General features: G+C 37.6%; 44 protein-coding genes, 1 pseudogene and 1 other annotated feature. Of the genes and pseudogenes, 28 read left to right on the top strand and 17 right to left on the bottom strand.

Annotated features, from left to right (window positions below):
- Positions 1–116 precede the first annotated feature (116 nt).
- Complete coding sequence (locus tag H9W84_RS11910; RefSeq protein WP_239744022.1) at positions 117–563, bottom strand: hypothetical protein; 447 nt, start codon at positions 561–563, stop codon at positions 117–119.
- 532 nt (positions 564–1,095) lie between these two features.
- Here H9W84_RS11910 and H9W84_RS11905 point away from each other — a divergent pair.
- The 4 genes from H9W84_RS11905 to H9W84_RS11890 all read left to right on the top strand — a co-directional run bounded on the left by H9W84_RS11905 (position 1,096) and on the right by H9W84_RS11890 (position 5,880).
- Positions 1,096–1,335, top strand: a complete 240-nt coding sequence (locus H9W84_RS11905) for a hypothetical protein (RefSeq protein WP_239744020.1) — start codon at positions 1,096–1,098, stop codon at positions 1,333–1,335.
- Between the two features lie 74 nt (positions 1,336–1,409).
- Complete coding sequence (locus H9W84_RS11900) at positions 1,410–1,688, top strand: helix-turn-helix domain-containing protein (protein WP_159771963.1); 279 nt, start codon at positions 1,410–1,412, stop codon at positions 1,686–1,688.
- A complete protein-coding gene (locus H9W84_RS11895; protein ID WP_239744018.1) occupies positions 1,681–2,616 on the top strand; it encodes a reverse transcriptase family protein in 936 nt (311 codons plus the stop codon). The genes H9W84_RS11900 and H9W84_RS11895 overlap by 8 nt, the downstream gene beginning before the upstream one ends.
- A 9-nt stretch (positions 2,617–2,625) precedes the next feature.
- A complete protein-coding gene (locus H9W84_RS11890; protein ID WP_239744016.1) occupies positions 2,626–5,880 on the top strand; it encodes a P-loop NTPase fold protein in 3,255 nt (1,084 codons plus the stop codon).
- Positions 5,881–6,093: 213 nt separating this feature from the next.
- Here the strand turns inward: H9W84_RS11890 and tnpC are convergent, their stop codons facing one another.
- The 12 genes from tnpC to parA all read right to left on the bottom strand — a co-directional run bounded on the left by tnpC (position 6,094) and on the right by parA (position 17,503).
- Entirely contained in the window at positions 6,094–7,833 is a 1,740-nt protein-coding gene (tnpC, locus tag H9W84_RS11885; protein ID WP_050325882.1) for an IS66 family transposase, read from the bottom strand.
- A gap of 79 nt (positions 7,834–7,912) precedes the next feature.
- Positions 7,913–8,284 carry an IS66 family insertion sequence element accessory protein TnpB gene (gene tnpB / locus H9W84_RS11880; protein ID WP_050325883.1) on the bottom strand — a complete coding sequence of 124 codons (372 nt, stop codon included), beginning with the start codon at positions 8,282–8,284 and terminating at the stop codon, positions 7,913–7,915.
- A gap of 41 nt (positions 8,285–8,325) precedes the next feature.
- On the bottom strand, positions 8,326–8,703 hold the full coding sequence (locus H9W84_RS11875) for a transposase (protein WP_239743825.1): 378 nt from the start codon (positions 8,701–8,703) through the stop codon (positions 8,326–8,328).
- A gap of 224 nt (positions 8,704–8,927) precedes the next feature.
- Positions 8,928–9,890 carry a calcium/sodium antiporter gene (locus H9W84_RS11870; protein WP_239744014.1) on the bottom strand — a complete coding sequence of 321 codons (963 nt, stop codon included), beginning with the start codon at positions 9,888–9,890 and terminating at the stop codon, positions 8,928–8,930.
- 88 nt (positions 9,891–9,978) lie between these two features.
- Complete coding sequence (gene nhaA, locus H9W84_RS11865) at positions 9,979–11,166, bottom strand: Na+/H+ antiporter NhaA (RefSeq protein ID WP_239744012.1); 1,188 nt, start codon at positions 11,164–11,166, stop codon at positions 9,979–9,981.
- A gap of 23 nt (positions 11,167–11,189) precedes the next feature.
- Positions 11,190–12,932, bottom strand: a complete 1,743-nt coding sequence (locus H9W84_RS11860; protein WP_239744010.1) for an alpha/beta-hydrolase family protein — start codon at positions 12,930–12,932, stop codon at positions 11,190–11,192.
- A 65-nt stretch (positions 12,933–12,997) separates the two neighbouring features.
- Positions 12,998–14,122 carry an AOC03_06830 family ribosome hibernation factor gene (locus H9W84_RS11855; protein WP_062333043.1) on the bottom strand — a complete coding sequence of 375 codons (1,125 nt, stop codon included), beginning with the start codon at positions 14,120–14,122 and terminating at the stop codon, positions 12,998–13,000.
- Positions 14,123–14,940: 818 nt separating this feature from the next.
- Complete coding sequence (locus H9W84_RS11850; protein WP_099808669.1) at positions 14,941–15,282, bottom strand: helix-turn-helix domain-containing protein; 342 nt, start codon at positions 15,280–15,282, stop codon at positions 14,941–14,943.
- 3 nt (positions 15,283–15,285) lie between these two features.
- Positions 15,286–15,600 (bottom strand): type II toxin-antitoxin system RelE/ParE family toxin, encoded by a 315-nt coding sequence (locus H9W84_RS11845; protein WP_227523139.1) that lies wholly within the window; start codon positions 15,598–15,600, stop codon positions 15,286–15,288.
- An 87-nt stretch (positions 15,601–15,687) separates the two neighbouring features.
- Positions 15,688–16,299: a recombinase family protein gene (locus tag H9W84_RS11840; RefSeq protein ID WP_239744008.1), complete on the bottom strand. Its 612-nt coding sequence runs from the start codon at positions 16,297–16,299 to the stop codon at positions 15,688–15,690.
- Between the two features lie 246 nt (positions 16,300–16,545).
- Positions 16,546–16,752, bottom strand: a complete 207-nt coding sequence (locus H9W84_RS11835; RefSeq protein ID WP_007117288.1) for a hypothetical protein — start codon at positions 16,750–16,752, stop codon at positions 16,546–16,548.
- Positions 16,753–16,882: 130 nt separating this feature from the next.
- Positions 16,883–17,503 (bottom strand): ParA family partition ATPase, encoded by a 621-nt coding sequence (gene parA, locus H9W84_RS11830; protein ID WP_050326025.1) that lies wholly within the window; start codon positions 17,501–17,503, stop codon positions 16,883–16,885.
- A 200-nt stretch (positions 17,504–17,703) separates the two neighbouring features.
- On the opposite strand from parA, the gene H9W84_RS11825 reads away from it, so the two are divergent.
- The 16 genes and pseudogenes from H9W84_RS11825 (at position 17,704) to repM (ending at position 39,973) form a co-directional block, all read left to right on the top strand.
- Positions 17,704–19,182, top strand: coding sequence for a type I restriction-modification system subunit M (locus H9W84_RS11825; RefSeq protein WP_239744006.1), 1,479 nt, complete (start codon positions 17,704–17,706; stop codon positions 19,180–19,182).
- Positions 19,183–19,327: 145 nt separating this feature from the next.
- Positions 19,328–20,470: a restriction endonuclease subunit S gene (locus H9W84_RS11820; RefSeq protein WP_239744004.1), complete on the top strand. Its 1,143-nt coding sequence runs from the start codon at positions 19,328–19,330 to the stop codon at positions 20,468–20,470.
- Positions 20,471–20,555: 85 nt separating this feature from the next.
- Complete coding sequence (locus H9W84_RS11815) at positions 20,556–20,807, top strand: hypothetical protein (RefSeq protein ID WP_239744001.1); 252 nt, start codon at positions 20,556–20,558, stop codon at positions 20,805–20,807.
- Entirely contained in the window at positions 20,807–21,241 is a 435-nt protein-coding gene (locus H9W84_RS11810) for a type II toxin-antitoxin system VapC family toxin (protein ID WP_275579781.1), read from the top strand. The genes H9W84_RS11815 and H9W84_RS11810 overlap by 1 nt, the downstream gene beginning before the upstream one ends.
- 21 nt (positions 21,242–21,262) lie before the next feature.
- Entirely contained in the window at positions 21,263–22,513 is a 1,251-nt protein-coding gene (locus H9W84_RS11805) for a type I restriction endonuclease (protein ID WP_239743997.1), read from the top strand.
- Positions 22,514–22,573: 60 nt separating this feature from the next.
- On the top strand, positions 22,574–23,833 hold the full coding sequence (locus H9W84_RS11800) for a tyrosine-type recombinase/integrase (RefSeq protein ID WP_239743995.1): 1,260 nt from the start codon (positions 22,574–22,576) through the stop codon (positions 23,831–23,833).
- Position 23,834: 1 nt separating this feature from the next.
- Positions 23,835–25,454 (top strand): hypothetical protein, encoded by a 1,620-nt coding sequence (locus H9W84_RS11795; RefSeq protein ID WP_239743992.1) that lies wholly within the window; start codon positions 23,835–23,837, stop codon positions 25,452–25,454.
- Positions 25,429–26,651, top strand: a protein-coding gene (locus H9W84_RS11790) for an IS3 family transposase (RefSeq protein WP_156652133.1) whose coding sequence is annotated in 2 segments (ribosomal slippage) — positions 25,429–25,705 and positions 25,705–26,651 — 1,224 coding nt in all. Because the reading frame shifts where the segments join, the coding sequence is not laid out codon by codon here. The genes H9W84_RS11795 and H9W84_RS11790 overlap by 26 nt, the downstream gene beginning before the upstream one ends.
- Positions 25,704–25,820 (top strand) — a sequence feature (AL1L pseudoknot). Its footprint overlaps the gene before it by 117 nt.
- A 195-nt stretch (positions 26,652–26,846) precedes the next feature.
- Positions 26,847–28,793, top strand: a complete 1,947-nt coding sequence (locus H9W84_RS11785; RefSeq protein WP_239743990.1) for a site-specific integrase — start codon at positions 26,847–26,849, stop codon at positions 28,791–28,793.
- A complete protein-coding gene (locus tag H9W84_RS11780) occupies positions 28,771–29,163 on the top strand; it encodes a hypothetical protein (RefSeq protein ID WP_239743988.1) in 393 nt (130 codons plus the stop codon). Before H9W84_RS11785 ends, H9W84_RS11780 begins: the two co-directional genes overlap by 23 nt.
- Positions 29,164–29,185: 22 nt before the next feature.
- The gene (locus tag H9W84_RS11775) at positions 29,186–30,445 is read left to right on the top strand and encodes a hypothetical protein (protein ID WP_239743986.1); all 1,260 of its coding nucleotides are present in this window, start codon (positions 29,186–29,188) and stop codon (positions 30,443–30,445) included.
- Between the two features lie 59 nt (positions 30,446–30,504).
- Entirely contained in the window at positions 30,505–31,461 is a 957-nt protein-coding gene (locus tag H9W84_RS11770; protein WP_239743984.1) for a restriction endonuclease, read from the top strand.
- A gap of 13 nt (positions 31,462–31,474) precedes the next feature.
- Complete coding sequence (locus H9W84_RS11765) at positions 31,475–34,822, top strand: DEAD/DEAH box helicase family protein (protein ID WP_239743982.1); 3,348 nt, start codon at positions 31,475–31,477, stop codon at positions 34,820–34,822.
- Complete coding sequence (locus tag H9W84_RS11760; protein WP_239743979.1) at positions 34,822–35,853, top strand: Eco57I restriction-modification methylase domain-containing protein; 1,032 nt, start codon at positions 34,822–34,824, stop codon at positions 35,851–35,853. The genes H9W84_RS11765 and H9W84_RS11760 overlap by 1 nt, the downstream gene beginning before the upstream one ends.
- Before the next feature lie 234 nt (positions 35,854–36,087).
- Positions 36,088–38,337, top strand: a pseudogene (locus H9W84_RS11755) (type I restriction endonuclease subunit R); the annotation flags it as partial.
- Between the two features lie 667 nt (positions 38,338–39,004).
- Entirely contained in the window at positions 39,005–39,973 is a 969-nt protein-coding gene (repM, locus tag H9W84_RS11750) for a replication initiation protein RepM (protein ID WP_239743977.1), read from the top strand.
- A 108-nt stretch (positions 39,974–40,081) separates the two neighbouring features.
- On the opposite strand, the gene H9W84_RS11745 is transcribed toward repM, so the two are convergent.
- Positions 40,082–40,321, bottom strand: coding sequence for a helix-turn-helix domain-containing protein (locus tag H9W84_RS11745; RefSeq protein WP_007116192.1), 240 nt, complete (start codon positions 40,319–40,321; stop codon positions 40,082–40,084).
- 177 nt (positions 40,322–40,498) lie between these two features.
- Here H9W84_RS11745 and H9W84_RS11740 point away from each other — a divergent pair, with 177 nt between their 5' ends.
- Both H9W84_RS11740 and H9W84_RS11735 read left to right on the top strand, forming a co-directional pair.
- Complete coding sequence (locus H9W84_RS11740; RefSeq protein WP_239743975.1) at positions 40,499–40,783, top strand: hypothetical protein; 285 nt, start codon at positions 40,499–40,501, stop codon at positions 40,781–40,783.
- A gap of 34 nt (positions 40,784–40,817) precedes the next feature.
- On the top strand, positions 40,818–41,198 hold the full coding sequence (locus H9W84_RS11735; RefSeq protein WP_076776947.1) for a hypothetical protein: 381 nt from the start codon (positions 40,818–40,820) through the stop codon (positions 41,196–41,198).
- Between the two features lie 350 nt (positions 41,199–41,548).
- On the opposite strand, the gene H9W84_RS11730 is transcribed toward H9W84_RS11735, so the two are convergent.
- On the bottom strand, positions 41,549–42,574 hold the full coding sequence (locus H9W84_RS11730; protein ID WP_007116927.1) for a MobA/MobL family protein: 1,026 nt from the start codon (positions 42,572–42,574) through the stop codon (positions 41,549–41,551).
- A gap of 1,349 nt (positions 42,575–43,923) precedes the next feature.
- On the opposite strand from H9W84_RS11730, the gene H9W84_RS11725 reads away from it, so the two are divergent.
- Together H9W84_RS11725 and H9W84_RS11720 are read left to right on the top strand one after the other, a co-directional pair.
- Positions 43,924–44,232, top strand: coding sequence for a plasmid mobilization protein (locus H9W84_RS11725; protein WP_239743973.1), 309 nt, complete (start codon positions 43,924–43,926; stop codon positions 44,230–44,232).
- 64 nt (positions 44,233–44,296) lie between these two features.
- Positions 44,297–46,156: a relaxase family protein gene (locus tag H9W84_RS11720; protein ID WP_239743971.1), complete on the top strand. Its 1,860-nt coding sequence runs from the start codon at positions 44,297–44,299 to the stop codon at positions 46,154–46,156.
- A 101-nt stretch (positions 46,157–46,257) separates the two neighbouring features.
- On the opposite strand, the gene H9W84_RS11715 is transcribed toward H9W84_RS11720, so the two are convergent.
- A complete protein-coding gene (locus tag H9W84_RS11715; RefSeq protein ID WP_040404038.1) occupies positions 46,258–46,506 on the bottom strand; it encodes a helix-turn-helix domain-containing protein in 249 nt (82 codons plus the stop codon).
- A 99-nt stretch (positions 46,507–46,605) separates the two neighbouring features.
- Here H9W84_RS11715 and H9W84_RS11710 point away from each other — a divergent pair, with 99 nt between their 5' ends.
- The 3 genes from H9W84_RS11710 to H9W84_RS11700 all read left to right on the top strand — a co-directional run bounded on the left by H9W84_RS11710 (position 46,606) and on the right by H9W84_RS11700 (position 48,472).
- Positions 46,606–47,535, top strand: a complete 930-nt coding sequence (locus H9W84_RS11710) for a hypothetical protein (RefSeq protein ID WP_239743969.1) — start codon at positions 46,606–46,608, stop codon at positions 47,533–47,535.
- Between the two features lie 17 nt (positions 47,536–47,552).
- Positions 47,553–47,804 (top strand): EexN family lipoprotein, encoded by a 252-nt coding sequence (locus H9W84_RS11705; RefSeq protein WP_239743966.1) that lies wholly within the window; start codon positions 47,553–47,555, stop codon positions 47,802–47,804.
- Between the two features lie 506 nt (positions 47,805–48,310).
- A complete protein-coding gene (locus H9W84_RS11700) occupies positions 48,311–48,472 on the top strand; it encodes a hypothetical protein (protein WP_239743964.1) in 162 nt (53 codons plus the stop codon).
- A 117-nt stretch (positions 48,473–48,589) separates the two neighbouring features.
- On the opposite strand, the gene H9W84_RS11695 is transcribed toward H9W84_RS11700, so the two are convergent.
- Positions 48,590–48,883, bottom strand: a complete 294-nt coding sequence (locus tag H9W84_RS11695) for a hypothetical protein (protein WP_239743962.1) — start codon at positions 48,881–48,883, stop codon at positions 48,590–48,592.
- A gap of 111 nt (positions 48,884–48,994) precedes the next feature.
- Here H9W84_RS11695 and H9W84_RS11690 point away from each other — a divergent pair.
- Positions 48,995–50,068, top strand: a protein-coding gene (locus H9W84_RS11690) for an IS3 family transposase (RefSeq protein WP_239743960.1) whose coding sequence is annotated in 2 segments (ribosomal slippage) — positions 48,995–49,260 and positions 49,259–50,068 — 1,076 coding nt annotated over the 2 segments. Because the reading frame shifts where the segments join, the coding sequence is not laid out codon by codon here. This gene is flagged as partial in the annotation.

The following is a 50,068-nucleotide window of genomic DNA, read 5'->3' as shown; positions in this document are numbered from 1 at the left end:
TGAGTACCATACCCCTGCACAGGTTTATTTGAACAATAGTTCGGATAATACTGTGCTTTATCAACCCAATTCTATCTTAATTTTGTGATTATTTGGTCTAGACATTGGGGAGTACCTTAGTTTTCTCCAAATTTACGTTCTAACCAATCTTCTTGAGCTTCAGTGATACTATAGAAATTTGTTTGATAACACCTATTGTATCTTTCTGCAATATTTTTCTCATGTCGATTTAAAATCATAGGATGCAAAATTATTACTGGCATATAACACATAAAAAGCAAAATATTATTCAATTGTGATGAAGAATTATGAAACTTAAAAGTAGCAAAAACCGCACCCGCCATGAATATAAAAAATAGAATGATAAGTATCGCATCTTTCCAAGATAGATTCCGATATGAATAAAAATTGTCATAAAATTCATTAATTAAAGGAATAACCTTATTTTCCATATAACGCCTGGATTTCTTACGAACAGGGTTGTTATGGAATGAATTAAGTCTAATAACAGGACTAACGCTAGTTGATGCTACTGGAATGAAATGAAGCTGAGACAGCATCATAGATTTACTCCCTAATTTCAGGTCATAAGAAACTTTGAAATATCATTAAAATAATCAATATTGTTTCATTTGTATAGCTATTAGAAATAATAAACGACACATAATGTTGTTTATTATTTTAGCTTTCAATCATCAAGTAATACTGGTTACTATCAACAATAAGCAAATTTTTTATCACTATAGCAATTATATTTTGACTATCAGTCAAAATATAATTGCTATTTTAAAAGTTAATTATTATAATATTTTCATGACAGGATGAACCATCCTGATGTTTCTTCAAAAAGAACAATCCTCAGTTGAACGAGTAACGTGGTATCTTTTAGATATCGATTACAGTTTTTATTGTAATCTGAGTTGGGGCTCACACCTCAGCGACCAGTGCGAAGCAATCTTGGCCCCTTTCATTAGGGCTAATACAACTGGTAAACAAAAAGGTAGAGTAACCTGCGTTATCCATAGCATTTCAATTCGGTTCGACATTGTTTTGACAACTGGTGCAATCTCGCACCGATTGTAGAGGATAATTCCTATGTGTTACTCACACGTTAATTTGAAGAAGGCTATCGAAACCCTAAAAGCGTTGCAGATAGAAACACATGATGCTATGGATGACAGTCATCGTGAGTGGTTTAAACAGGCAATTAAAGACTTAGAGGACTGTGAACAACAGCAAAAAGCAGTTAGTTCATTAGAGATTCTAAGGATTTTCGGTCAGATGCTAAATTTTGTTCCATGTATCGAACGAATTATTAGTAACTTGCCTATGTAGTCTAAACCGCTCTACCTATGACAGCAGGTTACTTTTATTCAATTTCCCAAATTTCACTATAATTGGTAGCTGTTATGAATATTGGTAAAGCGATTAAACTTTGTAGAACGCAAAAAGGTTTAACAAGGACAGAGCTTTCAAAAGATGCAGATATCTCTATTTCTTATCTATCACTCCTCGAACAGGGTAAACGAGATCCTAGCCTTTCTACCGTAGAAAAACTTAGCAATGCATTAAATATTCCTCTTAGTATTCTTGTATTTCTAGCTTCTGATAAAACAGAACTGAGCAAAGAATTGACTGACCAATTGTCATCATTGGCACTATCATTGATGGACAGCCAAGATGGCTGAATTTGCCTATCCACATAGACCGATAGCAAGTTTAGAGAAATTGGCTATCGTACTTGATACCACAGTAGCCGAGCTAGACTTTTTGAGTCAAAATGCCAATAACTTTTATTTTAAGGTAAAGTCAATTCAAAAGGCTGACGGCTCATATAGAGATACCTACGACGTTAGAGATAGATTAAAAACCATTCATGCCAAAATTGTTAAAAATTTCCTTAGAATTATTGATTACCCTGATTATATACAAGGCGGGGTACCACATAGAGACTATCTATCGAATACGGCTATGCACACAGCAAAGCAGGTGGTGATTAGCGAAGATATCACCAATTTTTTCTCAAGTGTTAGTCGTACTATCATTTATCAAGTGTGGAGCCGTTTTTTTAAATTTGCTCCCGTGGTTTGTGAGTGTTTAACAAACTTGGTCACTTATCAAGGCTTTTTAGTGCAAGGGGCTAAAACCAGTGGTTATTTGTGTAATTTAATTTTTTGGAATAGAGAGCAGTTGCTTGTTGATACCTTGACAAGTCAAGGTTTTACTTATTCTCGTTTTGTTGATGATATTACAATCTCTAGTCCGAAAGTTATTACCTCTGAGCATAAAACTGAGGTAATAGCAAAAACTTATGGGATGTTACAGAGCTGTGGCGTTAAGCCAAATCGAAAAAAACATCATATTATGCCCAAAGGCTCTTCACAAAAGGTTCATCGGGTGAATGTTGTAACTAACAAACCAACCTTTGATAAAAAAGAACGAAGTGCAATTCGAGCAGCAGTTCACGAATGTGAGATACATTTCTCGAAGTCCAAATCATCGTCAGAGTATGAAAAACTTTTTAATACCACAATGGGCAGAGTCCAGAAGATAAAACGCTTACATATAGAGGAAGCGAATAAACTTTTGGCTAGATTACAAAAGATTAAACCGTAGGTACTATGAATGTCGAATAATAACAATAACTATTCTTTTGAAATATTATCAGATACCGTATCTGATAGAGACTTATTTGAACATAAGACACATGAAAAAAGTGCGGATGTGTTGTATGAAGTCGTAAAAAAATCTCAGAATATGGATATTACTATCGGATTAGAAGGTGTTTGGGGTTCTGGAAAATCAACTGTTATCAACATGTTTAAAAATAAGGTCATGCAAGATAACAAAGATGTCTTATTTTTTATGTTTGATACTTGGGCTCACAAAGATGATCCTTTGAGAAAGATTTTTTTAGAATCTTTAATTCAAGACTTAAAATCTAAAAATCAAGAAATAAAACCTGGCCTAGACAAAATACATAAAGAAATTTTAGGAAAAGTCAAAACAATTGACATCACTGCTCATAAAACAGTATCGCCATTAGGAAAATACTTAGCTTTTTCAGCTTTTCTAATTCCATTAGGTACGGCAATTTTAAAATATTGGGAGAGTCATCTTTCAGTCTTAATTATAGGTTCTTTACTCATTTCTGCTCCATTACTTGTACTTCTGTATTGGATGATTTGGGGTGATGAAATTATTATTGAACAAAATTCAACTAAATCTATTAGGAAAAAGAATTGGGATTTTTTCACCAAAGAATCTACAGAAACTATTCGCCAAGACATCAATGAACAAGGCGAAAAAACCTCTATTGAGTTTCAACAATTATTTGAAAGAATTATTAACAGTGCTAAGACTGAATATGGTATTAAACATATCATTATTGTGATAGATAATCTTGACCGTGTTGATCCTGAACAAGCTAAAAGTGTATGGTCAACATTACAAACATTTTTTCAATCACGTTCATTATCAGATCAACCAAACGTAGTAAAGCATATAGTCCAATTTATCGTCCCTTACGATAAGAAAGGATTTGCCTCTATTTGGGATAAAGAAAATGAGGATAGTGAGTCTGCGATTTCATTCCTGGATAAATGCTTTCAAGTCAGAGTAGAAATTCCCCAACCTATTATGTCAGGTTGGTTGAGCTACTGCCAAAATGCTATGGAAAAAGCTTTAATAGGATGGGGAGAGAATGATAAAAATAGCATATTAGCCGAATATAGTAGAATCATTTCGAATAAAAACTTGACACCAACACCGAGAAACATACGAGCTTGGATTAATCAGGTTGCCATTAATGGCTTTAAATGGCAGGGTGCATTCACACCTAAATCTATTGCAGTATATTCATATTTAAGACTGCAATATGATGAACAGAAAATCAAACAGTTTTTGCTAGAAAACGAACAAGCAAAGCTTTTAGTAGATGATGTAGAAACCACTTATGAATTAGCAGGACAATTATTTGGTGTCAGAAAAGAAGTTGGAACTGAGCTTTTATTGAAAGATAGCATCAAATTAGCAATACAAGAAGCAAAAGACTCAACCATAAAATCCTTGATAGAGGCTCACAAGCAGGTTTTTTGGTTAACTTGGGAAAATAATTTTAGAGAATTTATCGACAACAATAGTGATTTCAAGTCACGGGCGATTGTTGATTTAACTAATTATATTAATAGAGAATTAGAAGGAAACCCTGGCAAGCTTCAAAATTTCAATCAAACTCTATTGTTAAAATGGCGTGAGATTAAAACTGATGAATGGGTTCTAAATGATGAGTTTCACTACAGTGATACATTAGCGTTGATGATAAGTTCTTTAGGTGATAATCAACAGTTCAATTGGCTTAATAATTCTTTGAGAGCTTTATCAAAACAATTTTTGGGTAATCTTGATAATATAAAAAATAATGACCCTATGCGTGAATATAGAGGGTTAATAGATTTGGCCAAAAATTCCTTAAATTTTAAAGTTAGTAATTATTTCGTTTTTGAAGATAAGAATGAATGGAGTAAGTGGCTTTCTTTACAACAAAAGTTTACTACAATCTTTAAAGAATTTTTACCTAGTAAAGAAGCATTCCAAAAATGGATAACAGAAATATTTTCTAATCCGAATGCTTTAGATAAAGAAGGACTTCAATTACTAATCAACTCTTTGCCATATTTGGAAGAAGTGAGCTATTGGGCATCTGCTAATACCGAGTTACAAAAATTCTTCCAAAAAGATGTAAATAGTAGGGAGCGTAATAATGATTTGGTGTATGAGCTAACTTTTGCACTGCTCGTAAAATTTAATTTCTTGGAAGTTCAGAAGATACTTAAAGAAAATCCATATTATAATCAGGTATTACAAAATGAAGATATCGAGCAAGTACCTTCGCTTAACTTTTTGACTGCTTTAATATTTAAATCAGAATTACAAAAACATACAGCAAACGTTAAAACAGAAAATAAAACCTTCTGGAGTACAGCGTCTGAAGAAAACATTAATAAAACAATGACTTTCTTGAAAAAGTATAATGCCTTATTCTTGATAGCTATCCTAGCTCAAGATTTAACTAATAAGCAGGCTTTAGAAATATTATTAAAAAAATCAGAGGCGGCTTTGTTTGATCAGAAATCACAAGCGATATATTATTTAAATTCTTATACCAAAGATATGAAAGATGAGGATGAGATTCATAATTTTGTGAATAAAGTTCTAATTCATTCACCAATAAATCCAACAGTCCAAGATGATTTTGAAAGTAGTCCTGTCCAATTCAGTCCAGTTATGCTCCTGATTTTACAACAGGGTGATGAAACTAATAGAGATAGAGTAATTTATATAATCTCAAAAATAACAAAAGAAACATGGATTAAAAACCTAGATGGCCAAAAAGAGTTATTAAAGTTAATAAAAAACCCTGTAAAACTTGACCATAAATTTAGTGATGCGTTTTATTACTGGTTTGGCAAAATGCTTGAGAACGAAGATAAAGAGCAATTTATTGTTTGGCAAACTATTATGAATAATCACGACTATGTCATGGATAGACACACTAAATTAGCTCAATATCTGAATCCATATTTCAGTTATACTCGGGATAATTTGTCAGAAGAAGGGTTTGATTTTGTGTCTAATTATTGGAAAGACTCCAGTAATCTTAATATGGAAGACGCTATTAAACGTATTGAGTTATGGCTTGATAATAAAAAAATTAACCGACTGGAATGGCTATTAAATGCAGGTTTTAAACCAGATTCGCAGACTTATGAAACGCTTAATTCTAAGGTTCAAACATTAATCAAAGAATATGAGAAGTCAGACGAAGTAATGCCTGAATTGGCTACACTTAAAAAAATGAAAAAATTATTCCAACGCTAGAAAATACAAGTTAGCAGGGATGTAGATCAAAATCTTTGTCGAGAGTCGATGTGCGGGCGTAGCCGATTTTCACAAATATCTTTATTTTAAAAATTTGTCTGCGAATATTTTTTCTATAAAGCTAAAATTAAGGTTTTATTATATGGTGTTTTATTGACAAGTTAATATACAAAAATAGGCTAAAAAAATGGGGGTAAGCCCCCGACCATACCCCTATTGAGGTGGTATCCAGACATGTGGTAGCAGCTCATCAATCTGGCTATCAGGATGCGTCGGCAGACGACTCAACACATCTGCCAAATACGCATACGGGTCAAGACCATTCAATCTAGCTGACTGGATAAGCGACATAATACTAGCCGCCCGCTGACCGCTCTCAAGCGACCCTGCGAACAACCAATTCTTACGCCCGAGAGCCCAAGGGCGCATCTGATTCTCTGCCCAATTATTATCAATCGGCAAATTGCCATCATCCAAATAGTGAGTTAACGCCGTCCAGCGTTTCAAACAATACTCAATTGCCTTAGTAATACTGGCATTCTTAGTCGTGCCTAAGCGTTTCTGTTGTAACCACGCATAAAGTTTATCCGCAACTGGTTTTGCCTTCTCTTGCCTGACTTGCCTAACTATTTGAGCATCTCTGGGCAGTGGGGTTTGGTTTTTCTCAAACCGCTCATCAATCTCCCGTTCAACGGCATACAGGGTTTGAAACAGTTCTAATGCCTCAATGCTAATAAGACTCTGCCCTGTCACATGAAGCTCATGAAACTTACGCCTAGCATGGGCCATACAACCCACTTCAATCACCCCTCGCCCAAATAATGGCTTATAGCCGTTATAGCCGTCGCAAACAAGCTTGCCCTTAAAGCCCTGCAGAAAAGCATTGGGATACTCACTACCCCGACCTTGGGCAAAATCATACACCACCGCTTTGATTGGGCTGTGCTTTGGGGTCACATACGCCCACACATAGCCTTGCTTTAGTTTGCCTTTCACGTCTTTTACCCCATAGCCATTTAACACCTTTATTGGGGTTTCATCGGCATGCAGAATCGGTTGGGTAAGTATCATCTGGCGTAAGCGATTAACTAAAAACCCAAGCTGTACCCCACAACGTCCCACCCAATCTGCCAAGGTTGAATCAGATAAATACACCCCGCTACGGTGATAAATCAGGCTTTGGCGATACAGGGGTAAATGGTCAGCGTATTTACTGATAAGCACATGAGCCAGTAGCGCAGGCGTGGCAATGCTTTTATCGATGATTTGGGCGTCGGTTTTGGCTTGAACCAGCTTTTCACGGTTACACTCAGCGTTACGGCAAATGTATTTAGGATAAACATGACGCTCTCGGTAAAACTGCTTTGGCTTAAAGCCGAGTTTGTCTTGAACATCTTGACCAATTTGCGTCATTTGACAGCCACATTCACAGGTGGTTGACGGTGGTTCGTGGATGATGGTGTGAATGTCGAGGTTGTCAGGGATAACGAGGCGTTTTTGTCGTTTGGGTTTGGTTGGTGTTTCTGATTGTGTGCCTTTTTCTTGCGTATCAATCGGCTTGCTAGCAACCAGTTTGGCTCGCTCGTCATCGCTAAGATTGGCTAAGAAGTTGTCATGGGCTTGTTCAAGCAAGGCTAGGTCTTCTAGGGCGGTTTCTTTGTTTAGGTGGTCTTGTTTGGGGGTTAAGCCTTCGCTTTTTTGCCCAAACAGCCGATGGATAAGACGTTGCTGTTTGGTGATGGCGTCAGTGAGCTCTTGGTTAATGCGAGCAAGCTTAGCTTCGTATTGCTGCCTTTGAGCGTCCATTTGTTGTTGGTATTGCTGTTTGAGTTGCGCTGCTTGCTGTTGGTAATGTTGTTTTTGTGCGTCAAGCTGCTGTTGAAGCCGAGCGTTTTGGGCTAATAAATCAGCATAGCTTGGCGCAGTTGGGTCGGATGGGTGGGCGGTGGTCATGGTATGAGTTTGCCATAACCGCTCTGCATTGTCAGTAAATAGGCGGTGATAGTTGAGATTTAGCGGCTTTATGCTAAAGTCAGGTAAGCGGGGTGAGTATATCTTTGCCTAGGTTATGCCAAGACAGTCCACTAACCAAGGCGTTAAATTGCTCATGACTAATGGTAAGTCCTGTGGTTGGGTTGGTTAGGCTGTGATGTCGCATGAGACGTTCGCCAAGTCCGTGAAATTTGCCATCATCCAGTGCTCGGGTGCATAGCCATATGCCCAGGCCGTCATGGATGAGTATTTTTAGCCGGGTGCCTGCTTTGTTGTAAAATAGGTAGGCACAGTTTGGGCGGATGCCTGGGTGGTGCTGTAGGATGAAGGCGAGTAGTTTATTACTGCCACTTCGCATGTCCATGGGAGTGGTGGATAGCCAAATTTGTTGGGGGTTGATAAGGGGGTTCATTGTAGCCCCCGCAGTAATTCAATAAGGCTGTAATTGTCAATTTAGTCGATGGTGAGTTTTATGGGCGTCCCGTTATGGCTGGGAATTTGTAGTTCTACGCCTGTGATGGTTTGAGCTAAGGCAGTTGCTTGTGGTGTTTGTTCGTGATGGCTTCTAGATTGCAGGGTGATAGGCAGAAAGACAGGCTCATGTTCAATGAGGTTAATATCGAAGTTTGGGTTGGCTAATGGTTGAGTTGCTGCGATTTTCTCGTCTCTGGCAGCTTTTATCCATTTCTGCAATAAGTTTGGGTTAATGCCATGACCTTGAGCTAGCCTCGCTATCGAGCGTTCGCCTGTTAAGGCTTGTTCTACGAGATAGGCTTTGAGCTCTTTGCTGTACGTTCGTCGCTTCGGTTTGGTTATGTCTATTTGTGCCATTCTAGTGCCCACTTCATTTTTTAGTGGGCACTATCTCGTATTTTTTAGAATGGTGGTAGATGGGATGGTCGGATGCTTACAAATGGGGTAAATTTACCCCGAAATAAAATGTCTAAAAAACCGACGTTTTTTAGATGTTATTATCTTTTGAAAATTTCCATAAAATCGATCAATATTTTCCCCCTTTACTGTGATATTGCCTATGATTTATTTTAATTAACCCTTTAAAAGGATTCACCTTGTAGCAGTATCCATAGATAACCGATATACACCGATAAAAAAAGTATGCCACTGCCTTTGTGCAAATAAGCCGACTGGGGTTTTTTCACCACCACCCAAACTGATAATACAAACAACAACCCTGTGGCTATGCCCAATACCCACATATCTCGAATAATTTCACTAGGCTCAATGCTAAATGGTGCAATGACCGCTGCCACTCCCATAACGCCTAGCATATTGAATGTATTCGAGCCAATAATATTACCGATGACCATGTCAGTTTCACCACGGCGGGCAGCCACAATCGACGATACTAGCTCAGGCAGAGACGTGCCAATCGAAACAATCGTTAACCCAATAATAAACTCACTCATTCCCCACAGTGTTGAGAGTTTTACTGCACCCCAAACGATTGCCCTTGAACTGATAACTAAGAGAAATAAGCCACCTAACAGCATTAGAAGAGGTTTAACAATACTTTTCTTTTCATGACTAATATTTTCTTTAGGTTGAGGAGCGTTAAGACTACCGATAATCTGAACGCCCATAATAGCGATGAGTCCCGCCAACAGTATCCAAGCATCCATCTTAGATAACGAACCATCAAATAACAATATCATAGGCAATGCTGTTGCAATCAGTAGCATCAGCATATCAAAACGAACAATACCACGTCGTACCACAATGGGAGCCACTAAAGCAGTTGCCCCCAGAATCAATGCAATATTGGCAATATTTGAGCCAAAAGCACTGCCTACTGCTAAGCTTGGTGTCCCCGATAAGGCGGATAAAATAGCAACTACAAACTCGGGTGCCGATGTACCTGCCCCAATAATCACCACACCGATTAAAAAACTAGGTAGCTTAAGAGAAACGGCCAAATCCGTTGCCCCATCAATAAACACGTTGGCACTCCACACCAGTATAGCTAGCCCCACTAAAAATGCCACAATCGCAATCAACATAAAAAACTCACTTTGCTATTTAATTAAAAAATGCGTTTTTACCGCTATCAATGATAAAAACGCATTTTAGGTATAGGATAGTTAAAGGCTAGGCTTGTTTTGGCAATGTCTTATTCAGATAAAAATAACCGATAATGCCTGCTAAAACTGAACCCATGACAATCCCTAATCGCTCATCAAACGGTTTAATCTCCAATCCTGCGAACGCCAAGCTCCCGATAAATAAACTCATGGTAAATCCAATGCCACATAGGGCAGCGACACCAACTACTTGACCCCAGTTCATGCCTTGTGGCAGATTGGCGAGCTTTAGCTTAACCCCAAGCCAACTAAATAACATCACACCCAGTATTTTACCGACTAGCAATCCCATGATAATGCCCAATGACACAGGGTGGGTGAGTGACGCCATAAAGCCTCCTTCCGCTCCCCCAAAATGGATCCCTGCATTGGCAAAGGCAAATACGGGCAAAATCAAAAAGCTCACTGTATGATGCAAATCATGCTCAAGTTCTTTTAACGGTGAGATTTTAGGGTTTGCCGAATCAGTCATTGGGATAAATATCGCCAGCAATACCCCAGCAATCGTGGCATGAATACCCGATTCAAGCATCGCCACCCATAACACCAATCCAATAATGACATACGCAGAAATACGAGTGACATTAAAACGATTCATGATAAACAATACTGCAAGCGTTAAAGCGGCAACCCCTAAGGCGGCTAGGTTTAACCCACTGGAATAAAACAAAGCAATGATTAAAATCGCCCCAATATCATCGAAAATCGCAATTGAGGTTAAAAACACTTTAAGCGACAGCGGCACTCGGCTACCCAGTAAGGTTAATACCCCCAACGCAAAGGCGATATCCGTGGCCGCAGGAATCGCCCAACCCTTAGCAAAATCAGGGTTTTGGTAGTTAAACATCAAATAAATTAAGGCAGGAAACACCATGCCGCCCATGGCAGCGAGTGCAGGTAAAATGATGTTGCGTGGGTTGGACAATTCCCCTACCATCATTTCACGTTTAAGCTCAAGCCCCACTAAAAAGAAAAACACTGCCATTAACCCATCATTAATCCAATGAAGCAAATGGTGTTTCACCACGAAATCACCAAAATTTATCGCAATCGGAAAATGCAATAAATGCTCATAGCTTTCTTGCAATGGCGAATTGGCAACAATCATTGCCAGTAGTGCAGCGATGGCTAAAACAATACCAGCCGCTGCATCCATCGCAAAAAACCGCTTAAGCGTTTGCTGAAAATTACTCATAGACCCTCCTAATATAAAAATAGCTATTTATTCTCTTTTGTGAATACTATTCGCTGTTCAATTCTTTCTGCCACTTGCTTAGGGTCAACTTGTGAATTATCGAGTACCGCCGCCCACGCATACACGATGTCATCTTCATAAATATGACCAAATCCTGCAGGCGTTTGGTTAGACGCTGGCATATCCAGAGATAATTCCCAAAAACTTAACACAGGCAACCATCTAGGTAAATGACTAACCCCTCGACCCTTGGGTTCTGCCATCCAGTCAGGTGCTTGCCATAGCATCTTGGACGACCACCACACGATAGGGTCTGTCGCATACTGCAAAAATACAATTCGTGGTGACTGCCAATCATTTGTCAGTTGTTTTAATGAGGCAGGATTATCCATAAATCGCACATGTTGTCCGCTGTGAATAATAGGCAAGGCTTCTGTCGAACCTTTATTCCGATTCGCCACCAGTTGTTGCCATAGTGGGCTAAATCTTGGCGTTCCCACCCACACCGCCCCATCAATACGATTAATGATATCATCATAATTGTTAAAAAGCGATTGACTGGCATACGCCCCTAACGACTCTCCTGCAAGCAATAGTTTAGGGCGTTTATCAATCGGCATTTGCTCAAGACGTTGTTTGACGGCATTTATCAACTCGCTATTGGCAAACGTGGCAAGCTCACCATTCAACAAAAACGAAAATTGACTGGGTAAATACGAGTATTGAATCGCCACCGTTGCCACATCGCCTTGGGTCAAATACTCAACCGCCTGACTGCTGTACTCTTCAATCCAGCCCCGTCCTGTAGCCCCTTGTATCACGATATAGCGGCGGGTAAACGCCTGCGTTCTATCCATCTCATCAAGGGCGGTCTGCACCATTTTTTCTAACAACGCTTTATCAGGTTCTTGACGATTCAAACCAACGAATACCCGAATCGGCTCTTTGGCAGGCAATCCTGTCAGCAAGCTAATATCCTTCTGCGACGCCCCAAGCGAGACAAAGCGTTGTCCAAAATGCCCCAACTCCTGCCACTGTTGGGCAGGTTTTTCTTTATTACTATGCCCCGTTTGCCCACTATCAAACCCTGATTTATACCGTGAGAATGGGGCTGATAGGGTATCGGGTTTAGAGGTATCAAGCTGCATGGCACTATAGGCGACTTTCTCGACAACTTTGTGCCAGATATAATCTCGACTTAACGTAACCAATCCGACAATCAGTAGTAAAAAAGCCCCTGCCTTCATACTCATTTTTGTGGTAGTAGAAAACTGTGGAAAGCCACGTTCTACCCCCATCAACACCAATTGCTTTATCAAGCGAGCGATAAACACGACCAACCCCCAAAGCAATAGACTTAAGAGCATAGCCCCGCTGACATTAAGCAATGACGGCGGTGTTATCTGGACCTGTTGGGCAATCTTGGCAGTAATCTGGTAATGATAAAAAGCAAAACCAATCGCACCTAAAAATCCTAATACCATCGTCATTATTGGTAAGATATTTAGGTGGTTGATAGCTGCTTGATGATTGGAGTTTTTTAATAAACGCTGTAACCAATACCCTATAAGACCCAACAGCATTCCAAACGCATAACCAACGATAGCGTTAATGCCACCACTGATTGCCTGCAACCACCAGACCCGTGGCAACAACATTGGTACATAGGACACATATAGACAAAAAAAACCCAGCATTAACCCAACTGCTGAACTATCTTTAATCTGTCGCTGTAGCCATTGAGCGACCAAATGCGTATTATTCATCTATTTTACTCAATAAAAAAAGGGTAAGACCATTGTCGTACCCTTCATTGTAAACGATTCGACGACTAGTAACGAGTAATCAACGCAATCGGCTCCTTTTCATCCATTTGTTCAGTGGGTACAAATACCACCTCACCACCGTTATGGCTAACCAATTCAATGATTTCACTAACCGCATCATCGGTTACACCCTCAGCAGTAGCATCATCTTGGACTTGTAGGGTCTGTGCTTTCTCATCAATCTTCGCAGGCACACTATGACCTTGACGAACCAATAGCGTTACCGCATTGCCTTCAAACGCCGAGCGATAAATTTGTTGCAAATCAGTACGCACCATCTTTTCATTACGAGCTTTTTCAAGGTCGCCTTTGGCAGTTTCATAGCGAGTCTGACGCTTTTGCTCAACGATGTCTTGAACGCCAGCAATAATGTCCTCTGGCTTGCTGTCGTTTAAATATGTTAAATTATCGACTTTACCAATAATCATATCAGGGCGGTCGCACACTTTTTCATAAAACCCCATATTGTGGCTATCACCCACCAAAATCACAGGTAGTGGTGATTTGTTATAAAGCTCTTGCAAGCTTTTATCAACACGGTTAAAGAACTCTTTTAAGTACATATCATCGTCTGATGAGCCTGTACGGTCTGCTTTACTGTTGTTGGGTAGCGTTGAGTTGTTAATAGGGAAGGTCAACTCGCTCATTGTTTGTTGACGTTCGCTACCGCCTTTAATTTCTTCAACCAGACGATTATTCACGCCTTCAATCAGACGGGCTTTTTCAGGCGTAACTACCAACACATAATAGCCAACCCCTTCTGATAAGTTACGCATGAGGTCACGGGTCGCAAACTTTTCACCAATGATGACTCGCTCAGCGGCATCAAAGGGCAAACGCACCACTTGAGCAGATTCAGGCGTGGCAAACACAGCCAGCGTATCTAAGTTATAGTTATGGTCAAGCTCATCGGTTTGGGCATGGATTTTTTCCATCACACTTGCAGCAACACGCTTGTCGTATTCATTGGTGACACGTTCTTCGACGATTTTAAGTTGGTTTTTTAGGGCAATTGCGTCTTGCTCATTGTCTGGGAAAGTACGGTGGGTCGGAATAAATACGCTAACCGCTGGATTACCTGTTTGCCCACGCAATGTTTTAAAAGTTTCTTTTAAATTGATGTTATTCATGTGTAACTCCCATTTTAAAATTAAATAAAAAATAAATATCAAAAACAAAAAATAATAAGAAAATATATTTCTAAATATAGCAAAATATAGAATTTATTTTTCATATTTAAGCTAAAATTTGATTATATCAATCATAATAAGAATTAAAAGTAAAATATTGTATCGCTTATATATGGCAATGTTATAGTTAGCATCGTTTGAACAATAAAAACGAGTATTATAAAAGACGTAGATTTCAAAAGTTCTAGACTGGGATAAACGATAATGGTCTCATACCTAATCTGCCATTTATAACTAACTTAATGTCTAGAAACAAAATTTTGGGTCAAAGGGTAGATATAAATGCACTCACAAACGTGGCCTTGGCTTATCCGAAAGCGGCTAGACTGCTATAGTCTTCGAAGACAGAAAGTGCTACGGCGTTAGGCTCACTCACAGTACTATTTGTACAGTTTCGTTCGCCTGCCTTGTATCACTTTTATGTTTCTGTGACTATATTTCCCTAATTCTTTGCTGATATCGAATAAGGTAGAGTGTAAAAAAACAAGCCACACTTTAACCAGGGGTTATCTGAGAATTCGGGTCATATTGCACGCTAAGGAATTTTGTCGAGTATTATACCATTATAGATTCGCGTGATAATAGAACTAGCCTACGGAAAACAGATGTTTTCATAGAGTTTCTTATTTTCTTAAGTTTATGCCTATTTTTGTAAATTAACCTATCTATAAATCAGCGTTCAACACATCTTTAAACAGAGCTTATAAGAAACTTTCGATTACACTCACTAAAAGGTGTTTAATAGAAGGGCTCAAGTACTATGCAAAATGAGCAATCTCATCAATTAACTCAGGTTTTTTGCCTAATAATTTAAGTAAGACTTGCGCTGAGCCACTCGGTTTACGCTGACCTTGCTCCCAAGATTTTAACGTATTGACAGAAATACCTAAGGCTTTGGCAAATTGACTTTGCGATAAACCTGCTTTACGGCGGACTTGAGCCGTATCTGATATTTCTGTCGTACGTGCAAAGATACCTGCTTTGGTTTGGTTTAATGCTTCAATCAAATTGTCTCGCTCTGCTATCAAATCAGGTTCATCATCAATAATCGCTTGAACCGCTGCTTCAACATCGAAGTCTTTAGGAAAATTCGTTTTCATCAGTTATCCTTTTAGCTTTTGAAGCTCACTTGCCAAAATATTTTCTTGTTCATTTTTTGCATAGAAGTAAGACATCACAATCAGTCCATCTTCTAATACGTTGAAGTAAATGAGACGAACGCCACCACGCTTACCCATACCTGCCCGAGACCACCGTACTTTGCGAAAACCGCCACTTTTAAGAATCACATCACCAATAAATGGATCACTAGCTATCTGAGTAAAACACTCAAGCCTTTCTTCCGTTGTCCAAAACTTATCAGCTTGCTTTTTAAACGTTTCAGTTTCTACGATAGTGTACATAGTTTCATAATTCATAAAATACAGTCTTAATTATAATACTTTGCATTACATTGTCAATAAGCCTTCATATTCATGATTTTGACTGGATTGCTCTTCAACGTTTTAGTTAGTGCTGATATTCATCAAATCAACTCCCGCTTTTTTAAGCTCCCCTTTCGCCGTCACATAGTGATACAGCGTACTGCTCGGAATATCACCAAGCTCCCTACAAATCGCTGGAATACTTTTGGTTTGGTCAGCCATTAAATGCTGGGCATAACGAAGTTTCTCAGCCGTCATGATTCTAGGGCGTCCGCCTTTTCGACCACGGGCACGAGCAGCAGCAATCCCCTCTTTCACCCGCTGGCGAATAATATTGCGTTCCATCTCAGCAAAGGCTGCTTGAATCTGTAAAAATGCCCGACCAGCAGGTGTTGTCGTATCCATTGGTGAGTTAATCGCTTTAAAGCCAATGTCTTTCTCAGCCAGTTCATCAATTAGCTTTATAAGATCACTGGCTAACCGCCCTAACCTATCCAAATCCAACACAACGAGCACATCGCCTTTTCGTAAATAGTTGAGACAATCATCCAATCCTTTACGTTGGGAGTTACTTCCCGATGCCTTATCCTCAAAAATTCGCTCACAGCCGATTTCTTTCAAGGCATCAACTTGACGGTCAAGGAGTTGTTTCCCTTCCGATGTGGATACTCGAGCATAACCGATTAAACTCATGGTAAAATTCTCACGATAAAAGATAATTACCCCATCTTATCATATTTAGATTTATTTGGCTTTATCGTGAAATAAATGGAATAAAAAAGCGCCGAATTGGCGCTGATTTACAAAATCACGAAAAACAATAGGTTTTCGTGAATATATTTTATAATTAATTAAACCTATTAACCATAAAGGCTTTTAATTAATGAGTTTATGAGTAAATGATTCTTTGATTATTTACTCATATCATCATTTTATCAATTACATTTCTTTGGCTAATTCAAGCTCAATTAACTTCTGCAATTCATCTTTTATTGTACTATTCCGTTTTGCAGCTAACGCTTTAAAAGCTGAATGCATTGAAACGGGAATTTCAATATTTACTCGCTTATTGATCTCTTGCTCTGGGTTAGTTAATTGCTCAAGGGTGAATTCTTTACCATTGGCGCTAGGACGACCTGCTTTCATAATCATTTACTCATTTTAATATTTGTTAATTTTAATGTTTGAACATTTACTCGTTTGAACATTTGAACATTTGAACATTTGAACATTTGAACATTTGAACATTTGAACAAAGGTATTTTTTATCAAATCATCATAAACTCAAAACCTCATTTATTACATCGTTCATTTCTTTAATGGCGTCAAGATGACTACCTTGGAAAATGGTTTGTCCTTCAGAAATGGTACTGGCATATGCGACACGTTGATGAATGACAGTTTCTAAAACAGGTAACCCATAATCAGCGATTACTGTCAAAATTTCATTACCAATTTTGGTATTTTTAATCACACGGTTAATAACAAAAGCTGCTTTAAGATTGCCTTCGGTTATTTCGATACGCTGTTTGATGATATCCACCATATCGGCGGTCGCCCAAACGTCCAAACCACTCGGTTGAACAGGAATCAGTACAATGTCGGCAGCTTTAATAGCACTGGCTGCTAGGTTAGCAATTTGAGGGGCTCCGTCAATGATAATAAAGTCTCTATCAGTGATGGCTTTAATATCTCTATCAATAGTTGGGCGATCTATTCCCACTACAGGAAACGGACATTCTTCGGCTGCTGCTGCCCAATCTCGAGCAGAGCCTTGTGGGTCGCTATCAACCAATACCACATTTTTACCTTGACGACGTAGTGCTTCTGTCATATTGATAGAAATTGTGGTTTTACCCGAGCCACCCTTTTGATTAAGTATTGCAATTGTTTTCATACTCATTTACTCATTATACGTTTTACTCATTTTATCATAGTTAATATTTCATTCAAATGAAACTTTGATGCTTAATAATATTTACTCATTTTATCATTTGAAATTATGAATATATTATCATTTGATGATTACTAGAATCCACTATTATCAAGGCTTTAAGCATGATAAGATTGGCGAATTGAAAAGATTAGGTGTTAAACATGATAACAGGCGATATCAAAAATAAGATTGATCAAATTTGGAATGCGTTTTGGAGTGGGGGAATTTCGAATCCACTTGAAGTGATGGAGCAAATGACTTATTTGCTATTTATCCGCCGACTGGATGAATTGCAACTGGTCAAAGAGAAAAAAGCCAATCGTCTAAAACAGCCAATTGTTAATCCGATTTTTGATGAATCGCAAGCCCATTTACGTTGGTCACGTTTTACTACGTTAGGCGATGCGTCACAATTGTATAACGTGGTCGCGAATGAAGTTTTTCCTTTTATCAAAAACTTAGGGGCAGAAGACGATACCACTTATAGCCACCACATGAAAGACGCACGTTTTACCATTCCAACGCCTGCACTTTTGACTAAGGTAGTGGATTTAGTCGCCGATGTACCGATGGATGATAAAGATACAAAAGGCGATATCTACGAGTATATGCTTGGTAAAATCGCTTCGGCTGGGCAAAATGGTCAGTTCCGTACACCGAGACATATTATTAAGATGATGGTTGAATTGATGCAACCCAAACCCACCGATACGATTTGCGATCCTGCATGTGGTACGGCTGGTTTTTTGGTGGCTGCCAGTGAATATCTTAACGACCATTACCAAAGCGAAATCTTTGCCAATGCCGACGCTGCCAAGCGTTATAACAATGGCACATTTTTTGGCTACGACTTCGACAGCACGATGTTACGCATTGGGTCGATGAATATGCTGTTGCATGGGGTTGAGAATCCGAATATTGAAAACCGTGATTCATTATCCCAAGCCCATGCCGATATCGCTGATAAGTTTAGTTTGATTTTGGCAAATCCGCCGTTTGCAGGTAGTTTGGATTATGACAGTACCGCCAAAAATCTGTTGGCAACGGTGAAGACCAAAAAAACCGAGTTGTTATTTATCGCTTTATTTTTGCGGATGCTGAAGATTGGCGGTCGTGCGGCGGTGATTGTGCCTGATGGGGTGTTGTTTGGGTCAAGTACAGCTCACAAGACGCTTCGCCAAGAGTTGGTCGAGAAACAGCAGTTAGAAGCGATTATTTCGATGCCGTCTGGGGTATTTAAGCCGTATGCTGGGGTTTCGACGGCGATTGTGATTTTTACCAAGACCATGTCTGGCGGTACGGATAAGGTTTGGTTTTATGATATGCAGGCGGATGGTTATAGCCTTGACGATAAACGCACGCCTTTGGGCGATTCGCATGAGCAGAATAATATTCCCCATATTATTGCTCGATTTCATCATCTTGAGAATGAAGAAAATCGCTCTCGTTCGGAGCAAAGTTTTTTTGTGCCGAAGGCTGAGATTGCCGAAAATGGTTATGATTTGTCGATTAATCGGTATAAAGAAGTGGTCTATGGGTCGGTCGAATATGGCAAGCCGTTGGATATTTTGGCGGATATTGAGCGGTTGGAAGGTGAGATTGCGGACGGGTTGAAAGAACTTAAGGCATTGATTTCGTGATTTAATTCATTCGATGTTTTGAGTTTTTGATAATTATTTCATTTGATGTTTTGATAAATTTTTCAAATGAGTAAATGAAATAATTATCAAAGTTTCTTTTTATCATTTGTGTAAGTGAATACAAAAAATTTATTAAGGTTTTACAGTGAGCTTTCAAAAAATTAATTTGTCAGATTTAAAGTCAAATGCAAAGGTTAAACCTGAGATAATGGAAAAAGTTTGGTTACTAAATCTTGACCAAATAGAATCGAACACTGGTAAAGTTTTAAATTATGAAGAAGTACCATTTCAGGGAATTGGAAGTTCTACAATATATTTTCAGAAGGGTACCGTTCTATATTCTAAATTGCGACCTTACTTGAATAAGGTTGTTATCGCAGATAGGAATGGTTTTGCTACAAGCGAGCTAGTCCCGATAGTTTGTAATGAGGAATTAATTTATCCGAAATACTTAGCATATTTCTTAAGGTCAGAAAGTTTTTTAAAATTTGCAAGTAATGTCGTAGCGGGGGCAAAGATGCCAAGAATGGTAATGTCTGAGTTCTGGAATTATGAAATTCCATTACCCCCATTATCCGAGCAAAAACGCATTGCCAAGATTTTGGATAAAGCGGACGAGTTACGCCAAAAACGCCAGCAATCCATCGAAAAACTAGACGAACTGCTACAAGCCACGTTTATTGATATGTTCGGCGACCCTGTGACCAATCCGAAAAATTTGGACTATATTCAACTTGGAAAACTTGGTAATTGGGCAAGTGGCGGTACACCATCAAGAAGCAACAAGACATTTTTTAATGGAACAATACCTTGGTACACTTCTGGAGAGTTAAACAATATTTATGTTTCTGACAGCATTGAAAAAATTAGTATTGAAGCAATTGAAAACTCATCCACAAAATTAATTCCCATAGGTTCTTTATTACTAGGCATGTATGATACAGCAGGTTTAAAATCAAGCATCACGACTATTGATTCTGCTTGCAATCAAGCTATTGCTTTTGCAAAAATTAATGACAATTTAGCGAATAAGCTTTTTGTTTATCATCAAATACAACTTATTAAGGAACATTTAAAGCAAAAACAAAGGGGTGTTCGTCAAAAAAACTTTAACCTAACTATGATTAAAGAAATAGAAATATTGAATCCAAAATTAGAATTACAGAATAGCTTTGCAAAAACTGCTGCACGAATCGAACAGCAAAAACAAACGTTATTGAAACAACTCAATGAACAAAAAAACCTATTCCAATCTTTACAGCAACGAGCCTTTAACGGTGAACTTTAACCCTTTTGACCGCACCTACCAATCACGCTACAATACCAATAATCAACAAAAATAAAGCCATAAAAAGCTAAAAGGGAGAATAGCCATGATAATCGAACTTGCTACCTTGCCCCCCGAAGTTCAGCAATACATCGCCAAAGTCGAACAAGGCGAAAGCGTCAGCTTTGCCAAAAATGGTGAACTCATCGCCAAAATAGAATCATTAGTCAAGCCTGGACAAACGCAAACTGTTTACGACCTTATCATGTCGCAAGACTATCCAGATGTGTCAGACATTGAACTAGAACCTTTCCCAAGACAAATGCCACCAAAACACCGCTTGGAAATCTTCGACTAATGTACCTAGTAGACACTAACGTCATCTCCGAAATGCGGAAAATCAGACATCGCAAAGCCGACCCCAATGTCACCGCATGGGTGAATTCAGTTAACCCTAATCTATTTTATACGTCAATCGTGGTCATGATGGAACTACAGCGTGGCGTTATGGGCAAACATCGCACCGACCCAGAACAAGGCAAACGCCTACAACAATGGTTTGATATCAGCGTCAAAGGCATTTTTGACAAGCGTGTTTTATACATCAATGACCACATTGCCGATGTCTGTGCAGGTTTACATGTTCCAAATCCAAAACCCGAAAACGACGCTTGGATAGCTGCCACGGCTATCGCACATGGCTTGACCTTAGTCACGCGCAATGTCAGCGATTTTGATGGTATTGCAGTCGATATTATTAACCCTTTTACCTACCAACCTTCCACCAGTTAAACCATGTCTTAGAGCCGACCTATGAGTAATTTCGCTTTTATCGCCGACCAGTTTCCAAGCCTTGCAGAAACCGCCATCGGAGCGGAAAAACTCATCTACATTTACCCGCCTGCTGCTATCACAACCGCTAGACAATCGTTAGAAACGCTCGTCTTTTGGCTGTATAAATACGATAAAACCCTTGTTCTGCCGTATGATGCCAAGCTTCATACGTTAATGACGGATTTGACCTTTAAAAAACTGGTACCAGACTATATCTGGGAAAAAATGGAAGTCATTCGCAAATCAGGCAATAGAGTGATTCACGGCAACCCCAACACCAAAACCACCGAACAAGACGCTATCAAAATCATTAGCCAGTTGTTTATGGTTTATACTTGGTTTGACCGTGAATTTGGCAGTCCGAGCATTGACCGTAGTGAACCACGCAAGTTTAAAATTGAAAATATTCCTAATCCTGAGCAAATCCATAGCCTTTACCAAAGCAAACTCGCCGAACTACAGCAACAGAATAAAGCTTTTGAAGCTCAAATCGCCAAACAACACGAACAACTCAAACAAACTGAACAGCAACTGGCAGAACGTACCGCCGACGCTGAACAAAAAGAGCAATTGCTTGCCGAGATTGATAGCGAGCTGGCACAAAAACGTGCCGAAGTGGCTCAAGCCAAACTCAATAATCAAGCCTACAATCAGACACACCCTGATAAAACCGACTACAACGAAGCCGAAACTCGCTCATTACTGATTGACTTAATGCTGGAAGAAGCAGGTTGGCATAAGAATAAAAACCTAAAAACCGAAGTGTTGGTTAAAGATTTTCCCTCAATATCGGGTGATGGTAAAGTTGATTATGTGCTGATGGGTAATGATGGTATTCCGTTGGCGGTGGTCGAAGCCAAACGTACCGCCAAATCCGTTGAAGAAGGACAGCAACAAGCCAAATTGTATGCTGATAGTCTAGAAAAACAGTACGGCAAACGCCCTATCATTTTTTATACCAATGGTTATCAAACCTACCTTTGGGATGATACACACTATCCACCCAGACAAGTACAAGGCTACTATACCCAACAAGAACTTAACCGCTTAATCAGTCAATGCCAAACGGTGAGCAACCAAAAGCCATTAAGCGATATTCCTATCAATACCGATATTGTCGAACGTCAATACCAAATTCGTGCTATCAAAGCGATATTGGGAGCATTTGACCGTCATCAAAGAGCTGGCTTACTAGTTATGGCAACAGGTAAGCATTACATATATCATTGACATGGTAAGTAATATCTTGTACAATTATGGACATAATAGTTTTAATAATGACCAAATGCTATGTCTCGCATCGAATATCAAAATATTAAACGCCAAGATTTATTGATAGGCTCTAAAGAAGTATTTATTCAAGAATTTCCTCAAGATTCCCCGCATTTTGCTTTAATCTCACTACCACAGATTTATTGGGCTGATAATTCTGCATGGGATGTTGCCAATCTTTACGCTTATGATTTGTTTTTTGATAAGAATAGAAACATAAAAACAGTTCAGACCGACATGATGCACTTGAATGCCTATGCTTCTTGGCTTGAATCTTATAGTGATTTGGATTGGTTAACTTTTCCTCAAAGAAAGAGCGATAGATGTCTTTATATTTTCAGAGGTGAGTTAATTAAAGAGAGAAATAATCAAAAGATTTCGCCTTCCACAGCAGTCCATCGAATGCGTGCTATCATTAAGTTTTATCGATGGGTGCAAAAAAAGAACTTAATTGACCAAAATACAGAGATGTGGGAAGACAAGAAGTTAAAAGTAACAGCTTTTAACAAGTTTGGTTTTGAGCACACTTTTGATGTAACTACAACTGACCTCGCCATAAAATTAAATAGGAATGTTTCAAATATTGATTTGGAATATGGTGTGTCACCTATCAGCCCTGATGATGTTATTTCAATTTTAAATTTTGCAAAAAAACATGCTCCAATTGAAATATACCTAATGCTTAAATTGGGTTTCTATACAGGAATGAGGGTTGGTAGCATTACAGATTTAAAAGTTGAAACTCTTGATGAAAAGAACTTTGTTTACTTGCAAGATATGAGCATGGGAATGATTACAATTGGCAATCAAGCACACCCTCCCGTTCAAACAAAATTTTCTAAAACTGGAAACGTTATCATTCCGACAGACCTTAAAGATGAACTGCTTGAGTACGCCCGTAGTGTTAGGCGATTAAAAAGAACATTTAATAGTGAATTTCCCGACCATTTATTCTTGACTGCTAGAGGGAACAAATATTTAGATAATAATAGTCAATCTGTTAATGTTGCCATTCATAGACTAAGGAAACAAGGATTAAAAGAAGGGGTTTATGCGTTCAAAGATTTTTATTTTCATAGGACTAGAGCTACTTTCGCCACAATATTAATGCGGTACTGTTTAAACAAAATGGATGTCGCAAGTGCTGTGAGTTTTGTTAAAGATTGCTGCATGCACAGCGATGAAAAAACGACTATGAAATATGTCAAATTTATAGAGCAGAATAAACAGCTTGCAAAAATATCTAACGAATACACTAAAGCTTTTTTAGGTCTGTAAGATGCCATCTCTCGATTTTTGTCTCGATAAACTTTCGTATGGTTCACACGCATATAAATGGGATTTATCTGTTTTTCTTTACAAAAACGCAGTGCTAGAAAACAGAAAAACTGTTTATAAATCTATAGAAGCGAATAGATATGGCGATATACTAACTGAACGAGTTGAATTGATATCGAACCTTTTTGAATATTTTAATTCAATAATCACTAGTGGAGCATCTCAAAGCACAGTTATAACTCAGTTGGAAAGATTTAGTAACTTCATGAGATGGTGTGAGCTTGAGAACAAGTACATATCAAAAGAACATATAGCTGAAAATTGCATTGCATGGGTGAATTCAGATATTTTGAGGGTTAAAGAAGAAAAATTAAATGAGCATCAAGCCTATAAAGGATATTGTTCAGTTGCAAGAATTATTACACTATCGCAGCCTTTACAAGACTATCCAAACTCGAAATCGCTTATGTTGCGAACAAATATTAAAGCTAAACCGCAACAAAAAGAAACTATGCTTGTTAGCGAATCAGATGTTTTTGCGTTCGGTCAATTATTAAAAACTTTAGTTGAACAGCTAACTATCGAAGCTGTGCGAGGTGAGTTGCCTTTGTTAATCAAATTACCAAATGGCAATGAAGTATATTTAAAAGGTAACATGAAGGTAGTTGATTTAGATTGCCAAAAGATGAGCAGTGCAGATATTAAGCATGCAATCGAACGAAGACGAGCATTAAATAAGGATGAATCGCTATTAGACAGGTACAGAAGAAGTAATTTATTGAATATTCGTATTGAAGCTGATTTGCTAATTTTTATCAGTCAAACCAATATGAATTTGTCACAGGCTCTTGATTTAAAACTAACTGATTTCAGATGGAAGACCCAAGATGATGAGTATCTTGCATACTCTGTTACTGTTTATAAAAATCGAAAAAATGGGGAAGCTAGTTTTAAATGTTATAAAGCTTATAGGGCTATTTTCGATAATTACATACAATGGCTGAGAAAGGTTGGTTTTAATGACGATAGTTATCTTTTCCCTTTTGTAGGGAGAGAGAAAATTAAAGCAGATGTTTCTTCTCGTAAATTACATGTTATAAGAAATTTCTGCAAAACTATCAATTTTGAATATGTCTCCCCTTTACAGTTAAGGAAATTTAAAGCAAATTGGTTATTTGATAATGCAGACGATGCCTCAGCAGTTTTAAGCTTGATGTCTCATGAGAACACTACCTTTAGAAGACATTATCAAAAAACAAATGAAAAAGAAGCTTTGAAGCAATTGGGTCATTTCAACAGTCAAAATCTCATCAAAATAGCTATTGGGTTGTGCTCAAATAATTGTCAAAATCCGCAAAAAATTAAAAGTGAAGAAAGGACTGCTCTACCCGATTGTGTGAATCCCGAAGGTTGTTTATTTTGTGTGCATCATAAAGATATTTTAAGCTATGATTATTGCTATAAGTTGGTTTCTCATCTTTATCTAAAACGTCTTGAAATAGCGCTTAACCCTTCTTTTATACAAAACTCACCTGCAATACTTATTGAACCGTCCCGGGATTGTCGGAGACCTAAAACTCTGAGACAATGCCCTTATGAAAAGCAAACAATACTCAACTGAAGTCAAGACTCGAGCTGTAGAGTTACTCATCGAATCACAAAAAGATTATCCCTCACTGTGGGCGGCCATCCAAGCCATTGCCCCTAAATTTGGCTGCACACCTGAAACCCTACGTTCATGGCATCAAAAGCACCTAGCTAGGCAAAATCCTGTGACCGTTACTACTCAAAGCCAAGCTGCTCGTATCGCTGAACTTGAGCGAGAAAACCGAGAACTCAAACAAGCGAACGAAATCATTCGCAAGGCAGCCGCTTTTTTCGCCCAGGCGGAGCTCGGCCGCCCACACAAGTGATGGTCAAATTCATCGATGATGAAAGGAAAAAGTATGGGGTCGAGCCGATTTGTAGAATACTGCCAATTGCCCCATCCACCTACTATCGCATCAAAGATGGGCAAGCAAATCCAGACAAGCAAAGTCGACGCAAACAAAGCGACAAACACCTCATGGCGCAAATCAAACAGATTTGGCAAGACAGTGGCTGTCGATACGGCATTCGTAAAGTCTGGCATAAGCTTAAGCAAGATGGTATGCCCAAATTAGGTCGCTGCACGGTTGAACGCCTGATGAAACAGCTTGGCATACAAGGCGTATGGCGGGGTAAAGGCAAAATTACCACTAAGCCGAGAGAGGATCAAGACAAGCCTGCTGATTTGGTCAAACGCAACTTTACTGCTGATGCCCCAAACAAGCTGTGGGTGGCTGACTTTACTTACATCAAGACCAAAACAGGCTGGGTTTATACCGCCTTTGTCATCGATGTGTTCAAACGAGTTATCGTGGGTTGGAAAGTATCTAATCATATGGACACTCAGCTAGTGCTAGATGCTCTAAATCAGGCGCTAGATGTCAGAGACCGTCCTAAAGGGGTGATTCATCATTCCGATAAGGGTAGTCAGTATCTATCGATTAAATACGGTGAACGGCTTAAACAGTCTGGACTTGCTGCCTCAGTCGGCACGACAGGTGATTCTTACGACAATGCCCTAGCTGAAAGCGTCAATGGGCTGTATAAAGCGGAGGTGATCGATTACTTAAAACAAGAATGGGATGGTGTAAATGATGTTGCTCTAGCGACCCTTGATTGGGTACACTGGTACAATCATGAACGATTGCATTCTACCAATGGATATGTGTCACCTATTTATGCGGAAAATATCTACTATTGTTCATTAAATCTGTCAGGTCATGCTGCCTGACTCAAGTAAACCTGTCTCCAATAAAACCAGGACAGTTCATATTGTTGAGCGTATAGTCGAAAAAATTAATGGCATAAAAGCTTTAGGTAAGACCGAGGAGAAATGGGTTATTAAAGCTGAACAAGAAGTTAAATCGGGCGAATATCACACTGATTGGCGTGACTACATACTTTTATTAGACTCAATGGTTTAAATATGTTCAAAAAATCCATTAACATTATTTCTGATATTATTACTCCGAATATGCCAAATTATACCTTATTAGGCGATTCACCCAATGAAGCTACTCCTATCACTTGCGACAAAGATGGCAACATAATTTCGGTTTTTTCTGATGATGTGTGGGATTTTACTCCCTATAGTATAAAGCCACTAAAATTTAGTTTTAATAGTGTTCGTAGCAAAACGCACTACGGATACCATGTTAATGAAGAGAACATCAAACTATTCAAAGCTATAATTGTGCATTGGCTATGGGGTGCTAACCCAAGTATTGATGTTAAAACTCTAATCACCAAATGCAGTATTTTGAAGCCGATTTTTAGTATTTGCTCTAAACACGATATTTTAATTACAGAATTAAGCAAGCATAAAGAAATTTATAGCGAGATTGCTAATAGTTACCAAACGAAAAGACGAGCAGCACTACTGTTACAAGCTATTACTTTCAATGATGATATTGGGTTTACTATCTTTGATGAAGAGTCAATAGTAGAATTCTCGGCATATCTTGTGTTGAACGAATCACAGCAAACACCTTACATCCCCCCTCGTATTTGGTCGTATCAATTAGCACGACTTGAAGAATTTATTAATGATTTCCTTTCGATTGAGCAGAGTATTACTTCAATATTTAACAACTTCAAAGATAATCATAATAAAATAAAAGAGAGAGAAATAAGGCAATTCAATAAAGAACAATTTAATAAACATTATGATGTATCGTTAATGCTTCAGAAATGGACAAATTTTGATTTTGAAAAATCTAAGGTGTCCAATCTTTCTAGCTATCTTAGCATGGCAAGTTTCGTCGGCATTGCATTTGTTGTTAATTTCTCATTGATGAGAAACATTGAGGCTTATACTTTAAGATATGGTTGTTTTTCTAAAGTGACTATTAATGGACAGGAAATTTGTCTCGTTAAGGGTGTTACAACTAAAACAGTGCAAGAAAAAGAAGCAAGTTGGGTTGTATCCCCTGCCGTTGAAAAAGCTATTAAAGTTTTACAAACTATATGTGAATTAAGATTTTCATTTGCCAAAGAAGAATTGGGAATTACGCAAGATATTGCTGAATACAAACCTTTTTTAAATATTCAAGCATTTGAACCTTGGGTAAGGCGGCTACATAAATTTAGAGGTTTAGAGTTTATAAAAACACCTTCAGCTTATCAAAACCAAATTATATTATTTAATAAACTTTTTGATAAAAACGAATTAAAGATGACAAAAGAGGATTTTAATTTAGCCTGTCAACTCACGCCAAGTCTCGATAAAAAGAAATTCAAAGTAGGTGAGCCGTGGCAGTTTACATGGCATCAACTTAGAAGAACAGGTGCTGTAAATATGTTAGCGTCGGGACTTATAACTGAGCAAAGTTTGCAATACCAACTTAAACATGCTAATACGATTATGAGTCTTTATTATGCAAATAATTATTACAAGCTAAAATTCAAGCTAGATGAAGGTCTTGGTAGTTTATACTTAGAAGAGTGGCATCAAAATAATGTTCGCAAGAATGAGGTGTTGGTTGATAAGAGATTTATTTCACCGCATGGTGAGAAGCGAAAGGCTCAAATTATTTCCCCTATAACTGAAAAAGACCACAAGACACTAATCCAAATGTCTAAAAAAGGCAATTTGAACTACAGAGAAACATTTTTAGGGGGGTGTACTAAAAATGGTTCACCTTGTCCTTATGGCGGTATTACTAACATTGTTATGTGTATCGGTGGCGATGGCTCTCAGCCTTGTGAATCATTACTACTAGACGCAGATAAATTGGGTATGATGTACAAACAAGAAAAGATGTACTTAGACAAAATTCAACGGTCGATTGCTGATTCAATTGATACAACATTCCAAGAACAGCAATTAAACTCGATTAGGAAAGCTATCCATGTCATCGAATCAAACCAATAAAAGCAAAGCTGAACTGCATTTTTACGAAGCCTTTGTTAGACTTAAAGAAAATAAACCTAAAAATTTGCCTAGAGGAACAAAAGTTTCTCAAAATAATGTAGCGAAAGAAGCAGGTGTCGACCCTTCTGCACTAAGAAAGACACGTTATCCTGAGTTGATAAATGAAATTCAACAATGGATAGATGACAATCCTCAAACTGGTAAAAAGGCTGATAATAAAAAAAGTAAAACTAATTCTGAGCAGATTTTAGCTCTAAAAAAACGAATTGAAGAGTTAACTATTCAAAGAGATCAAGCAACTTCTAAACTTTTAGAAGCTCAAATTAAATTGATTGAAATGGCTAATGAAATTAAACGATTAAGTGAATAGCCTTGTAAAAAAAGGAAAAAATATGAATAGCCAAAATAATTATAACATTGCTTCTGAACAAGAATTTATAGACGCTGAGATGGATGAAAACGTCTTGAATGAGATTATAGATAATTATAGTTTGTTATTGCCAAGACTTAAAAGAACCGCAGCCTTTTATAATGATCTACTGCAAGAACATCTCGATATCAATTCGACAAAATACCGTGTCAAAACCCCCTATAGCCTTGGTAGGAAAATTATTAGAAAAAGGATTGAAGCGAATAAAGATGGAAAAAAATCCAAGTACCTAAACATTAATGTTGAGAATTACAAGTCAATAATTACTGACTTGATAGGCATTAGAGTTATCTATTTGTTTAAACATCATTGGAAACCCATTAACGAGCATGTTCTAAATAGTTTTAATATTGATAACAATGAAGACATATTGGTTTATCATGGTAAATATGATGATGTGAGTTTTTATCTTAAAGATATGTTTGAATATCGAAGTAAACAATATCAGTATACGCATGATAGCAGTAAAGAACCTGAATATCGATCTACACATTATTTAGCATTCGACCCTTACAATGATATTCGTTTTGAGATACAAACGAGAACTATTTTCGATGATTGTTGGAGTGAAATTGACCATACCTTAAGGTATCCAAATGACGTTAATAATATCGTCTTAGGTAATGCGATGAATGAATTAAACAAAATGGTGGATAGTTGTCAAAATAAGTCAACTCAAGCATTTGAATTGAAAGGAAATCATGAAGATGGTAGGTCTGAAAATTATGAAACTCTTAATATTCAGGAGAGTTCTACAAATACTAAATTAGTGAACCCTATCGAGCATGTTGATATTGATCAATCGGACACATTGAGGGCAAATAATTTTCAGCATGATTTCTTTATAACGAAAAGATATCTTGATATGTTACCTGCTAATGATTATCAAAAGTTACTAGCATCTCAAGTTTCGAATATTGGAAATAATATAGGGCAGCAAAGTAATTTCAATTATTCTATTTTGGAAACAGCGCGGAAAGCATTTGAGCAAAGTCCTTCCTATTATAGAACGGTAGCCTTACAAGGTGGGTTAGATAAAATAGCAAAATTGTATGAAGAAAACCCTCATTATGCAAAAAGTTTTGCCATGCAAAAAGCATGGCAACAAGCTGAACAATTTGCAAAAGAGTACCAACAAAGTCATATCTTCAAAGAAAATTTAGCATCGCAACTTGGGTTACTACAATTCGACTCAAGCAATGGTGTAATGAAGAAAAAGTAGAATTTGTTGAGACATTGATAATCTAGTAATGTCTTTTGAAAACTTGAATTGGTTGATTTATGAAACAAATGGACGAAGTATTATTTCAGTTTAAACCTCACAGTTGTGGTTACGTTATGTTAGCTAGTGCTAATTTATATACTTCTGATATCCAAGAAAATGAGTTGCTCATCAACTTTCCACGAATTCTTGACATATTATTGATAGATAGAACGTCGTCCAAGCCATCAAGAAAACGTAATATTATTTGGGCTAATGATAATTATTCAAAATTTGGCAGGAACTATACTGCAACTGCTCAAATAAAGCCTGATTTAATAACAGGACAGATGGGTGGTATTATCAAGCCAAGAGCTTTAAAAACAGCCGATATGCAAAAAAAACGTACCAAGTCTAAGGCTGAAGTCTTTACGCCAACTTGGATTGTCAAAAAACAAAATGATATACTCGAACAAGCCTATAAAGATGATGACCTGTCGACTTATGTAAGCCGTAAATGGTTAGAGATTACCTGTGGTGAAGCACCCTATATGACTACTCGTTATGACATGGAAACAGGTGAACTAATAGCATTGAGTCAAAGACAAGGTTTTGTGGATAGAAAACTCGCTAAAATCAATGCACAAGTTGATGATAAAGCAGAGTGGCAATACATGGTTGAAAAAGCCTATCAGTCGAGTTATGGGTTTGAATGGAATGGCGATTCATTGCTATTGGCTCGTGAAAATCTACTTTTTACCTATCGAGATTATTACTTAGCAAAATGGCAACAAGAACCGTCTATCCACTTATTTGAAGTAATTGCCAAAATTATTAGTTATAACGTGTTTCAGATGGATGGGCTAAAATACATTATTCCTTTATCAGAAAAACATGAAAAAATAGTTACACAGCAACTATCAATGTTTGAGCAAGAAGTAGAAGAACAATGGCTTATTCAAAAAGGCAAGCGTGTAAGAATTATGAATTGGGATACCAATAAGATGGAATATTTTGATAAAGATTTAAAAAAATGAAGGATAAAAATGTATGGCTAATAAGACGGTTATTACAACAACAAAGCAAATTTACCCGCAGATTTATGCCTATGTAACACCTAACTATAAGCCCAATGAAGGTTGGGTGAAAATTGGCTATACCGACCGTCAAGATGTGAAAACTCGTATCAATGAACAAACGAAAACTGTTGGTATTGGATACGAATTGCTATGGTCTGCTCCTGCGAAATTTAGCAAAGCTAAAGATATTGAAGACTGGTTCAAAGATAAAGAGTTTCATACTTATTTACGGCAATTTAAGCAAGTTGAACAGCGATTACCTTATGAATGGTTCTATTATAATGGTACGCCTGGAAAAGCTCGTCAACATTTTGATGATTTTTTGAGTCATGAACGTAGCCAAGTCAAAGAAGAGCTACCTTATCAACTCAGACAAGAACAACAAGATGCTATTGAACAAACAGTGGCTTATGCTAAATCAATGCCAGAAGGGGAGTTTTTATGGAATGCTAAACCCCGTTTTGGTAAAACTTTGACCACATATGAATTAGCTCGTCAATTGGATGCTCACAAAGTTCTGATTGTGACTAATCGCCCTGCTATTGCCAATTCGTGGTTTGATGATTTTGAAAAATTTATTGCTTGGCAAACAGACTATGCTTTTGTTTCAGAAAGCGAATCACTAAAAGACCGTCCTGTATTTACTCGTGATCAATTTTTAGATCAACGAGCAAATGGCAAGAAACGTATGATTGCTTTTATATCATTACAAGATTTAAAGGGCTCAGTCTATTTTGGTGGTAAACATGTTAAACATGATTGGATTACAGCCGACAAATATGATGACAGGGAAGATAAGTACGATTGGTTCAAGGAAACGCCTTGGGACTTACTGGTTATTGATGAAGCCCATGAAGGTGTAGATACGTATAAAACGGATTTTGCTTTTGAAAAAATCAAACGCAAATTCACTTTACACTTGTCAGGCACACCGTTTAAAGCCTTGGCTAGTAGCAAGTTTGGTGCGGATGAAATCTATAATTGGACATATGCTGATGAACAAGCCGCTAAAGCTGAGTGGAAAGATACTGAGGAAGAAAATCCTTACGAAAAATTACCTCAGCTAAACCTATTCTCCTATCAAATGAGCCCAATGATTACCAATGAGGTCAACAAAGGGGCAAATATTGATGGTGAGAATCATGATTATGCGTTTGATTTGAACGAATTTTTCTTAACCAATGACAGCGGTAAGTTAGTACATGAAGCGGATGTCAAAAAATGGCTCAATACGCTAACGGAAAATCATAAATACCCCTTCTCTACCAAAGAGTTAAGAGACGAGTTAAAGCATACTTTTTGGCTGCTAAATCGAGTTGCTAGTGCCAAAGCCTTACAAAAACTACTAAAGAATCATCCTATTTTTGAAAATTATGAAATTATCTTAGCCGCAGGTGATGGTCGTGGCGAAGATGATGAGCAAGTAATCAGTCAACGAGCATTAGATAAGGTTAAAGAAGCCATTAAAAATCATGATAAGACAATTACCTTATCAGTTGGACAATTAACCACAGGCATCACTATTCCTGAGTGGACAGCTGTTTTGATGCTTTCCAATTTAAAATCGCCTAGTTTATATATGCAAGCGGCGTTTCGTGCACAAAACCCTTGGCTATATGAAATTGATGGCGAAATACATCAAAAACAGAACGCCTATGTGTTTGATTTTGCCCCTGAGCGGACGCTGACCATTTATGAGGAATTTGCCAATAACCTGTCAAAGGGTACGAGTGGTGGTAGTGGCACAAGTGATGATCGTAAAGCAAATGTTCGACAGTTACTGAATTTCTTTCCTGTAATTGCTGAAGACAGCGATGGGCAAATGGTCGAACTTGATGTTGATCAAGTATTAACCTTACCCAAAGTCTTTAAAGCTCAAGAAGTGGTACGCCGTGGCTTTATGTCAAACTTCTTATTTCAAAACGTCTCAGGGATTTTTGCTTCAGAAAAAGCCCGTAAGATTTTAGAGCAGCTCAATCCTGTTGATGTCGGCAAAACCGTACCTCGCAAAACTGAAGAACCAATTGATACCAAAGGCATTTCTGTTAATGAGCAAGGTAAAGCAAATATTGATACCGATATTGTGATTGCCACCACCGAAGCCAAGTTTGGTGATAAAGTCTATGGCACAATGCAAGCTGTCGCTGAACAAGCTGCCCAAAGTATTGATATAACGACTTTAGCTAACCCTAATGACGACTTAGCCAAGACAATTTCAGCAAGCTTACAGCAGTCTATGCAAGAGACAACGCAAGGACTCGCTAAAGAACAAGGCTTAACCAGTAAATTTGCAGAGCAGGTTGTCACTCAATCTACTCAGGCTATCACGCGTGAAATAGAAACAGTACAAAAACATAGCGAGATCAAGCAAAAGGTTGCTGAAATTAAGTATCAAAAAACTATCGCTGAAGCTCAGTCAGAACCCCCAGAAGTTGCCCAAGCCAAGATTGAAGAAGCCAAAGTAGAATATGAAGCCAAACAACAGAAAATTGCCGAAGAGTTTAAGCAGCAGGTTGTAGAAACCGTAACGACTAAATCACAGGAGCTAGCACAACAAGCAACCCAGACGATTCTTGAAAAAGCAGAAGAGAAAAAGAAAAATACCGTGGAAGATGATGTACGAGGACGGTTACGAGGTTTTGCTCGAACAATCCCTTCATTTTTAATGGCGTATGGTACGCCTAATACGACGCTTGCTAATTTTGATATGACCATTAAGGATGAAGTGTTTAAGGAAGTCACAGGGATTACCCTAGATGATTTTCGCACGTTACGAGATGAGTTTAATTTCTTTGATGAAACGGTGTTTAATCAGTCAGTACAGGAGTTTTTGATTAAACGCCGTGAGCTTGCTAATTACTTTGATGATAGCCAAGAAGAGGATATTTTTGACTATATCCCACCACAGGAAACCAACCAGATTTTTACCCCAAAATGGGTGGTAAAAATGATGATTGATAAACTAGAAGCGGAAGACCTTGAGATTTTTAAGCGCTCTGATAAAACCTTTGCTGATTTGTATGTTAAGTCAGGGCTGTATCTTACTGAGATTGTTAAACGCCTGTATGCAGGACTTGCAGACGAGATACCCGACCCTGATGCGAGGCTTAAGCATATTTTAGAGCGTCAAATATATGGCTTTGCCCCGTCTGAGATTATTTTGAATATTGCTCGTAATTTTGTGTTTGGTTTTGATGAGAAGGCGAAAAATATTGACCAATCGCACATTGTGCTGTTGGATACGATTCCTTATGCCAAAGGTGAGACTGAGATAAGTTTTGAGGCGAAATGTGATGAGTTATTTAGGGGAGAAAAATAATGAAATTTGATGTTGTAACGGGTAATCCACCTTATCAAGAAGAAATTGAAAATACCAGTGCAGCACAACTTTATCCGCTCTTTATGGACTTATCACAAAGTGTGTCGGATTTTGCTTGTCTTATTACACCTGCAAGGTTTCTAATGAATGCAGGAAAAACATCTAAAGAATGGAATAATAAGATGCTAAATAATCCGCATTTAAGGATATTAAAGTATTTTCAAAAAGCATCTGATGTATTCTCTGGTCAAAATTTCACAGGTGGTGTCGTCATAACTTTAAACGATAAGACTACCCTTGTTGAGCCTATTAAGTTCTTTTACCCGTATGAAGAATTGCCTATTATTGTAAAAAAAGTTAAAAACAAAAACTTTGTTTCCATTCAAGAAATCTTCTTTCCTCAAACTAAATGGAATCTTGATAAACTTTATGAAAAAGTTCCAGAGGCAAAATCTAAGATAGGTAGCAATGGCAAAGAAAAGCGGCTAACATCATCTATTTTTGAAGATTTAAAAGAATTTCCTATATTTTTTAAAAATATCTCTAGCATAGATGACCCTATTATAATTTACGGCAAAGGTGGGTCTAAAATGTACGTAGCTAAAGAGTATCTTGATAGTGATAATAACATTCAAGGATATAAAGCCATTATCTCAGCAGCCGATGGAGCGAGTGGTAATATTGGTGAAACTTCTGCAAGGATAACAGGAAAGCCTTTTGTTGGTTCAAATAATTCAGGATACAACCAAACTTTTATTGGTTTTGGTAATTTTTCTACAGAAAAAGAAGCTGAATCACTTGTAAAATATTTAAAAACTCAATTTGTGCGTCTGTTAGTTGGAACTAGAAAAGCTACAAATGGTACAAAATTTGAGGTTTGGTCAAACGTTCCTCTGCAAGATTTTACCACCAAGTCCGACATCGACTGGACAAAATCTATTCCCGAAATCGACCAACAGCTTTATAAAAAATATGGACTTGACCAAAGCGAAATCGAATTTATCGAATCCAAAGTCAAAGAGATGGAATAACCATCGCTTTATTTGTGAAAATAAAAAGATTAGCCAAACCTTTTTTGGCTATTTTTTTTGCCTGAAAGAAGAAAAACTCACTCGTAATGGATAATAATTTTGTTGTAAAAATTCATGGACTTTTAGGAATTTATGTCAATAAATAATAAGAAAACTATGGACAAAATATATTCAGGTTTTAATCTTATATTACAACGACTTAAATATGTCCATACACGTTGATGTAATACTTACACAGGGACAGGTAAAACTCGTACCGTTATCGCCTTGGTAGATGTGCTCATGCGAGCCAACCGAGTGCAAAAAGTACTGTTTTTGGCAGATAGAACATCATTGGTTAGACAAGCCGCCAATAACTTCAAGACCCATTTACCCAATACTGCCGTTGTCAATTTGGTTGAGAGCCGAGAACAAACGGGACGAGTCTATCTATCCACCTACCAAACCATGATGGGACTCATTGATGAAAAAAATGAGGATGGTACTCGTAAGTTTGGTACAGGTTTTTTTGACTTAGTGATTATTGATGAAGCCCACCGCAGTGTCTATCAAAAATTTGGTGAAATTTTCCGCTATTTTGACAGCCTGCTAGTGGGGCTAACCGCAACCCCAAGAGACGAAGTCGATAGGGATACTTATCATCTTTTTGGATTGGCCCAAGGTATGCCAACCGACTACTATAGCCTTGAAGACGCTATCAAAGACGGTTATCTAGTACCACCCAAAGCCTTTAGCGTACCGCTTAAGTTCGTCAGACAAGGAATTAAATACGATGAGCTCTCAGAAGAAGAAAAAGCTCATTGGGATAGCTTAGATTGGGGAGACCTGCCACCACCTGATGAAATCTCTGCTTCAGATATTAACAAGTTTTTATTTAATACCGATACTGTCGATAAAATGCTCAAGCATTTGATGGAAAACGGTATCAAAGTCAAAGGTGGCGATTGCTTAGGCAAAACGATTATTTTTGCCGTAAATCAACGTCATGCTGAGTTTATAGCAGAACGATTTAATCATCATTATCCTATCTATCAGGGTAAATTTGCTCGCATTATCACCCATGCTGTTAATTATTCACAAACACTCATTGATGACTTTAGTAAAAAAGACTTACCTGAGCCACAAATTGCTATTTCTGTCGATATGCTCGATACAGGTATTGATGTTCCAGAAGTGGTAAATTTGGTATTTTTTAAAGCAGTTCGCTCAAAAGTCAAATTTTTGCAAATGATTGGTAGGGGTACACGTTTATGCCAAGACCTTTTTGGTCCTGAACAGCATAAAACTGAATTTTATATTTTTGATTATTGCGAGAATTTTGAATACTTCAATGAAAATCCAAAAGGGGCATCTGGCTCTCAAACCGAAGCACTCTCAAAAAGGCTCTTTAAAGCTCGTGTTAGCGTTTTAAAGCACCTTCAGCTACCCGAGTATCAGAACACTCAAACAGATGCCTTAGAAAGCAAATTAAGGGGTTTTTTGCACAATCAAGTCAATGGTATGAACCATGATAATTTTAACGTTCGACCCCAATGGAAATTTGTCGAGTATTATCAAGAGTCGAAAAACTGGCAAAATCTCGACGATATGAAAGTTAATGAATTATTTGATCATCTTTCTGGGCTGCCAACCGAAAATTCGATCGACTTCCAAGATGATTTGAATGCAAAATTATTTGATTTACTGTGCTACAACCTTCAGCTTGCGATCCTACAGAAAGATACTGCCAGTATAAACCAATATCATAAACGTATTCATACGATTGCCAATGATTTATCAACTAAAGCCAATATCCCTGCAATTACTAAACAAATACAGCTGATTGAATCCATTTTAACGAATGAATACTGGGAAGGCATCAACGTTATCATCGTGGAAGAATTGCGTGAGCGATTAAGAGAGTCAATCAAACTTACCGATAAGTCTAGCAGCAAAATTGTTTATAGTGTATTGGATGATGAGATTGAAGAAGCTAAACCTGTTAACCTGCCTGATTTTAATACGGGCGTTGATGCTAAAGCCTATAAGCAACGTGTTGAGCATTTCATCAAAGTAAATGAAAACCATATTACCATTGCTCGACTAAAACGAGGCATCCCACTAACAAGAGAAGATTTAACTCGACTTGAACAGTTTGTCTACAATGCTCAAGAAGTTGCTGGAGAGCAAGAGTTCAAAGAGCATTTCGGCAATGAAATTAGTTTACCAGAGTTTATCCGTTCTCTCGTTGGTCTTGACTACCAAGCTGTCAAAGAAGCTTTTTCAAATTATTTGGTCAATACCACTTACAATGAGCGACAAATTCGTTTTATTGAGATGATTATTGACCAACTCACTAAACAAGGTAAGTTACAAGCTATTCGTCTATATGAACCCCCTTTCAATCAAATTCACTATGAAGGGATTGATGGTCTATTCTCTGAGAACGATATCGATAAAATCTTTAACACGATTGATAATTTCAATAATGTTCTAACCGCTTAAAATTAATTAGTTTTTACTCTTTTTTGATAGTTAGTTAGCCAACAAAAAAGCCTTTAATAGTTCTTAGGCCTTATGGACAGGTATTACCAAGGATTTTAAATAGTTCCAAATATTAATTATTATATTAATCATTTTAATTTAGTAAATTAAGATAATTTAAAATTTATTTCAATTGATTAGAATTCTGTATCTTTTCTACCAATTTAAAAGTTATCCACAAAAATTTCTTTTTTTATATTTTTAATTCTTTTAAATAATTTTAAGGGGGTCTCCGATCCTTTATTTAGAAGGTTTTCAAACGTTATTTGCCTACCTCTGCTCTTATTACCCCTACCTCTGCTCTTATTAATCCCTACCTCTGCTCTTATTAATCCCTACCTCTGCTCTTATTAATCCCTACAATTTTTTAATAGTAGGTTTTTTGGAATTATTTATGTTATAATCCATGTAGAATTATTATTTTTACAACATTTTTAAATATTATGTAATTAAAGGTCTTCATTCATATGTTTACTCGAATAATGTCGTATTTAGCAACTATCTTATTGAATCTAAACCCTACTTTTTCTCTTGATTCTACTACTAATATAATTTGATAGTAACTTAATATTGATAAGCTTGATAGAATGTATGAACATCATCTCTTAAAACATAATGTGAGCTCGTTATGACTAAAGCCTTGAACCCAAAAGTTGTTAAATCTAATGAATTAATTAAAGCATCTTATTCAATGGATTTAGTTGAACACAGACTAATTGGTTTAGCTATATATACAGCACGCGAATCAAATAAAGGGTTACGTAAATTTGAACATTTAGTTATCAAACCAAACACTTATGCAAAAATTTTCAACGTTTCATTAGATGCTGCATATAAAGCTTTGAAAGATGCTGCTGAAAAACTTTTTGAAAGGCAAGTAACATTTAGGGATACATATGAAGGGGATCCACGAAAAAGAAAAACTCGTTGGGTATCTGAAATCGCTTATATAGAAAATAAGGCTGAACTACAATTAATTTTTGCACCTGCAATTGTTGATGAAATCACTAAACTAGAAGAACAGTTTACTGAGTATTACTTAAAAATGACTGCAAATTTTGATAGTCAATATAGCTATAGACTATTTGAGTTGGTAAAACAATGGAACTTAAATAAAGTTAAAGAAATACCAGATTTTGACCTAAGTACACTAAGAGAGCAGTTTGGACTAGAAAAACATGAATACGAAAGATTAGATAATTTCAAAAAAAAGGTTTTAGATAAAGCTGTGAAGGAAATTAATGATCATACTGATATTAATATTTCTTACAGTCAGATAAAATCTGGAAGAGTGATCACTGGGTTTAAATTTAATGTTAAAAGAAGTGGAAATAATCTTAAAGATGTTACGCCTACCACTTTCAAAGAATCTTCAAAATTATTTGGGTGGCAGACCAAAGGCTTAACCGACGCTCAAATCAAAAAACTCGCTGTCTATCAAAAAGAATTTATTGATGCTAACACTAGTAAAATGTCACCTAATGATCGTCGAGACTATCCTGAAATTTTCGAAGATTGGAAAGCCATGCTCAAAGACCCTAAGCAGGTTAATACATTTCATAAGATTCAGGAGTTGTTAGATCGTAAAAAAAATTAAGCCAACCACTATGTTAGCCTAAGCAAAATTGTTAATATTTTGAAATAACAAACATAACTATGGGAGATCTGGTAATCCTACTTACCTATACATCAAAGAGCCAACCAATTAATTAGTTGGCTCTTTTTTTTGTGAATCGGTTTGGCCGTCATCTTCATACAGGATAATATCGCCAGGCGTGCAGTCAAGCAGCTTGCATAAGCGCTCTAAAGAAGCAAAGTCTATGCGTGTCACCTCGTTATTATATAAACGATAAAGTGTGGTTCGCCCCATATCCGTCAAACGGTCTGCGTCTGCAACCCGAATCCCTTTTTGAGCAAATAACACTGGTAGATTAAGCTTAATCATAAAAATTTCCACAAATTAACACAAAGTTATTGCTAGTGGAACAATAAGTATTTATAATAAATTCCACAAGCGGTAATATTATTACTTTATACAGTAATTTATCACCATCTAAAAGTAAGGTTATTATGCCATATAACTACTGTTTTTACCAAAATATCCCAAACGGAGAAAAGAAAAATGCACCCAAACCCCGTCATCCAACACATCTACGACCAACTCGACCAAAAGCACGAACGCCAACAACAAATCAACCTGCTGACCAGCAACCTTATCAAAGAACAACGCATCCAAATGGGCGATGGACTATACCTACATCTTGGTCAAACCAAACGCTGCAGCAATACCCAAGCCATTCAGCAATGGATTTATACTATCTATGACACCATTGACACGGGCGATTATCAAGAAACCTATCGGCAACTTGAGCACGAATTCTTAGCCCTAATGCCAGAATTACTATAACCCATCTCAACGATACTAAAGAAAGGAAGTATGCATGAACCTACACTACATCCAACAAAACAGCCTAAACCCGTTTGAATTTCAAATTTGCCAAGCCTACTATGAAAACCCTAACAGGCACACCACACCCTTAGCACACTTACAGCAGCTTTGCAGTCAGTATCACATCACCTTGGATCAACTTGCAGCCATCACCCAAAAGGTCAAAGCCTATCACCCGCATACCCATTGCATTGAATGTAACATCGCTCAGCGAATCACCGAACCTGACTATCGCAATCTTCAACATCTGCAGCAACTTGACTATCTCTGCGATGACTGTCAATCATTTATGCATGCACCGAACCAATGCCAACATTTCGCCAATATTCCTATGCTAGCTAGTAAAGCAATCATTGATGATTTGCCTTACTAAAACAACCGCTAATAAAAAAGTCTAAAAAAATTGTTCCCCACCGCATGGGGAACTATTAAACACGCTATCAACTTGTTGAACAGACTTTTCAATCAATGTTTAAATGGTTCATCATTACAATTAAGCATAAAGTTGTTGCTATTAAAAATTGGTACTACTCTTTAACCCCTAATTATCCTGTTGAGGTGTCAAACCACTTAACTGATCACTTGGCAACGACAAATTATGCCTAGTAGCAGAATTATGACGAACTGCCTACTGACCTTCTATATTTATGGGAGGAGAAATTAAACCCAATGTAAAAGAGACCACGGCATACTCGTCATAGTTTATTGTAAGCATTTAACCGACTAACTAATTGCTCGTTTTCTTCGGTCAATTTTTTGCAAATATCGTTCAATTGATCGATCTGTTGCTGCTGTTTGTTGATAATACTTTTCAATGAATTGGTCTGTTTTATTGGATCTTTGGGTAAATTTGTTATATTTTTTAATTCGGTATTGAGCCTCATTAATCGTAGCGAATACTGTCTCCATAAGCGCGCTCTCCTCTGAAAGCGTTTGACTAAATGTTCGCTCACTAATGGCTCTTTGCTCCATGATTCTCGCATTTTCATTCTCCACTTGACGATTATAATTTCCTAATAGGGTAGGAATACCGCAGTTTTCTAATTGTCGATCAATGGCACTCAGATTAACAAAAGGTCGCACGGAAAGTTGTCGTGCTTGATGAGAACGGCTGTCCACATAGGCATGTATTTTATAACGTGCAAGAAAAACATTAATCAATGCAGCCCATCTAGCGCGTATCTGTTTTAATTGATCATGCGTGGTGGGGAGATTTAACGCCGTCAAATTTTTATTAGACCATTCAAAATAGGACTTGCGAGAAAACTCTAACTCACCGTTCTTATTTATCTTAATACAACGGGTCGTCAAAAAAAGATGAGCACGAAAAGATCTCGGGTCTGCCCCAATGGGTGGAGAACGCAAGACAAAATCAATGGCAATATCATAATAGTTTGCCAGTGAACTGGCAAAAGCAACGACGAGTTGACGTTGTTGGTCGGCATTAAGCTCAAAAGGCACATTAACAATAATTTCTCGCACAATTCGACTGACCTTACCGCTATCACAACACTCCGCCAAATTCCAAAGCTTCTCACGTGAAAACGTATCAAACGACTCATCGGATGAAGCGATGTCAACGGGAAAAATTAAACCTTTAGCGATTATCTTTGAATCATCATCATAAGAAAAAAATTTCTCTAAACGCTGATCATATAATTTCTCTGCTGCCGTACAAGCAATCAGTCGAATGACCGAGTCCAGCTTTCGCCGAGAATGTGGTTTCATCGTAAGAGAAAAAATGGCCAATAGCGACTCCAATTAGCATATAAAATAGATTACACAAATAATTCGTAAATTATAATAAAGCTAGTAACTTTTAAAACCATTATATTTCAAATAGATAGCAAAAAGTAAGATTAAAAAAGGAGATTTTAACTAAAAAAAAGGCAAATTATCCGCAATATTTAAAGAAATTTCCACGTTTAACTATAGAAAAACTAAGAAAAATTCAAAAAATCCAGAATCTAAGCCAAATAACCATTTTTTTAACCCAAATAACCATTTTCAATCAAGAATATCCAAAAATTGGTCGAAAAAACCATATTTGGGTCATAAATAACTAAATAACTTTCAAAAAATCCAGAATCTAAGCCAAATAACCATTTTTTTAACCCAAATAACCATTTTCAATCAGGAATATCCAAAAATTCGCCAAAAAAACCACATTTGGATCACAAATAACTAAAAAATTTTCAAACAATCCAAAATATAAGTCAAATAACCGTTTTTCTGACCCGAATAACCAAAAAAAGAGCAAAAATACGGTTTTTTTAATGAATTAACTAAAAAATTCCCATTTTTACCGTTCTATCATTGAGCTAGGAAAATCGCTCAACATCAAAATAGTTGATAAAGAATCGAAAAATTCGTAAATTATAAATAACTAGATAATTAAAAAACTTCTATATTTCAATAAATTATGAAACTAGAAACTGAACAGAATAGTTTTGACCAAAAAAAAGGCAAATTATCTACAATATTTAAAGAAATTTCTATGTTCAACTATAGAAAAACTAAGAAAAATTTAGAAAATCTAAAATCTAACCCAAATAACCATTTTCAATCAGGAATATCCAAAAATTGGCCAAAAAAACCACATTTGGACTACAAATAACTAAAAAATTTTCAAAAAATCCAAAATCTGAGACAAATAACCGTTTTTCTGACCTAAATGACCATTTTCAAGCAGAAATAACTAAAAATTCGTCAAAAAAACCACATTTGAGCCACGAATAACCAAAAACATTCCAAAATATCTAAAATTTGGGTCAAATAACCATTTTCTTGATCCAAATAACCATTTTTAAGCAGAAATAACTAAAAATCCGTCAAAAAAACCACATTTGGACCATAAATAACTAAAAAATTTTCAAAATATCCAAAAAAATGGTAATTAATTTGCAAGATGATAAGTTCACGCCGTACTAAGCCAGTATACACATAGTACCCTTTTTTAGCTTTGCTAAAAATGGTACCATGTGAACTGGTTCAGGGGCGATGCCCCCGAAACCCCCGTTGCCCTGTTGTTGAGTTTAAGATAAGGCTGCGTGTGGTCATTTAGAAAGTTTAATAGGTTCAGTTAAAAGTGAGTGACGATGCCAAAAATTCTTGGAGATAAGCGTACCAAAGAGATCAAAATTCGTTTAACGAGCGATGAGTTTGCCAAGCTGCAACAACGGCGCACTAAAAATTTAGCGGGTTGGCTTCGAGATTTAGCCCTGGGTGCCGTGCCTATTCGACAAGCCGATCCAGCATTGGTTCATCAGGTTGCTAGAATTGGTAGCAACTTAAATCAGATTGCTCGACATGCCAATACGGAAAAAAAATTGGATGCCAGTGTGTTGTCGGCATTAAATGACAGTAATCGGTTATTACAAGCATTGCTTGAGCAACATAAAAATTAAGGCAAGCGTTTTAGATTAAGCGGCTTAGCGTAAAGGTCTTAAAGTGAATGTCTTGGAGTGAAAGTTGATTTTTAAAATTTTTAATCGGGGTCGAAGTCGTGGTGAAGGGCCTATCAATTATTTGCTGGGTGAAAAATTTTTATCAGACGGCATCATTCGCGAGGGCGCAACGGTATTAAGTGGGGATGCTTATCTTAGCCAAGAACTCATTAACAGTAGTAACTTTGCCAAACGTTATACCGCTGGGGTGTTGTCATTTGAAGAGCGACCTGATCAAGTGACAGCGGAAGTTAAACAACAAATCATGCAAGACTTTGAGCGGGTTATGTTTCCAGGTATGCAACCGGATCGTTATTATATCCTTTGGGTTGAACATACCGATAAAGCACATCCTCAAACTAAAGCACCGAGGCTTGAGTTGAATTTTTTAATCGCGACCACCGAGCTTTATACGGGTAAACGATTACAACCGTATTACCATGTGCAAGATGCCAAGTATTTTCGTGCATGGCAAACATTGGCCAATGCGCGATTTGAATTTACCGATCCTGATGACCCGGTTCATTTTCGTCACACCAATTTATTTGAGAGTAACCAAAGCCCGAAAAAAAACCATGCGAAAATTAAGACCCGTATTGCAACATATCTTGAAAAAAAATTGGCAGCGGGAATGATTAATCATCGAGATGATGTGATTGCCGAGCTTGAACAAATGGAAGATGAGCAAATTAAGGTCACTCGGCGCTCAGAAAAATTTATCAGTGTGGTGAGTAGAGACAATCAAAAACCGATTCGTCTAAAAGGCTTTTTGTTTGAAGAAAATTTTTCTTATCAAGACTATCTTCTACGGTTACAAACCAACCCTGATGAACACGCGCTGCATAAAAAGATAGAAACGATTGCATCCAAACAGCAACGGGTCGATCAAGCACGTGAGACATTTAATCATATTTATGCACATAAGCGCGAGCTTAATATAAAAAAATACCAGATACCGGCAGAGGAGTTAGCGTGGGTAGATCAGCATCATTGTCCGTATGATAGAGCTCACCATGACAATAATGGGATTAATCATCCGTTTAAAAATGATTTGGAAAATACGCGAGCTAATAAAATGGAAGCCACGGTTCAGGTTGATATGTCACCCAAGGCTACCGATACATTATCTTACGAACCCACGTTAGAAGAAATGGCATTAGCAAACGCTAAACGAAAAGCAAAACAAAAGGAAGGGGAAAAACTAAAATTGCAGCGTCAGTTAGAAGACGAGCGTTTGCAGGCGTATATGAAGCGGCAACAAGAACGTCAGCGACGACAAGCGGTGGAAGCAAGGCGCTTGATGCCGATTTATGGTGAGATAAAAAATGCCCTGCGTTATTGTTATTCTATTAATAAGTATGGTTATGAGTTAGGTTTAAAGCCGTTAAAAGATTTGATTGAGAACAATTTTATGAAGACGCTTGCGCAGCGAGAAAGTGATTTCTTCGATACGGTGCGGTTAAGTGTTGGCCGCTTCGCCAGTACCTTTCATGTGACCCGCGACGGACGGGTGGGGGTAGATTTTAGTCTTTATAGCAATATTAACCAATTCAAGTATTTTTATAGTAGCGATTTATTTGAGATAAAAGCGGATAGGTTGTATGTTAAACAGACAGATACCTATTATGAGTTGTCTAAATTTAAGCGTGAAGAAAGGGCGCTAATAGAGGAGAGTATCGCAAACAGCCAACAAAATAAATTGGCTGTGTGGTCTAACCCTGAGGGTCTTGAGGATGCGTTAATTACTTATCAGGCAGATTTAAAAACACTGCCAGGTCATAATTTGGATCATGATAGATTCGATAAAAAAGATACAAGTGACTCACGTTTAGATAATGATACTTCGTCAACTCCGAGATGGGATGATGAGGGACCGGGTTTCTAAATAGGGTCTCATTCAAGAATAGGGATAATGAAACTTACCCTGTGTTTAATTGAGTGTTTGGCTGAAACAATGTTTGCCTTACTAATAATTATATATGACCATTAAGTGGGTGGGGGAAACTCGTCTTCTTGAAATAATGTTACCACAGAAACTTGTAGCGCTTCACTGATTTGATAAATTTTAGTTAGGGTAAGGTTGAATTCACCGCGTTCAATTTTCCCCATATAACTACGATCAATCTGGGCCAAGAGTGCAAGCTTCTCTTGAGAGATGCCTTTTTGCTTTCGAATGGTACGAATACGTTTACCAAATGCCACAATCTGCGGATGTTTACTAGTCACAAATGTCATCTCAAAAGTTGACATTTTTAACAACAGGTGTCTATAATTCAACGGCATATATACCGTATTTAAGGTATGCTGAATTAAATTTAGGGTTAGGAGTTATTGATGTCATTAAAGTTAGTCTTAAGTGTCTTGGCAAGTGCATGTATTACGGTTGCTTGCCAAAATAAACAGCCGGAGCAAACTAGCAATACCACAGCGGCAAGCGCCAATCTTGAGACACCCGATCCTAAATTCTCAGCCGCGGTAGCACAAACGACAGCCTCGCAGACGTTAACAAACCAACCCGCTTTGTCAGTTACATCAGCAAAGACGTTAGATTTAAGCCATGTACATGATATTAATCAAGATAGTGACTTAAGCTACCTAACTCCCTTATTTATCGCCCAAACCCCGCGGCAAATGATGGAGGAAGAAAAGCTAAGTCTCATATCTACAGAGTATGACAATGAAGCTGATACGTTTAAAAAACGTGAATTAGCCGTACAGCTGTTGCCAAAGGTGAGTCAACAGATTAAAACGTACCAAGGTACCTATCTTGCTAAAGTACCCATTATTAACGATCAAAAAATAGCTGATCAGTTTTTAAAACAACAAAATGACAAAAATTTATCGCCATTGTCGGTCAATGTGTTTGGTATTGATACAACAAGACCTTATGACTTTACCACTAAGACATTTGCCATGTCATGTGAGATGGATAAATTTCTTAGCCATGGTAAATATGGGGGGCTAGGGCCATTCTTCGGTAATAAACAGTCTATTCAATTGGATTTTCTACGGCATATTAATGACTCGACCCAATATATCGTGGCACCACCCCAAGAAAAATGTGAGTTGTTGGTTGACGATGAAGCCGTGGCTAAAAAAATTGAAGCAGCTCGTATCAATAATACATTGGGCGGCAGAGGTGAGCTATACGTACAAGTTACCGCTGATGAAAATCAATTAAAAGCCAAGCCGCTACAAGCTACCGTTTCCTATCTTGATACGCAGACGAATGAAACATTGGCTACCAAAACCTTTCATTGGTAGAAAATAAAGGGGACATTATGAAACTGAGCAATATGATTTTAATAGGCGCTGTAGTATCAGCATTGACAGGCTGCCAAGATCAGCCAAGAAGCAGCGAGTATTATCGGGCGAATCTTGAACAAGCCCAAAAAGACGAGCAAAAATGCCAACAAATGCGAGCATCCGGCAAGGAGCCAAATGCGGTATTAGCAAAAAATTGTCGCATTGCTCATGATATATTATTACGTCGGGCGAATGCAGGTATAGCAGCGGCTATTAAAAATAGCTAATATCTGCCTAAAGGATAGCACAGAATTCAGAGAAAATAAGGCAGCAGGTCCATTTACTTGCTGCTAAATATTTGAGATTTAATCATTTTAACGAACATTAATTAGCGGGGTATTTATGTGATGATTTTAAGTTTTTAATTATCATATAAAATTATCAGTGGCTGAGTTTATTATTTTAATTTCTAAAAAATCGTTTAACATAGATAATGATTAAAATTTTGCTCTGACCCCATAAGGAGATATGTCGACAATGGTAATAGTAAAATTGTTGTAATAACTGTTATGATTGCTTTTGATAACAAGGTGGTTATTGCAGTCTAGCAAAATATATGACAATCCCTTGATGAAAAACAGGGTTTAGATGAATATAGCTATAAAGAATTTGGCTACCGTTTAAACAAGATTATCTAACAATAGGTTGGGCATCTTAAAAATCCAATGTTAGAACAAATTAAAGAATGTTGAGGCAGTAAGGTAAGCCTTAGAACAGCGTAAGGGAAATCAACATGAAACAGCAACTGAAAATTATAGTACCGAACAATAACAAATATACTCGACATCTCAAATTAACCGAGAAACAAGAACAAGAATTGATCGCTTACAACAAAGCAGGGGCGGAGTACTTCAAGAAAGCATTTCAACATCGAGCTAAAAAGCCAGCCACGTAATAGGCTAAACGCTCATGCAAGTGCTAAGCATTTACATCCCTTGATAGGATGCGTTTGAATTTGAATATTTAACATAATCAAAGTTGGACGAAGCAAAATTTAGATATTCTGTATCGTTCAATTATTGTTAATCTCCAAACGATTAACTAAAAATGCCAGAAGTTTTCTATATTTGCTTTCAGAAAATTCATTTTTATGAATCAAGTCAAATACTGAATAAAACAAGTTCTTCAATAAATCCCTTGAAAACAATAGCATCAAAAACGCAGGGATTATAACGAATAAAGAAAGAAGGAAAATTGAATAAAAGTTAATAATTAGCTGTTCAATGACAGGTTCAGGGTCATTAAATTTGTAAAGATTAAATAGCAGAACGCCTACCAATGCTAATAAAGCAGTGGCACCTCCCATAATTCTTGCTTTGGCATCCGAATTATAGATGTATATAATACTCCCCAAAAACTAGACCAAAAAATCGTGGTAAATAAGATAGAATAGCCCTTAAGCAAAGAGGTCTATCTAATGACAAAAGTTCGTAAACGTCACAATGCTGAATTTAAAAGCAAAGTTGCCATTGAAGCCATCAAAGAGCACAAGACTATCAACGAATTAACCGCAGAATATGGCGTGCATGCAACCCAAATCAGCAACTGGAAAAAGCAAGCTTTGGCTGTTATACCCAGTGCCTTTAATACCAAACAGCACGACAACGAACAAGCCCAGCAAGCCACTATCGATGAACTGCATCGGCAACTGGGGCAAGTCATCAGCGAGAGAGACTGGCTTAAAAAAAGTCCTCACAGCTCACTTAGAGGCTCGTAAAGCACTGCTAGAACCTAACAACAAAGATTTCAGTACCCGTAAACAATGCGAACTACTGGGTATTAACCGCTCAAGCCTGTATTATCAGCCAATGCCCATCAGTGAGCTTGATGTTACCTTGATGAACCTGCTTGACGAACAATATACCAAAACCCCATTTTACGGGGTCAAACGCATGACAGCGTATTTGAGGCAATTAGGCTATCGTGTCAATCACAAGCGAGTACGCAGACTATTACGGCAAATGGGGCTAGATGCCATCTACCAGCGTCCTAACACCAGTAAACCTAATCCTGAGCATCAAGTTTACCCGTATTTGCTTAGGAATGTACCCATCACCCGCTGTAACCAAGTGTGGAGTACCGATATCACATACATTCGCCTGTCTAAAGGGTTTGTGTATTTGATGGCGGTGATTGATTGGTATAGCCGTTATGTTTTAGACTGGTCGCTATCAACGACACTTGAAGCAGATTTCTGCATTGATACGGTGGGTAAATTACTGCACAATGGGTTACGCTGTGATATTTTTAATACCGACCAAGGTTCGCAGTTTACCAGTCCAAGATTTACCACGCCACTCATTGATTCGGGCATTGCTGTAAGCATGGACGGTCGTGGCAGGGCATTGGATAATATCTTTGTTGAACGGCTGTGGCGGTCAGTGAAATATGAGTGTGTGTATTTACGGCAGTTTGATACCGTTAGCCAAGCTAGAGCTGGTTTGAAAGACTACTTCGAGTTTTACAATTATGAGCGGTTGCATCAGTCGCT

This window comes from Moraxella tetraodonis, from assembly GCF_022359095.1.
Classification (GTDB): Bacteria; Pseudomonadota; Gammaproteobacteria; order Pseudomonadales; family Moraxellaceae; genus Faucicola; species Faucicola tetraodonis.
This window is presented reverse-complemented; position numbering and strand designations above follow the sequence as displayed.

Bases quoted from the DNA above. Each gene is read 5' to 3' on its own strand.
- H9W84_RS11795 (WP_239743992.1), top strand. From the start codon at position 23,835: ATGCCATCTCTCGATTTTTGTCTCGATAAACTTTCGTATGGTTCACAC.
- H9W84_RS11905 (WP_239744020.1), top strand. From the start codon at position 1,096: ATGTGTTACTCACACGTTAATTTGAAGAAGGCTATCGAAACCCTAAAA.
- H9W84_RS11845 (WP_227523139.1), bottom strand. From the start codon at position 15,600: ATGAATTATGAAACTATGTACACTATCGTAGAAACTGAAACGTTTAAA.
- H9W84_RS11765 (WP_239743982.1), top strand. From the start codon at position 31,475: ATGGCTAATAAGACGGTTATTACAACAACAAAGCAAATTTACCCGCAG.
- H9W84_RS11785 (WP_239743990.1), top strand. From the start codon at position 26,847: ATGTTCAAAAAATCCATTAACATTATTTCTGATATTATTACTCCGAAT.
- H9W84_RS11740 (WP_239743975.1), top strand. From the start codon at position 40,499: ATGCACCCAAACCCCGTCATCCAACACATCTACGACCAACTCGACCAA.
- H9W84_RS11875 (WP_239743825.1), bottom strand. From the start codon at position 8,703: ATGGCACAAATAGACATAACCAAACCGAAGCGACGAACGTACAGCAAA.
- repM (WP_239743977.1), top strand. From the start codon at position 39,005: ATGACTAAAGCCTTGAACCCAAAAGTTGTTAAATCTAATGAATTAATT.
- H9W84_RS11725 (WP_239743973.1), top strand. From the start codon at position 43,924: ATGCCAAAAATTCTTGGAGATAAGCGTACCAAAGAGATCAAAATTCGT.
- H9W84_RS11910 (WP_239744022.1), bottom strand. From the start codon at position 563: ATGATGCTGTCTCAGCTTCATTTCATTCCAGTAGCATCAACTAGCGTT.
- H9W84_RS11825 (WP_239744006.1), top strand. From the start codon at position 17,704: ATGATAACAGGCGATATCAAAAATAAGATTGATCAAATTTGGAATGCG.
- H9W84_RS11855 (WP_062333043.1), bottom strand. From the start codon at position 14,122: ATGAATAACATCAATTTAAAAGAAACTTTTAAAACATTGCGTGGGCAA.
- H9W84_RS11835 (WP_007117288.1), bottom strand. From the start codon at position 16,752: ATGAAAGCAGGTCGTCCTAGCGCCAATGGTAAAGAATTCACCCTTGAG.
- H9W84_RS11775 (WP_239743986.1), top strand. From the start codon at position 29,186: ATGAATAGCCAAAATAATTATAACATTGCTTCTGAACAAGAATTTATA.
- H9W84_RS11890 (WP_239744016.1), top strand. From the start codon at position 2,626: ATGTCGAATAATAACAATAACTATTCTTTTGAAATATTATCAGATACC.
- H9W84_RS11840 (WP_239744008.1), bottom strand. From the start codon at position 16,299: ATGAGTTTAATCGGTTATGCTCGAGTATCCACATCGGAAGGGAAACAA.
- H9W84_RS11810 (WP_275579781.1), top strand. From the start codon at position 20,807: ATGTACCTAGTAGACACTAACGTCATCTCCGAAATGCGGAAAATCAGA.
- H9W84_RS11710 (WP_239743969.1), top strand. From the start codon at position 46,606: ATGTCATTAAAGTTAGTCTTAAGTGTCTTGGCAAGTGCATGTATTACG.
- H9W84_RS11895 (WP_239744018.1), top strand. From the start codon at position 1,681: ATGGCTGAATTTGCCTATCCACATAGACCGATAGCAAGTTTAGAGAAA.
- nhaA (WP_239744012.1), bottom strand. From the start codon at position 11,166: ATGAGTAATTTTCAGCAAACGCTTAAGCGGTTTTTTGCGATGGATGCA.
- H9W84_RS11780 (WP_239743988.1), top strand. From the start codon at position 28,771: ATGTCATCGAATCAAACCAATAAAAGCAAAGCTGAACTGCATTTTTAC.
- tnpB (WP_050325883.1), bottom strand. From the start codon at position 8,284: ATGAACCCCCTTATCAACCCCCAACAAATTTGGCTATCCACCACTCCC.
- parA (WP_050326025.1), bottom strand. From the start codon at position 17,503: ATGAAAACAATTGCAATACTTAATCAAAAGGGTGGCTCGGGTAAAACC.
- H9W84_RS11900 (WP_159771963.1), top strand. From the start codon at position 1,410: ATGAATATTGGTAAAGCGATTAAACTTTGTAGAACGCAAAAAGGTTTA.
- H9W84_RS11870 (WP_239744014.1), bottom strand. From the start codon at position 9,890: ATGTTGATTGCGATTGTGGCATTTTTAGTGGGGCTAGCTATACTGGTG.
- H9W84_RS11805 (WP_239743997.1), top strand. From the start codon at position 21,263: ATGAGTAATTTCGCTTTTATCGCCGACCAGTTTCCAAGCCTTGCAGAA.
- tnpC (WP_050325882.1), bottom strand. From the start codon at position 7,833: ATGACCACCGCCCACCCATCCGACCCAACTGCGCCAAGCTATGCTGAT.
- H9W84_RS11745 (WP_007116192.1), bottom strand. From the start codon at position 40,321: ATGATTAAGCTTAATCTACCAGTGTTATTTGCTCAAAAAGGGATTCGG.
- H9W84_RS11715 (WP_040404038.1), bottom strand. From the start codon at position 46,506: ATGACATTTGTGACTAGTAAACATCCGCAGATTGTGGCATTTGGTAAA.
- H9W84_RS11800 (WP_239743995.1), top strand. From the start codon at position 22,574: ATGTCTCGCATCGAATATCAAAATATTAAACGCCAAGATTTATTGATA.
- H9W84_RS11695 (WP_239743962.1), bottom strand. From the start codon at position 48,883: ATGGGAGGTGCCACTGCTTTATTAGCATTGGTAGGCGTTCTGCTATTT.
- H9W84_RS11860 (WP_239744010.1), bottom strand. From the start codon at position 12,932: ATGAATAATACGCATTTGGTCGCTCAATGGCTACAGCGACAGATTAAA.
- H9W84_RS11850 (WP_099808669.1), bottom strand. From the start codon at position 15,282: ATGAAAACGAATTTTCCTAAAGACTTCGATGTTGAAGCAGCGGTTCAA.
- H9W84_RS11770 (WP_239743984.1), top strand. From the start codon at position 30,505: ATGAAACAAATGGACGAAGTATTATTTCAGTTTAAACCTCACAGTTGT.
- H9W84_RS11705 (WP_239743966.1), top strand. From the start codon at position 47,553: ATGAAACTGAGCAATATGATTTTAATAGGCGCTGTAGTATCAGCATTG.
- H9W84_RS11700 (WP_239743964.1), top strand. From the start codon at position 48,311: ATGAAACAGCAACTGAAAATTATAGTACCGAACAATAACAAATATACT.
- H9W84_RS11760 (WP_239743979.1), top strand. From the start codon at position 34,822: ATGAAATTTGATGTTGTAACGGGTAATCCACCTTATCAAGAAGAAATT.
- H9W84_RS11815 (WP_239744001.1), top strand. From the start codon at position 20,556: ATGATAATCGAACTTGCTACCTTGCCCCCCGAAGTTCAGCAATACATC.
- H9W84_RS11735 (WP_076776947.1), top strand. From the start codon at position 40,818: ATGAACCTACACTACATCCAACAAAACAGCCTAAACCCGTTTGAATTT.